General features: G+C 41.0%; 39 protein-coding genes (1 of these 39 only partly in view). 30 read left to right on the forward strand and 9 right to left on the reverse strand.

The features are described 5' to 3' along the window. A protein-coding gene (locus CBG49_RS05940) for a hypothetical protein (protein ID WP_088593769.1) crosses the window boundary here: on the reverse strand, positions 1-116 show its start. 340 nt of this gene lie to the left of the window's left edge; 116 of the gene's 456 nt are visible here — the first part of the coding sequence; its start codon is at positions 114-116; its stop codon lies beyond the left edge, outside the window. Between the two features lie 518 nt (positions 117-634). Between CBG49_RS05940 and glgP the strand changes: the two genes are divergently transcribed. The 8 genes from glgP (at position 635) to CBG49_RS05980 (ending at position 18667) form a co-directional block, all read left to right on the forward strand. After that, positions 635-4879, forward strand: a complete 4245-nt coding sequence (glgP, locus tag CBG49_RS05945; RefSeq protein WP_088593770.1) for an alpha-glucan family phosphorylase — start codon at positions 635-637, stop codon at positions 4877-4879. 203 nt (positions 4880-5082) lie between these two features. Next, a complete protein-coding gene (locus tag CBG49_RS05950) occupies positions 5083-6447 on the forward strand; it encodes an OmpA family protein (protein ID WP_088593771.1) in 1365 nt (454 codons plus the stop codon). Between the two features lie 80 nt (positions 6448-6527). After that, positions 6528-8309 carry an excinuclease ABC subunit UvrC gene (gene uvrC / locus CBG49_RS05955; RefSeq protein WP_088593772.1) on the forward strand — a complete coding sequence of 594 codons (1782 nt, stop codon included), beginning with the start codon at positions 6528-6530 and terminating at the stop codon, positions 8307-8309. Between the two features lie 75 nt (positions 8310-8384). Further along, the gene (locus tag CBG49_RS05960) at positions 8385-10739 is read left to right on the forward strand and encodes a hypothetical protein (RefSeq protein WP_088593773.1); all 2355 of its coding nucleotides are present in this window, start codon (positions 8385-8387) and stop codon (positions 10737-10739) included. A 246-nt stretch (positions 10740-10985) separates the two neighbouring features. Then, positions 10986-15275 (forward strand): DNA-directed RNA polymerase subunit beta', encoded by a 4290-nt coding sequence (gene rpoC, locus CBG49_RS05965; protein ID WP_009412435.1) that lies wholly within the window; start codon positions 10986-10988, stop codon positions 15273-15275. Between the two features lie 3 nt (positions 15276-15278). Next, positions 15279-15590, forward strand: a complete 312-nt coding sequence (locus tag CBG49_RS05970; RefSeq protein ID WP_009412436.1) for a DUF3467 domain-containing protein — start codon at positions 15279-15281, stop codon at positions 15588-15590. A 311-nt stretch (positions 15591-15901) separates the two neighbouring features. Further along, the gene (locus tag CBG49_RS05975; RefSeq protein ID WP_088593774.1) at positions 15902-18064 is read left to right on the forward strand and encodes a TonB-dependent receptor; all 2163 of its coding nucleotides are present in this window, start codon (positions 15902-15904) and stop codon (positions 18062-18064) included. An 84-nt stretch (positions 18065-18148) separates the two neighbouring features. Next, entirely contained in the window at positions 18149-18667 is a 519-nt protein-coding gene (locus tag CBG49_RS05980) for a hypothetical protein (protein ID WP_088593775.1), read from the forward strand. 14 nt (positions 18668-18681) lie between these two features. Here CBG49_RS05980 and CBG49_RS05985 read toward each other — a convergent pair whose 3' ends face one another. Both CBG49_RS05985 and CBG49_RS05990 read right to left on the reverse strand, forming a co-directional pair. Continuing rightward, a complete protein-coding gene (locus tag CBG49_RS05985) occupies positions 18682-19170 on the reverse strand; it encodes a dihydrofolate reductase (RefSeq protein ID WP_088593776.1) in 489 nt (162 codons plus the stop codon). Between the two features lie 5 nt (positions 19171-19175). Then, positions 19176-19601 carry a 2TM domain-containing protein gene (locus CBG49_RS05990; RefSeq protein WP_009412441.1) on the reverse strand — a complete coding sequence of 142 codons (426 nt, stop codon included), beginning with the start codon at positions 19599-19601 and terminating at the stop codon, positions 19176-19178. Positions 19602-19702: 101 nt separating this feature from the next. Here CBG49_RS05990 and CBG49_RS05995 point away from each other — a divergent pair, with 101 nt between their 5' ends. Next, positions 19703-21016: a methyltransferase domain-containing protein gene (locus tag CBG49_RS05995; protein WP_088593777.1), complete on the forward strand. Its 1314-nt coding sequence runs from the start codon at positions 19703-19705 to the stop codon at positions 21014-21016. Here the strand turns inward: CBG49_RS05995 and CBG49_RS06000 are convergent. From CBG49_RS06000 to CBG49_RS06010, 3 genes are all read right to left on the reverse strand, one after another. Further along, the gene (locus CBG49_RS06000; protein ID WP_088593778.1) at positions 21013-22758 is read right to left on the reverse strand and encodes a PspC domain-containing protein; all 1746 of its coding nucleotides are present in this window, start codon (positions 22756-22758) and stop codon (positions 21013-21015) included. The genes CBG49_RS05995 and CBG49_RS06000 overlap by 4 nt on opposite strands. Before the next feature lie 3 nt (positions 22759-22761). After that, the gene (locus CBG49_RS06005) at positions 22762-23094 is read right to left on the reverse strand and encodes a PadR family transcriptional regulator (protein ID WP_009412445.1); all 333 of its coding nucleotides are present in this window, start codon (positions 23092-23094) and stop codon (positions 22762-22764) included. 211 nt (positions 23095-23305) lie between these two features. Beyond that, complete coding sequence (locus tag CBG49_RS06010; protein WP_088593779.1) at positions 23306-24694, reverse strand: ATP-dependent DNA helicase; 1389 nt, start codon at positions 24692-24694, stop codon at positions 23306-23308. A 125-nt stretch (positions 24695-24819) separates the two neighbouring features. Here CBG49_RS06010 and CBG49_RS06015 point away from each other — a divergent pair, with 125 nt between their 5' ends. From CBG49_RS06015 to CBG49_RS06040, 7 genes are all read left to right on the forward strand, one after another. After that, positions 24820-25482 carry a hypothetical protein gene (locus CBG49_RS06015; RefSeq protein ID WP_009412447.1) on the forward strand — a complete coding sequence of 221 codons (663 nt, stop codon included), beginning with the start codon at positions 24820-24822 and terminating at the stop codon, positions 25480-25482. Continuing rightward, positions 25457-26299 carry a DUF3822 family protein gene (locus tag CBG49_RS06020; RefSeq protein ID WP_088593780.1) on the forward strand — a complete coding sequence of 281 codons (843 nt, stop codon included), beginning with the start codon at positions 25457-25459 and terminating at the stop codon, positions 26297-26299. The genes CBG49_RS06015 and CBG49_RS06020 overlap by 26 nt, the downstream gene beginning before the upstream one ends. A gap of 9 nt (positions 26300-26308) precedes the next feature. Further along, positions 26309-26809 (forward strand): hypothetical protein, encoded by a 501-nt coding sequence (locus CBG49_RS06025; protein ID WP_227002979.1) that lies wholly within the window; start codon positions 26309-26311, stop codon positions 26807-26809. Beyond that, positions 26809-27042, forward strand: a complete 234-nt coding sequence (locus CBG49_RS16070; RefSeq protein WP_227002980.1) for a hypothetical protein — start codon at positions 26809-26811, stop codon at positions 27040-27042. Before CBG49_RS06025 ends, CBG49_RS16070 begins: the two co-directional genes overlap by 1 nt. A gap of 37 nt (positions 27043-27079) precedes the next feature. Next, positions 27080-27808 (forward strand): DUF2189 domain-containing protein, encoded by a 729-nt coding sequence (locus CBG49_RS06030; protein ID WP_088593781.1) that lies wholly within the window; start codon positions 27080-27082, stop codon positions 27806-27808. Continuing rightward, the gene (locus CBG49_RS06035; protein ID WP_088593782.1) at positions 27805-28515 is read left to right on the forward strand and encodes a DUF4197 domain-containing protein; all 711 of its coding nucleotides are present in this window, start codon (positions 27805-27807) and stop codon (positions 28513-28515) included. The genes CBG49_RS06030 and CBG49_RS06035 overlap by 4 nt, the downstream gene beginning before the upstream one ends. A gap of 109 nt (positions 28516-28624) precedes the next feature. Continuing rightward, a complete protein-coding gene (locus tag CBG49_RS06040) occupies positions 28625-30583 on the forward strand; it encodes a M3 family metallopeptidase (protein WP_088593783.1) in 1959 nt (652 codons plus the stop codon). Positions 30584-30762: 179 nt separating this feature from the next. Here the strand turns inward: CBG49_RS06040 and CBG49_RS06045 are convergent, their stop codons facing one another. Both CBG49_RS06045 and CBG49_RS06050 read right to left on the reverse strand, forming a co-directional pair. Beyond that, on the reverse strand, positions 30763-31059 hold the full coding sequence (locus tag CBG49_RS06045) for a Txe/YoeB family addiction module toxin (protein ID WP_088593784.1): 297 nt from the start codon (positions 31057-31059) through the stop codon (positions 30763-30765). Beyond that, the gene (locus CBG49_RS06050) at positions 31059-31289 is read right to left on the reverse strand and encodes a hypothetical protein (RefSeq protein ID WP_088593785.1); all 231 of its coding nucleotides are present in this window, start codon (positions 31287-31289) and stop codon (positions 31059-31061) included. Before CBG49_RS06050 ends, CBG49_RS06045 begins: the two co-directional genes overlap by 1 nt. A 126-nt stretch (positions 31290-31415) precedes the next feature. On the opposite strand from CBG49_RS06050, the gene CBG49_RS06055 reads away from it, so the two are divergent. The 14 genes from CBG49_RS06055 (at position 31416) to CBG49_RS06110 (ending at position 56081) form a co-directional block, all read left to right on the forward strand. Then, entirely contained in the window at positions 31416-34181 is a 2766-nt protein-coding gene (locus CBG49_RS06055) for a DUF6493 family protein (protein WP_088593786.1), read from the forward strand. A gap of 14 nt (positions 34182-34195) precedes the next feature. After that, on the forward strand, positions 34196-36739 hold the full coding sequence (locus CBG49_RS06060) for a DUF6493 family protein (protein WP_088593787.1): 2544 nt from the start codon (positions 34196-34198) through the stop codon (positions 36737-36739). Positions 36740-36752: 13 nt separating this feature from the next. Then, a complete protein-coding gene (locus CBG49_RS06065; protein ID WP_088593788.1) occupies positions 36753-37946 on the forward strand; it encodes a hypothetical protein in 1194 nt (397 codons plus the stop codon). 21 nt (positions 37947-37967) lie between these two features. Then, positions 37968-38096 (forward strand): hypothetical protein, encoded by a 129-nt coding sequence (locus tag CBG49_RS16290; RefSeq protein WP_257789603.1) that lies wholly within the window; start codon positions 37968-37970, stop codon positions 38094-38096. A 17-nt stretch (positions 38097-38113) separates the two neighbouring features. After that, entirely contained in the window at positions 38114-39844 is a 1731-nt protein-coding gene (locus CBG49_RS06070; RefSeq protein WP_418219534.1) for a DUF6493 family protein, read from the forward strand. Continuing rightward, a complete protein-coding gene (locus tag CBG49_RS16400; protein ID WP_418219535.1) occupies positions 39831-40754 on the forward strand; it encodes a DUF7825 domain-containing protein in 924 nt (307 codons plus the stop codon). Before CBG49_RS06070 ends, CBG49_RS16400 begins: the two co-directional genes overlap by 14 nt. 63 nt (positions 40755-40817) lie before the next feature. Further along, positions 40818-43412, forward strand: coding sequence for a DNA gyrase/topoisomerase IV subunit A (locus tag CBG49_RS06075; RefSeq protein ID WP_088593789.1), 2595 nt, complete (start codon positions 40818-40820; stop codon positions 43410-43412). A gap of 26 nt (positions 43413-43438) precedes the next feature. After that, the gene (locus CBG49_RS06080) at positions 43439-44764 is read left to right on the forward strand and encodes an ATP-binding protein (RefSeq protein WP_088593790.1); all 1326 of its coding nucleotides are present in this window, start codon (positions 43439-43441) and stop codon (positions 44762-44764) included. Between the two features lie 177 nt (positions 44765-44941). Continuing rightward, positions 44942-46573 (forward strand): DUF6377 domain-containing protein, encoded by a 1632-nt coding sequence (locus CBG49_RS06085; RefSeq protein WP_088593791.1) that lies wholly within the window; start codon positions 44942-44944, stop codon positions 46571-46573. Between the two features lie 296 nt (positions 46574-46869). Beyond that, positions 46870-49842, forward strand: coding sequence for a SusC/RagA family TonB-linked outer membrane protein (locus CBG49_RS06090; protein WP_088593792.1), 2973 nt, complete (start codon positions 46870-46872; stop codon positions 49840-49842). A gap of 13 nt (positions 49843-49855) precedes the next feature. Next, positions 49856-51355: a RagB/SusD family nutrient uptake outer membrane protein gene (locus CBG49_RS06095; protein ID WP_088595274.1), complete on the forward strand. Its 1500-nt coding sequence runs from the start codon at positions 49856-49858 to the stop codon at positions 51353-51355. Further along, positions 51355-52860 (forward strand): glycoside hydrolase family 30 protein, encoded by a 1506-nt coding sequence (locus CBG49_RS06100; RefSeq protein ID WP_088593793.1) that lies wholly within the window; start codon positions 51355-51357, stop codon positions 52858-52860. The genes CBG49_RS06095 and CBG49_RS06100 overlap by 1 nt, the downstream gene beginning before the upstream one ends. Before the next feature lie 90 nt (positions 52861-52950). Further along, entirely contained in the window at positions 52951-53679 is a 729-nt protein-coding gene (locus CBG49_RS06105) for a GDSL-type esterase/lipase family protein (RefSeq protein WP_088593794.1), read from the forward strand. 206 nt (positions 53680-53885) lie between these two features. Next, positions 53886-56081: a glycoside hydrolase family 3 C-terminal domain-containing protein gene (locus tag CBG49_RS06110; protein ID WP_088595275.1), complete on the forward strand. Its 2196-nt coding sequence runs from the start codon at positions 53886-53888 to the stop codon at positions 56079-56081. Between the two features lie 118 nt (positions 56082-56199). Here CBG49_RS06110 and rpoN read toward each other — a convergent pair whose 3' ends face one another. Beyond that, a complete protein-coding gene (rpoN, locus tag CBG49_RS06115) occupies positions 56200-57666 on the reverse strand; it encodes an RNA polymerase factor sigma-54 (protein WP_088593795.1) in 1467 nt (488 codons plus the stop codon). Between the last annotated feature and the right edge of the window lie 5 nt (positions 57667-57671).

The raw sequence follows: 57671 nt of genomic DNA on the forward strand, positions 1-57671 counted from the left end.
CCTAAGTTATGCGACTTGTTGCTATGGGTGAAAGCAGCTCTAACGCCAAAGTATTCAAAATCTTGAGCACTCCCTAACAAAGGAAGTAATAACAATAAAAAGAGTAGTTTTTTCATAAGAAAAGAATTTATTTATGACAAAAATAGCAATAATTTGTCAATTCTCATTGTCTTAATAAAACAAATTTGTACTACCTCACGGCATTCGTATTTAAAATAATAGACTTATAATTTATTAATAAACTACAAAAAAAGTAGCGAATATTAGATGTTTTCTCTTTAAAATTTTACTTTTGCAGATTAGAAGCCGTCCCAAAAATCTCAAAATCACCTTTTTGTCCCTACACTTTGAAAAAGCTTACAGTTCTGATAATCAATCACTTTTAGAGTATGTTATGTAAGGGCGTTTTGCAAACGCCCTTACAAAAATTTTTTTGGACACCTTCAACGGAGGTTAAGCCTTTAAAAGCGAATGCTATTACCTCTTATCTCTTACCTAAAAAATTCTCCTAAAAAGTATTGTAATCAAAAAAAACTTTGTACCTTTGCAACATATTTTGTATAAACAGAACATTAACTGCCACTTGACTCCTGTCACCTAACACCTTACCACTAAAAACTAACCACTAAATATAATGAGTATGACAAAGAAATTCAATCCCGACTATGTGTTCGAAACCAGTTGGGAAGTGTGCAACAAAGTTGGCGGTATCCACACCGTTATCGCTACTAAAGCCCCTGCTATTGCCAAAAAATTCAGAAGTAAATACATCTTAATTGGTCCTGATATTTGGCAACACAACGAAAATAAAGAGTTTGTAGAAAACCCTGAACTCTTCAAATCTTGGCGCACTAAAGCTGCCTCCGAAGGTTTGCGCGTGCGTGTCGGTAATTGGAAAATTGAAGGTAACCCCATCGTCCTCCTTGTTGATTTCTCTCATTATATGAGCGCTAAAAACGATATCTTGCGCTACTATTGGGATAACTATAAACTCGACTCTTTTAGTAGCCCCTGGGATTATGTAGAATCAGTGCTCTTTGGATATGCCGTTGGAAAGGTAATCGAAAGTTTTGTGAAGTTCAACACTGCCTCACGCGAAAACGTAATTTGCCACTTTCACGAATGGATGACTGGTAGTGCCTTGCTCTATCTCGAAGAAACTATGCCTAAAATAGGCTCTGTTTTCACTACTCACGCCACCGTCGTAGGTCGTGCTATCGCTGGCAATGGTTACCCGCTCTACAACGATATGAAAAACTACAACCCCGAAGAAATGGCTTATCGTTTCGGGGTACAACACAAACACTTCCTCGAAAAAGAAACTACTAAAGTTGCCGATTGCTTCACTACTGTAAGCGAAATTACTGCTCAAGAAGCTCAGCATTTCCTCAGTAGAAAAACCGATATCATCACCCCTAATGGCTTCAACGATGCTATTGTCCCCGCCGATAAAGATTTCGATAAAAAACGCAAAATAGCTAAAGAACGCCTCATCAACGTCGCACAAGCGTTGGTAACTCAACCCATTAGTGAGAATACCAAAATCGTTGCTATCAGTGGTCGTTATGAGTTCCGCAACAAAGGAATCGATGCCTTTATTGATGCCTTAGGTGCCCTCAATCGCAACCCTAAAAATAAAAAAGAGCTCTTGGCTTATATACTTATTCCTACAGCCTACGACGCTCCTAACCAAGGATTGCTCAATAACCTCCAATGTCCCGAACAAACAACCCCTAACGAACAAAAACATCTCACTCACATCCTCCCCGATGTCTATAACGATGCCATTGTAAAACGCATCAACGAACAACAACTCTTCAACCGTAAAGAAGATAAGGTGAAAGTGATTTTCTGCCCAAGCTACCTCAATGGTAACGACGGCGTATTCAACCTCTCTTATTACGATTTGCTACTCGGTCTCGATGGTACCGCTTTCCCTTCTTACTATGAGCCTTGGGGCTATACCCCGCTCGAAAGTTTGGCTTTCAAAGTACCTACCATCACCACTACTTTAGCAGGATTTGGCAAGTGGGTAAGCGACTACTATCCTCAAAAACAAAAAGCTATAGAAGTAGTCAATCGTACCGATAGCAACTATGGCGAAGTAGTAGGTGCCATCGCTAAAAACATACAAAATCTATTAGATAGCAAAGACGACGATTTCCAAGCTTTGCGCGAAACTGCCGCTAAAGTCTCCGAAATTGCCCTTTGGAAAAACTTAGTACAGTATTATATCAAATGTTACGAACTCACCCTCGAAAATATAGAGGATAGAGTAGAAAGCCTCCCTCCAGTAGAAACCGATGGCGTAGCTTATTTAGAAAAATCCAAAGTGGTAAACACTCCTAATTGGCGTAGTGTGATCATCCACCGCGCCATCCCTGAAGCCTTGCAACCCCTTGAAGAACTCGCCAAAAACCTTTGGTGGTGCTGGAATGATGAGGCTTACGAGGTGTTCAAATATATTGATAAAGCAAAATGGATAGAAGTGCGCAAAAACCCTATCGCTCTACTCGATAGCATCTCCCTCTCTCGTTACAAAGAGTTGGAAAACGATACTGTTTTTATGCGTAACCTCTCTAAAGTATATGGTGATTTTCAGGAATATATGGCTAAAAAAGCCGAAATGGTAAGCCCCTCTATTTCATATTTTAGTATGGAATATGGCTTGCACTCTTCTTTGAAAATCTACTCAGGAGGTCTGGGTATCTTGGCGGGCGACTATCTGAAAGAAGCCAGCGACAAAGCTACAAAAATCACTGGGGTTGGATTGCTATACCGCTATGGCTATTTCACCCAAAAACTCTCCTCAGCAGGTAACCAAGAAGCCGACTACGAGGCACAAGATTTCTCTAAAATCCCTGTAACTCCTGTATTCGACCCCGAAACAGGTAAGTGGATAGTGGTCTCTATCGATCTCCCTGGGCGTACCCTCTATGCCCGCGTATGGCGCGTTGATGTAGGTCGTATAGAACTCTATCTCCTCGATACCGATTTCGAAAATAACCGAGAAGACGACCGTTCTATCACACATCACTTGTACGGTGGCGACTGGGAAAACCGACTCAAACAGGAAATGCTCTTAGGCTTAGGCGGTATCAAAATGTTGCGAAAATTAGGTATCGATAGTGATATTTACCACTGCAACGAAGGACACGCTGCTTTCATCGGTTTGGAACGTCTTAGCGAATTTATCGAACACAACAACCTTACTTTCTCTGAGGCAATGGAGGTGGTACGCGCTTCTTCTCTCTTCACTACGCACACTCCTGTACCTGCAGGTCACGATGCTTTTGAAGAAGGTTTATTGCGTGCTTATCTCGGTAATTATGCCGATAAATTGCACGTGAATTGGGAACAAATCCTCGCTCTCGGTAAAATCAACCTGAGCGACCCTCACGAGAAATTCTCAATGAGTAATCTCGCCGCCAACCTCTCTCAGGAAGTCAATGGCGTGAGCTGGCTACACGGTGAGGTGAGCAAAGAAATCCTCAAAGATTTGTGGCCTGGCTATATGCCTGAAGAATTGCATATTAGCTATGTGACCAACGGAGTACACCAACCTACCTGGACAGCCGGTCTCTGGAAAGAAGTGGAAAACGAAGTCTTTGGTAAAGACTACAAAACTCACCACTACGACCCTAAGAGCTTTGAAGGTATCTACAAAGTATCCGATCAACGCGTGTGGGAAATCAAAACAGCCCTCCGCTCTAAACTCTTGCGCCGCGTCGAACAAAAATTGCGCTTAGAGAAAAATACTCCCTATTTCTCTCCTCGCCAATTAGTCGAAATCAAAGAAAATTTGCGCGAGGACATCCTTACCATTGGTTTTGCACGCCGCTTTGCGACCTACAAACGAGCACACTTGCTCTTTACCAATATAGAACGTTTAGATAAAATCGTAAATAATCCTGAACGCCCTGTACAATTTATATTCGCTGGTAAAGCTCACCCTGCCGATAAAGCAGGACAAGATTTGATTAAAAATATTGTCGAAATCTCTAAATTACCACAATTCTTAGGTAAAATATTGTTCATCCCTAACTACGATATGGAACTTGCACGCCACATGGTACAAGGAGTCGACGTATGGATGAACACCCCTACACGTCCGCTCGAAGCTTCAGGAACCAGTGGTGAAAAGGCAGCAATGAATGGTACTATGCACTTCAGCGTACTCGATGGTTGGTGGGTAGAAGGCTACCGCGAAGATGCCGGTTGGGCACTGCCAATGGAACGTTCCTACGAAAACCAACAATATCAAGACGAAATGGACGCTGAAACCATTTATAATATCATCGAAGACGAAATTGCACCTATATTCTACGATAAGAATAAAGATGGTGTTTCATCTCGCTGGTGCGCCCTTATCAAAAATACAATCGCCAAAGTCGCTGTGAATTTCACCACTACGCGTATGCTCACCGATTACGAAAACCAATACTATTACCCTATGACCGAACGCGTAAATAAACTGAAAGACAATCAGTTTGTAACTGCTATCGAGCTCTCTAATTGGAAACGAAAAGTAACCCAAGAATGGGATAATATAAAGGTAGTCAATTTCAAAGTCCCTAATCGAAACGAACAACTCATCTCTATAGGAAAAAACTATAAAGGCGAAATTACTTTAGAATTAGGCGAATTGCGCCCTGAAGATGTGGGTGTAGAACTCGTCGTTGCTCAACAAAAAGACGATAAGTTTAAAGTCCTCTCTACTAGTGAGTTCTCTGTAGTAGCTCAAGAAGGTAATAAAGCTACCTATCAATTAGAGATAGCTTCCGAATATCCTGGTGCTTTACACTTAGCAATACGTATTTTCCCTAAAAATAATTTATTGCCACACCGCCAAGATTTTGCCTTGGTAAAATGGTTGTAAAACATTTTTAATTAATTCGTAATCAAGTAAATAACAACAAACGAGGCAAGATGTAATACTGTTTTAAACACTCTGTTTTTAAGTCTTTTTTTTAGTTCTTATCAATTTTAACAAAAAAAAATAACCTTAAAAATTTATAGATATTAAAATAATACTTATATTTGCCCCCAAATTTAAATAGTAATCAAAATTCATTTTTAAGTATGAAGAAAATCAAATTAACTTTATTTGCTTTGGCTGCTGCTTTTTCAGTAGGAGTTCAAGCGCAAGATGAAAACAGTCCTTGGCAGATAGGATTTGGAGTAAATACAGTTGATATACGTACTCCAGATGCTTTTGGGGACTTGATGAAAGACTGGGGTGGACCAAGTGATATCAACATCCTTCCCGCTGTTTCTCGTCTTTCTGTAGGTAGATACATTGGTGCCGGTTTCTCTGCTGAATTATCTGGATCATTGAACAAAATCGAAAAAGGTTTCGGTTATAGCAAAGATCTTGATAATAAAGTAGATTTGTCTTTCTGGGCTGCCAATTTAGCTGTGAAATACCACTTGAACTCTCTTTGGAAAGCCGCAAGATGGTTTGACCCATTCTTACAAGTAGGTGGTGGATATGCCGCTATCGATAACGAAGGTAAATTCCGCGCTTTAGGCGGCGGTGGTGTAAACTTCTGGTTTACCGAAAACATCGGTATCAACTTGCAAACTGCCTACAACCCAACTTTCAAATCTGATTCTCAAGAAGACTACTTCCAACACGCTGCTGGTATTACCATTAAATTCGGTAAAAAAGACCGCGATAAAGATGGCGTAGCCGATAAAGATGACCTTTGTCCAGACGAACCAGGTAAAAAAGAATTGAACGGTTGTCCTGACCGCGATAACGATGGCATTGCTGATAAAGACGACGCTTGTCCAGACGAAGCTGGTCTTCCTGAATTAAAAGGTTGCCCTGATAGAGATGGTGACGGTATCGCTGATAAAGATGACGCTTGCCCAGACGAAGCTGGTAAACCAGAATTCAACGGTTGCCCTGATACCGATGGTGACGGTGTGCCAGATAACGTAGACCAATGTAAAGATGTTGCTGGTCCTAAAGAAAACAACGGTTGCCCTTGGCCTGATACCGATGGTGACGGTGTACTTGATAAAGATGATGAATGCGTTGATAAACCAGGTCCTGCTTCTAACAACGGTTGCCCTGAAGTAACTCAAGAAGTTCAAAAGAAATTGAACGACTTCGCAAAAACTATCTTGTTCGATGTAAACAAAGCTACTATCCGTCCTGAATCAGCTACTGTATTGAACAATATCGTTGAAGTATTGAACGAATACAAAAACGCTAAATTCTCAATAGAAGGTTATACTGATACAAGTGGTAACAAAGCTAAAAACCAAAAACTTTCTGAAGATAGAGCTTATTCAGTTAAAGCTTACTTAATTGATAAAGGTATAAACCCTGCTCGCCTTACTGCTAAAGGTTTTGGTCCTGAAAAACCTATCGCTTCTAACAAAACTAAGAAAGGTAGAGAACTTAACCGCCGCGTTGAAATCAACTTGGTAAAATAGTTTTAGGAACGTTTTTATCTTTATAAAACCAAAAAAAGAGGCTGCCACTTTCGGTAGCCTCTTTTCTATCTCTAACCCTTATGTCTATAGATATCCAATTACAAACCTTGCCTAATAATCCTGGCGTCTACCAGTTCTATGATGCCTCCGATACCCTTATCTATGTAGGCAAAGCTGTCAATCTCAAAAAACGTGTCTCCTCTTATTTCCAAAAAGAACACGATAATGCCAAAACACGCATTTTGGTACGCAAAATTGTCCGTATCGAGCACATCGTGGTAGCTACCGAAAGTGATGCTTTACTACTCGAAAACAACCTTATTAAAAAATACCAACCTCGCTACAACATTCTTTTGAAGGACGATAAAAGCTATCCGTGGATATGCGTGAAAAAAGAACGCTTTCCGCGTGTCTTCTCCACACGCCGAGTAGTGAAAGACGGCTCTTTGTATTTCGGCCCTTATACCAGTATGAAAACGGTGCATACACTTTTAGATTTGATAAAAGAACTCTTTCCCTTGCGCAATTGCAACTACGATTTGTCACCCCAAAACATAGCTAATCACAAGTTTAAAGTGTGTTTGGAATACCATCTAAAAAATTGCAAAGGACCTTGTGAAGGATACCAAAGCGAACAAGATTATAATAATAATATCCAGCAAATAGTCGAAATTCTCAAAGGAAATTTCAAAGAAGCGCTCAAGCACTTCAAAGAAGAAATGATGGCATTAGCTGCCGAAATGCGTTTTGAAGAAGCGCATCTCATCAAACAGAAAATACAAAGTTTGGAGAACTACCAAGCTAAATCTACTATTGTGAGTAGTAAAATTACCAATGTCGATGTATTCTCTATCGTTTCCGATGAAGAATATGGGTATGTAAACTTCTTGCAAGTGGCTTATGGAGCGATTGTGCGCGCTCATACTTTGGAGATTAAAAAGAAATTAGACGAGACTGATAGAGAGCTTTTAGAATATGCTATTATTGATATCCGCGAACGTTTCTTCTCTGTATCTAAGGAAATTATCGTACCTTTTGATGTAACTCTTTCTGACGGATTGCAAGCCACCATCCCTAAAGCAGGTGAGAAAAAACAACTTTTGGAACTCTCTTTGCGCAATGCCAAACACTTCCGTCAAGATAGGTTCAAACAAGAAAAAATACTAGACCCTGAACGCCATACCAATCGCATTCTCACCCAGATGCAACGCGATTTGCACCTCTCTGTGCCTCCTGTGCATATAGAGTGTTTCGATAACTCTAACATTCAGGGTACTAACCCTGTATCGGCTTGTGTAGTCTTTAAAAATGCCAAACCAAGTAAAAAGGACTATCGCCATTTCAATGTAAAAACCGTTGAAGGGCCTAACGATTTTGCTTCTATGGAAGAAGCTGTCTACCGCCGTTACCGCCGTTTGTTAGACGAACAGCAACCGCTGCCTCAACTTATAATCATTGATGGAGGTAAAGGGCAACTCTCATCAGCTCTAAAAGCCTTAGAACAGTTAGAATTGCGCGGTAAGATAGCTATTATAGGCATTGCCAAACGTTTAGAGGAAATTTATTTTCCTGAAGATAGTGTCCCTTTGTATTTAGATAAGCGTTCCGAAACTCTGCGTGTAATTCAGCAATTGCGTGACGAAGCACACCGTTTTGGTATTACGTTCCACCGCCAAAAACGCAGCAAATCAGCTATCGTATCCGAACTCGATGGGGTAGGAGGGATAGGCGATAAAACCAAAGAAACGCTCCTCCAACACTTCAAATCCGTAAAACGCATCCGTGAGGCTACATTAGCAGAACTCACAAAAGTCGTAGGTTTTAGAGGGAAAAAAGTCTATGAGTATTTTCATCATCCGTAATTCGCTAATTTTCTAATTTGCTAATTTGCCAATTATTACATATCTTTGCACTTTCATCATCAATAATTTTAAGTAGTGAAGTATTGTTTCTACATAATAACCTTGCTCTTTTTGGTTGCTTGTACTTCTAAAGAAAAAAAAGCAACCCTCACCCCTTTTACTTTTCCCGAAAATACCGAGCTCATCTATCATATCAACAACCGCGACAACTTCCTGAGTGCCCTTACGAACAATAGCTTTTGGAAAGCACATAACCCTCGTACATTGCGCTTGCACGAAGTAAAACTCTTAGGAAGCTTACCTGTAAATGATGATATATGGGTAGCTTTTTCTACCGAAGGGGATTGTTTCTTTATTTGTAAAAAAGATAATAACGAGAAATCAGCTACTTGGAAAAACGCCTCTGCACAAGTGCAAAAACAAGCCTTGTTTGGCAAAGAGTGGTTCTATACAATTTATGGTGATTACTTGCTCATCAGCGATGGCGAAAAACTTTCTGAATACACCTCTTTAAACAAACAAAACAAGAGCGATGCTCAACAAGATTTAGAAAAACTACAACAAATTAGCGGTACTGAATGCGTGGCAAATCTGTTTTTGCAAAAAAACGCCGCCAATGATTATTTCGAACCTTTCTTTGGTGAAAAACTACTTGCTAATTGCAAAAATTGGGTAGCTTTTGATCTCTTTTTAGAAGAAAATAATGTGCGTCTCAACGGGGTAACTACTATTGATAAAGAGGCAAATACCGATGTGATGCTCCACACTGTCCCCTATCAAAACGATGCGCTAAGCCTAATGCCTGCCCGTGTACTCAGCATCAGTGCTTACACTTTTGATGATGCCGAAAAACTAACACAAAACGACAGTATAGCACAGGAAAGTCCCTTTAGAACTTCTATCAATGGGGTTGCTTTTGGGCGCGTAACCGAAGGTCAATTTGCAGTAGTTTCCTCATTTGATGTAGATGAAACCCTCCAACAGCTACCCGTGCTCTCCGAGGATTTCCAATACAACTTCCCGATGTACGAACTCAACCCCGACCTGCCCGTCGGTTTCTTCACTTCATTTGTAAAAGATTTCATTCCGCGTTATGCAGGTGTCTATCAAAAGCAATTGGTACTCACCAAAACCAAAGAACTACTTATCTCTGTAGTGAACGATATGCAGCGAGGTAATGTGCTATCAGCGAATAAAGCCTTTGGTTTATTAGAAGAAAATAGCGCTTCAAATGTTACTTTCTCCCGCATTGCCAATCTTTACGATAACCCTTCTTTTAGCAGTCGTTTTCCTGCAATAGCCGAAAATTACCGTTGGGCTCTCTTCCAACAAACACCTCAAAACGACTATTACGTGCTGAATTTTGTAAGTGAAAAACAAACTGAAAGCACCCTTTCTGATGAGATGCGCGAGCGTTTCCGCTTTGCCTTAGACGATGTTATGGCAAGCGAGCCCGTCATTCTCTTAAATCACCGCACCAAGCGATTGGAAATCGCTGTGCAAGATGAGAATAACTACCTTTATCTCATAGGTAATAACGGATCACTATTGTGGAAAAAACGCTTAGACGGGAAAATACAAAGCCCTATTTATCAAGTAGATTTATTTAAAAATGGCTTCCTGCAAATGGCTTTCACTACCGAAAAATCTATTTGGGTCGTCGATCGCAATGGCAAGGAGGTAGCCCCTTTCCCTTTGCAGTATAAAAATCCTATCACCCCCTTAGAAGTCTTTGATTACGAAAGTAATCGTGAATATCGATTCCTATTTGCCGAAGGTAATACTCTTCACCTTTTAGATAAGAAAGGTCAAGAAGTGAAAGGCTTTAACCAGCGCGCTAATGGCAAACCTTTGTTTACCCCTAAACACTATCGTTTCAATGGAAAAGACTATCTCATTTACTCATCTAACAATGGCAGTTTCAACATCTTGCACCGCAATGGCGAGCAGCGTATTACAGTGAAAGGTGCCTATAGTTTTTCTAACAATCCACCTTTGGTGTTAGGTAACCTCTTTATGTTCACTAATAGTGATGGTACGCTTATCTCTATAGACGAAAAAGGTGGAATGACCCGCAAAAACCTATCGCTTACCGAACCTTTTTATTGGGGCGGCAACCGCTATGTACTTACCTCACTTTCAGGAAATATACTCACTATCGGTAATCAGCGTATCGAACTCCCCGAAGGAAAATACAGCCGTCCTAAATTGTTTCGCATTCGTGGAATGAACTACGTATCAGTAACCGAACAGAATACTCAAAAAGCCTATCTATACGACGAAAAAGGCAACTTACTAAAAGATTTTCCCGTAGAGTCTATTTCTCCTATCGCTATAGATGTAGATTACGATAAGTCTATTTGGGTAGTCACCGAAAAAAGCACTACCGAATTGATATTGTACACAATGAAACAATTCGCTAATGAGTAGATCAATTACCTTTACTTTGATAACTGCGATAATTCTGAGAATTCCTCTTGCCTTACAGTAATTCCCTAATTCTCTAATTTGCTAATTTCCCAACCCTCAACTACTTAAAAACTTTTTAAAAAAATATTTCCAAAAAACTATTGCCATTTCAAAAAATAGTAGTACTTTTGCACGATATTTTGTAAATAGGCTTCGTGGGGACTCCCCAATGAGGCCACATAAACTTATTATATTCACCATAACAATATGGCAAGAGAAAAAACAACAGCTGTTCCTAAATTTGATAAAATTTCGATCGGTTTAGCCTCCCCCGAATCTATTTTAGCCGTTTCACGCGGCGAGGTTACTAAACCCGAAACTATCAACTACCGTACTCACAAACCTGAACGCGACGGGTTGTTTTGTGAGCGTATTTTCGGTCCCGTAAAGGACTATGAATGTGCTTGTGGTAAATACAAACGCATTCGCTATAAAGGTATCGTTTGCGACCGTTGTGGCGTCGAAGTTACCGAAAAAAAAGTACGCCGCGAAAGAGTGGGTCATATCAACCTCGTAGTGCCTATCGCTCACATTTGGTATTTCCGCTCACTACCTAACAAAATCGGCTATTTGTTAGGGCTCCCTTCCAAAAAGTTGGATATGATTATCTACTACGAGCGCTATGTAGTTATCCAACCTGGGATTGCCAAAGGCCCAGAAGGTGAAGATTTACAATATTTAGACTTCCTTTCAGAAGAAGAATACCTCGCTATTACCGAGAGTCTTCCTGCTGATAACCAATACTTAGAAGATACCGATCCCAATAAGTTTATCGCTAAAATGGGCGCCGAGTGTCTCCTCGAACTCCTCGAACGTTTGGATTTAGACGCACTTTCTTACGACTTGCGCCACAAAGCTAACAACGAAAGTTCTAAACAACGCAAAACCGAAGCGCTCAAACGCTTACAAGTGGTAGAAGCGTTCCGCGAATCTCAAAAAAACCGCGAAAATAAACCTGAATGGATGATAATGAAGGTGATTCCTGTAATCCCGCCCGAATTGCGCCCATTGGTACCGCTTGATGGAGGTCGTTTTGCAACTTCCGACCTCAACGACTTATACCGCCGTGTAATCATCCGTAACAACCGCCTCAAACGCTTGATGGAAATCAAAGCACCTGATGTGATTTTGCGCAACGAAAAACGTATGTTGCAAGAGTCTGTTGATTCACTCTTCGATAACACTCGTAAATCATCAGCGGTAAAAACCGAATCTAACCGTCCGCTCAAATCCCTTTCCGACTCATTGAAAGGTAAACAAGGGCGATTCCGTCAGAACCTCCTCGGTAAACGTGTGGACTACTCTGCGCGTTCCGTTATTGTGGTAGGTCCTGAACTCAAAATGTATGAATGCGGTTTGCCAAAGAATATGGCAGCCGAACTCTATAAACCGTTTGTAATCCGTAAGCTCATCGAGCGCGGTATCGTAAAAACGGTGAAATCAGCTAAAAAAATCATCGACAAAAAAGAACCTGTAGTATGGGACATCTTGGAGAACGTGATCAAAGGTCACCCTGTCCTCCTCAACCGTGCCCCTACATTGCACCGTTTGGGTATTCAGGCATTCCAGCCTAAACTTATCGAGGGGAAAGCTATCCAGTTGCACCCATTGGTGTGTACAGCGTTCAATGCCGACTTCGACGGTGACCAGATGGCGGTGCACTTGCCTCTTGGTCCTGAGGCTATCCTCGAAGCTCAACTCTTGATGTTGGCTTCTCACAATATCCTCAACCCTGCCAATGGTTCACCTATTACGGTACCTTCACAAGATATGGTCTTGGGGCTTTACTACATCACCAAAGGTCGTAAATCCACCCCTGAGTATCCTGTCAAAGGCGAAGGTCTCACTTTCTATTCTGCCGAAGAGGTAAATATCGCTTACAACGAAGGCAAATTGAGCCTCAACGCTTTCATCAAAGTGAAAGTACGCGACCTCGACGAGAATGGCAATGTGTATTACCCCGTAGTAGAAACTACTACTGGGCGTGTGCTCTTCAACGAGCTCGTGCCTTTAGAAGTGGGCTATGTAAACGAAGTACTTACTAAAAAATCTCTCCGCGACATCATCGGTCGTATCCTCAAAGCAACCAGCATCCCTGTAACAGGTGACTTCTTGGATAAAATCAAGAATATGGGGTATCGTTTTGCCTTCAAAGGTGGATTGTCATTCAGTTTAGGGGATATCATCATCCCACAAGAAAAAGCGGATATGATTGCTGAAGCTAACGGTCTCGTTGATGGTATTATGATGAACTATAATATGGGGCTCATCACCAATAACGAACGTTATAACCAAGTGATTGACGTCTGGACATCTACCAATGCACAACTCACCGAATTGGCAATGAAACGCATCAGTACCGATCAACAAGGATTCAACTCTGTGTATATGATGCTCGACTCCGGAGCGCGTGGTTCTAAAGAACAGATTCGTCAGCTTACCGGTATGCGTGGTTTGATGGCTAAACCTAAAAAATCAAGCGTTGGAGGGGGCGAAATCATCGAGAACCCTATCTTGTCAAACTTTAAAGAAGGTTTGTCAATCCTCGAGTACTTCATTTCTACCCACGGGGCTCGTAAAGGTCTTGCCGATACTGCTTTGAAAACTGCCGACGCAGGTTACTTAACTCGTCGTTTGGTCGATGTATCTCAAGACGTAATCATCAACACCGAAGATTGTGGTACCTTGCGCGGGGTAGAAGTACGTGCCCTCAAAAAGAACGAGGAAGTAGTAGAAACTCTTGGCGAGCGCGTTTTAGGACGTGTGTCGCTCCACGATGTCTACAACCCTCTCACCGAAGAACTCATTGTGGGTGCTGGTGAAGAAATTACTGAAAAAATAGTAGATAAAATAGAAGCCGCTCCTATCGATATGATAGAAGTGCGCTCTGCACTTACTTGTGAAGCTAAACACGGTATTTGTGCAAAATGTTACGGTCGAAACCTTTCTACCGGTCGTATGGTACAGAAAGGGGAAGCCGTAGGGGTAGTTGCTGCCCAATCTATCGGTGAGCCTGGTACTCAGCTTACCTTGCGTACTTTCCACGCGGGGGGGGTTGCCGGTAACGTATCCGAAGAAAACAAAACCGAAGCGCGTTTCGATGGTATCATCGAAGTAGAAGATTTGCGTGTGGTAAGCGGTAAAGATAATGAACAAAACCCTGTAGATGTGGTGGTTCGTTCTTCTGAACTCCGCGTTCTTGACCCCACTACTAAAATGGTGCTTCAAACACACGATATCCCTTATGGAGCTCACATCTTTGTAAAAGACAAAGAAGAAGTGAAAAAAGGCACTTTGCTCTTCCAATGGGATCCGTACAACGCCGTAATCATCTCCGAATATTCTGGTAAAATCGCTTACGAAGATATAGAACAAGGGGTTACTTACCAAGTAGAAATCGACGAGCAAACAGGCTTCCAAGAAAAAGTGATTGTTGAATCACGTAATAAAAAACTGATTCCTACCTTGCTTATCGTCGATAAAAACGGCGAAACACTACGTTCTTATAACTTGCCTGTGGGAGCTCACATTATGGTGGATAACAATAGCAAAATTGAAGAAGGTAAAGTACTCGTGAAAATACCGCGTAGCTCTGCTAAAGCTGGGGATATCACAGGAGGTCTTCCTCGTGTTACCGAGCTCTTCGAAGCACGTAACCCATCAAACCCTGCTATCGTATCCGAAATCGACGGGGTGGTGTCATTCGGTAAAATCAAACGTGGTAATAAAGAGGTTATCGTTACTTCTCGTTCAGGTGAGGAACGCAAGTACTTAGTAAAACTTTCAAGCCAAATCTTGGTACAAGAAAACGACTTTGTACGTGCAGGCAAACCGCTCTCCGATGGCTCTGTAACTCCTGATGATATTTTGCGTATCAAAGGACCTTCAGCAGTACAACAGTACTTAGTAAACGAAGTACAAGAGGTATACCGCCTCCAAGGGGTGAAAATCAACGATAAACACTTTGAAGTAATCGTTCGCCAAATGATGCGTAAAGTCGAAATTCAAGACCCAGGTGATACCCTCTACCTCGAAGGTCAGTTGGTTCACAAAGACGACTTTATCGAAGAAAACGACCGCCTATTCGGTAAAAAAGTAGTAGAAGATGCTGGTGACTCCGAAAACTTACAAGCAGGACAAATAGTGAGCCTCCGCGAATTGCGCGATGAAAACTCACTCCTTAAACGCTCCGATAAGAATTTGGTTATCGCTCGCGATATCATCCCTGCTACCGCTATGCCAGTGTTACAAGGTATTACACGCGCTTCATTGCAAACCAAATCGTTCATCTCAGCAGCTTCTTTCCAAGAAACTACTAAAGTGTTGAACGAAGCAGCAGTAAGTGGTAAAATAGATACCCTTGATGGCTTGAAAGAAAACGTAATCGTTGGTCACCGTATTCCTGCTGGTACTGGGCTTAAAGAATACGAGAAAATCATCGTCGGATCTAAAGCGGATATGGAACAATCTGTAGTCGAAAAGAAAAAATCACGATAAACAATGGACGAAGTAGAAGAAAAAGAAGGACAGTTGAGCATCGAGCTCGACGATAAGATTGCTAAAGGAGTGTACTCTAATTTAGCGATTATCAACCACTCATCTACTGAGTTTGTAGTAGATTTTGTGAGTGTAATGCCAGGGATGCCTAAAGGAAAAGTGCGCAGTCGCATTATCCTTACCCCTGAGCACGCCAAACGATTGCTATTTGCTTTAGATGATAATATCCAAAAGTTTGAACAAGCTAATGGAGCAATCTCTAACAGCGACGACCGTCACGCCATCCCTCTGTTTGGCATAACCGGACAAGCCTAATTAACGAATAGCTAACAAGCTAATAATACTTTGCCAAAGATGTAAACAGCCCGTATGGTTCACATCTTTGGCAATTTTTTTCGTCATTCATCATTCGTATTTCGTAATTATTTTGTACTTTTGCGCCGTCTCATAAGGGGTGCTGTAACAGGCTGAGATTATACCCATTGAACTTGAACGGATAATCCCGTTGAAGGAATGAAACTAAGCAATTGGAGCTTGTTTTTGCTTTTGGGTAGCATAAACAGGCTTTTTTATTTTATTAACACACCAAATAATAGCCTCTTTTATTTGTAAATATTTATTTTACAATGAAAAATGTACTTTTGTACACTGCTATTTGCCTTACTACATCGGCAATGGCACAACAGACAATAGAGCCTGACTCTATCGTCCCTTCACCTAAGCCCATTCAGTTAGACGAAGTATTAGTATCGTCCGTGAGGGCTACCAAAAAACTTCCCGTAACCTTTTCTAACCTCTCTAAGGAGGAAATCAAGACCAAAAATTTCGGTCAGCAATTGCCTTTGTTGTTAGGTCAGTTACCTAATGTGGTGAGCTATTCCGAAGATGGTTCGGGCTTTGGTAGTAGCAATATGTTTGTACGAGGGAGCGATTTGTACCGTACTAATGTTACTATCAACGGCATACCGCTCAACGACTCCGAATCACAAGGGGTTTTCTGGTACAATCTCTCCGACTTTGCTTCTTCTGCCGAGAGCATACAGTTGCAACGCGGAGTGGGTACTTCTTCCAATGGAGCAGGAGCTTTTGGCGCAAGCCTCAACGTCCTCACCGATGCTGTACAAGAGCAGGCATCAGGAGAACTCGCTAACTTCTACGGCAGTTATAATACTCATAAACACAGCCTTAAACTTTCCACCGGAAAACTCAACGACCGTTTTGAACTCAGCGGACGCTTTTCGGTAATCAAGAGTGATGGGTATCGCGACCGTGCTTCCTCCGACCTTAAATCTTACTTCTTGCAAGGTGCTTATAGTCACGGAGGTACTCTCATCAAAGGATTGGTGTTTGGTGGCAAACAAAGTGTATATCTCACTTATTTAGGAGTGGATAAAGAAACTTTGAATAGCAATCGCCGTTACAATCCTGCGGGTGAATACAAAGATGCCGCTGGTAACAAACGTTTCTACGACAACGAAACTGATAACTATCAGCAAGACCACGCCCAACTGCACTGGACGCAACAGTGGAATACTGCGTGGCATACGCAACTCTCCTTTCACTACACCAAAGGCAAAGGTTATTGGGAAAACTATGAGAAGAAAAAATATTCTAAGGTAGGATTGCCCAAAGTGCTCGACGGGGCAGGCAAGGAACAAGAAGCATACATCATTCACCAACAAGGATTGAACAACGATTTCTGGGGTACTACTTTTTCGGCGAACTATCAGAAAAACGATGTACAACTGCTCTTTGGAGGATTGCTCAATCGCTATGAAGGCTCGCATTACAAAGATTTGCTATGGGCAGAAAAAGCGTCTTTTGTGTATGGCAATCGTTATAGTTACGAAGGACTCAACACCAAAGAAGAAGCGGCAGGTTATAGCAAACTCACTTGGCAATTTGCCCCTAAATGGAGCCTGTTTGCCGATGTACAATTCCGTTACGTAGGGTATAAAGCGAATAAATACAAAATAGACGAAAGCCTTAACAGTTTCAACCCTAAAGCGGGTCTTACCTTCTTTTTGAATGAGCACAACGACCTTTACCTCTCTTATGCTCGTGCTACCAAAGAGCCTAACCGCTCTGATTACAAGAGTTATTACGAAGCCTTACAGGACGACTCCAATGCTAAAAAACCTATCGCCGAGAAGCTCAACGATATAGAACTCGGTTGGCGACTCACCACCCCCAAAGTACGTTTGAACCTCAATGGTTATTATATGGGCTATGAAGACCAATTAGTGCTTTCAGGGAAACTCAATAGCACCGGTTATCCTATCCGTGAGAATGTGGGCAAGAGCTATCGTGCAGGAATTGAAGCCGATGCGATGGTGCAACTCTCAGAGCGTTGGTTGTGGTCGCCTAACGTAGCTTTTAGCAAAAATATAAACAGAGATTATAAGAGTCAAGATGCTGAGGTAGCTACTCGCACCATTAGTTGGGGCGATACCCGCATTTCGTATTCTCCTGATGTAGTGCTCGGTAATACGATTACTTTTATACCTATTGAGGGTTTTCAAATAGGGTTGATTTCTAAATATGTAGGTGCACAATATGTAGATAACACCGAGCGTGAGGAAGCAAAACTCGACGCTTATTTTGTGAATAACCTTAGTTTGCAATATGAGTGGAAACCTAAAAGCACTTTCAAATCGGTATTGTTTTCGGTAATGGGTAATAACATTTTCAATACCAAATACACTCCTTACGGCGATAACGGCTACGGAATGGTGTATATTCCCGCTGCCGAAGCGAATTACTTAGCAGGCGTAACGCTCAGTTTTTAGGTATATTGTAGGGGCGTTTTGCAAACGCCCTTACAATATAAAACCTTTTAGATAGAATTTAATTGTTATCTAAAACACTTTACAATGAAAAAACTCTTATTCTTGGTTATTATAGTACTATGTGAGTGTACAGATAGCCCCTCTAAACAACAAGTAAACAAGATTGATAATTCTATAACTCCACTATTTTCATTTCATTGTAGTGATTATGGAGATCCAAAGTTTGATACAAAGATTTATATCAATGACAGTTTGCTTATTATAAAACATTATGGAGTAGCCCATTCTGAAAAAATAATCATTGATAGCACTACAACCATTGCTCTAAAAGGAAAGGTAGTCCCTACAGAAAAACATTACTTATATCTGCGAGAAATGGCAAAAATGACTCAAGTTCCTATAAACAGTTTTGTGAAAATCGATTGTAATTATAAAAATATACCCCATTATATAAAAGATACTGAGCGTACTAAAATATGGGGGTGTAATGCAATAGATATTACAGGAGATGGGAAAGAAGAAATTTTTGTGATAGAAAGTGCTCCTGATTATTGGGATAGTTTGAGTTCATATATTACAGTCTATCCAAGTGAGATAAAATAACTATTTCTTACTTCTTACCTTTTTAAGTATTTCTCAAAAGTAAATCTATAAGCGTGTTTTTCGTCTTTTTCAAAGGGTTCAGAGCTTACCAACTCCCATTCTTCAGTGTTAAATTCAGGGAAAAACACATCAGCTTCGGGGAAAATATGGTCTACACGAGTGAGTTCTATCACATTGGCAATAGGCAGTGCTTGTGCGTAGATTTCACCCCCTCCAATCACATAAGGAGAGGGGTCTAAGGCAAGCGCTTTCGCAATAGCTTCCTCTAAAGAATTTACTGCGATAATCCCCTCTTTTGCATAGTCTTTTTGGCGCGTAATCACTATATGGGTACGATTGGGCAAAAGTTTAGGAAAGGTCTCAAACGTTTTCCTCCCCATAATAATACAATGCCCTGTGGTGAGGCGTTTGAAATGTTTGAAATCTTCTGGCAGATGCCAAAGCAACTCGCTTCCTTTACCTAAAGCATTGTGCTTATCGGCGGCAGCTATAAGAGTAATCATAGAATTTACACTGTAGGATTTGAATTGGAAGTAGAACTTTGTGCGGTTTGTTCAGCTGCTAATTCGCGTTGCGCTTGTTCCTTTTGTGCCGCAAATTCTTTTTCTACAGCAGCTTCTATTTTAATGAGTTTCTTTTGTTGAACAGCAACGAGATGTTCACGTTGTTTTTCTTGCCATTCTTTACCCAAAAAACGATTAAAAACAAATACATTCATCGCGTGCCATAGCCAGAGGAAAAGCCAAAGGAGGCTTGCCCATATATACCAATTGTAGTCTACCCCATAGTCTAATACTTTATTGGCTACTGCAAAAAATATGCAGCCTAAAACCATTACAAAAAAATGGATATACAAAAGTCTTTTTTGTTTAAGACGCTTTTCTATATTTTTGAAAAGTTCGTATTGTTCGGGAGTGAGTTGAGTGTCTGCCATTTTTATGTATCTTTTTAAAATTCAGGCGCAAAAATAAGAATAATTTGTGAATTAACCAAATAGTTCTTACTTTTGTCATTTCATTAGTGAATTAGTAATTTATGATCATACAAATACGTTCCAACAATCCTCATTTATTGGATGTTCTCAACAAAAACCCTAATACCGATTTTGGTATCTATGCCAAATCTCTCCGCAATGGGCAACTCATAGGTAATGCAGTAAGTGCGCATCAGTATGACGTAGTATTCCAAGATACGCGCTATAGTTACCTACCCGAAGAGAGCAATCAGATAGATTTTCAAAGTTATTGCTCACCTTTGGTGATTTTGCATTGCTGCAATGAGTTTTTTAAAGACCAATTACAGGAAAAAGAAACTTACTTTAGTCAGGAAATCAAATGGTTAGGAAAAACACGCCGCGAGGTGGACAACCAGCCTTGTACTATTGAAGTGAAGAACCTCTATATCAATTCTTCTTGGTATAGTAGCGGACACTTTTTGATGGAACGTTATTTCAAAAATTGCCAAATCACCCCTCTTATCGGAAATAATGTAGCCCTTAAAGTAGAAGGGAAAACTATCTTCGAGGCGCTCAACTTACTCAGCTTTATAGCCGTGATTACGCATATTACCAACGAGTATGGCGAATATACTTATATCGACGACTTTTTCGCCCAAAAATACGCGCGTATCCTCACCAATATAGACGATGTGCCTTATTTCGTGTTCTACCTCTTTATCAAGCGCGCTGTGAAGAGCGAACGCCAACTCAATGAAATAAAACCTGCTTTCGAGGCCTATTTCAAAGCTAAAGGGCTCAATATTGAGTTCCAATTTACCGATACTCACGGCAGCCGTATGGAGTTTGCGGTGAAGGAGTTTGGTTTCGATTTCCCTATTTTGGATATCGGTTGTGGTGAACTGAAGTACTATCGTCGTTTTATGCGCAAGAACTACAGTTATAACCACCCTTATTTTGCTACCGATATAGATCCTGCTGTAGCCGAGTATGCCAAGAGTCTTTCTTACAAAATGGATACCGATAACCTTGTGTTCCTGCGCAGTTTAGACGATTTTGCTTACCAAAAACCGGTGAATATCCTCCTTACTGAAGTGATTGAACACAATACCCCCAACGATGCAAAGGCATTAGTGGATAAGTGCTTGCAAATTCCTTTTTACAAAATGATTATCACCACCCCCGATAGTAGGTTCAACAAGTATTATTTTGATGACCCTGAGAATGCTATCCGCCACGCCGACCACCATTTTGAGTGGAACGACGAGGAGTTTCGCGCTTTCATTAGTGAGGTACTCGCACCTTATCCTCAGTACGAAGTGCGCTATGTAGGTATAGGTGATAAAATCAACGGTGTATGCCCCACCCAAGCCGCTGTAATCGTTAATTCTTAATTGTTACTTGTTACCTGAATAATGGAGTCTTTAGTAACTTTGTATAGAGCATTCTTTTCGAGAATAGGATGCCATTTTTGAAACATATAGAACTGCCTATTGGCAATAGTTTTTACGTATTTGCCCGCAGGTACACATAAACTTACTTTCACTTCTTGATCTCTAAACACATTGCCTTTTTTCAGTGTATAATGGTTAGGAAGCTCTATTACATTCTTGTTGAACTCTATAGGAAACTCTAACCGAGAAGCGTTTTCGGTAGCCTCACTCACAGTTCTCCCTTTAGATTTTTTAGTGATTAAAAGGTAGGGTAGTGAATCGTTAGTAGGTTGTATATCAGTGAAGTATACATTATTTCTCAAATCAACCCCCCTTTCGTGTAGCGATACAAATCCATCATAAGGTGTAGAGGCTTTTTCACTGATAACCAAAGTATCGGCGGTAGAGGTGATGGGTATTTTTGTTTCTACTTCACTTGCTGTTACAAATTCTTTACCTACACTTCCTAATACGGTGAGTAAAAGCATTATCCCTACCACTAAACAGAGTACATTAGCCACTACCCACGCTTTAGGCGTACGAAATCCTTTGGCAAAAAGTTTAAGAGCTAATAACACTATTAATGAGATAGGCACTAACAACAGTAAACCTGAAGCGAGGTACAATACAACAACTTGCCATTGATGTGCCAATAGATAAGGTAAGTAATCACTCAGGGTAAGCAGGGTAACACCGCCAGCAATAGTTGCGCCAAAGACACTGATAATCGTACCTATAAGTGCTATAAACAGAGGAATACATATCACTATAGCTATGAAATAGAAAACACCTTTGAGTAACATAAAGAAAAAGTTATTTCGCTGAGGAGATGTTATTGCTGTATCCGAAGTTTTTAAAGAATGAACCTCTTCAGTAGCCAAAGTAGGATTTTTAAGTACTGCTGCTAAGATAAAATAGCCGATAATTGCCAATACACCCATTTGATGAAAAATAGGCAAAGAAAATAAAACTACTGCTACATAAGCAATGCGTAACCAAGTGCTATTGATAGATAGATAAAGAGCAAGTCCCCCTAAAACTCCCGCTATTTTCTTGTCAGTAAGGCTTTTCGTCCACTCTCTTCTCTGTGAAGGAAAGCTTGTTTTGAAATTAGATAAGGTATCTAAATTTACTTCCTCACCTTTCATTTCAAGTTTTTCAGAAGTTGTAACAGCTGCTGGAACTACACCCCAAAAGATGAAATACAATACAATAAGGGTAGAAGTAAACGAAATGCCTTTGCCATTAACGCTGAAAGCAAAAAAAGAAATATTAGCAAAAATGAGTAAGGCAAAAACAATACGCAGTAGCGTAACATCCCATTTAAAATAATAACTGATGCCCGAAAGTACACCACCTAATTTTTTGTCATCTATATCTCTGTAGAGTTTTCTACCTTTAAAAGAGTTAGAAAACTGAGGAGTAGAGGCAGTATTTTCCTCATCATCAACGTATTGTTCAGGACGACCTAAAACGCTTATTAGGTATTGAATATCTTGGCTGATAACCACTTCACGTCCTTTCATTTGGTCTTTGAGCAGTTCAGCCATACGCTGTTCAATGTCGTATAGAATTTCGTCTTTATCGGCATTGGTACTTAGGTGTTTATGCACCTCAACAAGATAGGTGTTGAGAGCGTTGTAGGCAGTTTCTTCAATTGTAAAAGAAAAACCACCCAAACTGATGTTTTTTACTTTATCCATAATCTAAATGAGTTTGTTTATCATAGTTTGTAATTCACGCCACGCTTTTACAGTTTCTTCAAGAAAGCGTTTGCCTCCTTCGGTAAGCACATAGTATTTGCGTGGAGGCCCCGAGGTCGATTCTTTCCATTGGTAGGCGAGTAGTCCAGCGTTCTTCAGTCGGGTGAGAAGTGGGTAGAGCGTACCTTCTACCACAATCATATCGGCAGATTTGAGGGCATCTATGAGGTCGGAAACATAGGCTTCTTTACTTTTGTTGATAGCCGAGAGTATACACATCTCTAAGATACCTTTGCGCATTTGTGTTTTAATTTTTTCAGTATTGATTTCTTCCATAATTCTGTAGATTTATCAATTCGAGGGCAAAGTTATGGTAAAAAATAGTAATATGCAATACATAGTACTAATTTTTTTTGATAATTTTTAGTAGAGTAGGGGGAAGTAATTAAGTAAGTAATTGAATATGTGTTTTTTATAAGGTTCTAAAGCGTAGTGATTAAATTAGAGATTTTTTAAAATTTCTTACCTCTTATCTTTTACCTCTTACCTAATTAAAGTCTGTTTCAGGGAATCCTATCAAATATACTTGTTGCTTGGCGCGGGTAAGGGCTGTATACAGCCAGCGGTAGTAACTTTCGTCAATCACGTAATCTTCAGGTAAGTAGGGTTTTTCAATGAAGATAGCATCCCACTGCCCCCCTTGACTTTTATGGCAGGTGATAGCGTAGGAGAATTTCACTTGTAAAGCGTTGAAGTACGGATTTTCTTTCAGTTGTTGGTGCTTTTTGTACGACGAGGGTTCATCGTAATAATCGGCGAGCACTTCTTCGTAAAGTTGTTGACTTTCAGCGGGGGTAAGGGCAGGAGCTTCGCTGTAAAGGGTATTGAGCAAAATAACTGTATCAAAAGGCGGTTGGTTAGGGTAATCAATGAGTTGCACAGAAACTTCAGCAAATCTAAAACCGTATTCTTCGTAAAAACTGTAGATATGGAGTACTTCTATAATATCTCCATTGGCAATAAAACTCACTTCGGGGTTGTTTTTACACCAAAAATAATTGTTTTTCACCACCATTAGCAGGTCGCCAGCAGCTATTTCATCTTCTATATCCAAAATAGAGCGGCGTATATAAGCATTCCACCCTACAGCACGCTTGTTAGAGCGCACAATAATAGCAGTTTCTTCACTTCCGTAGAGCTCATAACTCTCGTTGATAGCATCCGAAATTTCCTCGCTACCCGTGAGCCGGATAACATCAGGACTTTTGAGATTGAAGAGAAAATCAGGTGATTTGGCTTGTCCAAAAAGCGTTTTACGCAGGCGGGTAGCATTGCGCAAAATCCCCGATTTATTTTTTTGGCGCAGCACCTCAGTAAGAGTTGTGGTGAGCACCTCTTTGTTGTATTGATATTCTAAATGACTCACACTCAACGCCGGACTCACCTCAGTACCCACAGGAGGTAACTGAGCTGTATCGCCTATGAGTAACAACTTGCAATTTTTGCCCGAGTAGACAAAACGCATCAAGTCGTCAATATCGGCAAGCATCGATGCCTCATCTACTATAAATAAGGTGTTGTAGTGTTTATTGGCACGCAGTTTGAAGGATATTTCAGTACCCATTGTTGTGGTGTAGTAAAGGTACTTATGGATAGTAAATGCCTGTTTTTTAGCGAAATGCGACATCACTTTAGCTGCCCTGCCCGTTGGTGCTAAAAGTACCGCTTGGTGGTGTATCAAGGGGAGTGTAGCAATGAGACAGCGCGTGATAGAGGTCTTTCCTGTCCCTGCAAATCCTTTCAATAAAAATACTTTTTCGGAGGCATCAGTATCTAAAAGATACTTAGTGAGCATTTGTAAGGCAACTTCTTGCGAAGGGGTAGGAATATGTTTAAACGCCTGAAAGAGAGCGTTGAGAAAGGGTTTTTCGTCCATTGTAAAAAGTATTGAGCGCACAAAAATATAAAAAAAAGTTAAAATAATTTTTTAGTTTCAAAAAAAGATTGTAGTTTTGCGCTATGCCAGTCAAAAAAAAATTTATTTAATATAATATTAAAACGATGAAAAAAATCTTACAAATTGCATTTTATCTATTAGGATTCGTGTTCTGCTTCCTAATTTACAGATCTATCACAGGTCCTATTGAATTTAACAAAATTAAGGAAAATCGCTACACTGAAGTGATCAAGAAGTTGAAGGACATTCGCAATGTTCAAGATGCTTATTTGAAAATTAATGGCGTTTATGCTAAAAATTTCGACGAACTTACTAAGTTTGTAGAAAATGCACGTTTTACCATCACTTCACAACGCGATACCAGCTGGGTAGAGTTCGACAAAGGTTTTAACATTGACGTGATGCGTCAAGGAGTGCGTATTGATACCTTAGGATACGTATCAGTAAAAGATTCGTTGTTTAAAAACGATACTCGTTACAAAACTATGGGTGATTTACCTACTTTCAAAGGTGTGAAACCAGGTAAATTTATAATGGAAACAGGTGAAATTACCGATAAAAACGGTGTAAAATCATCAGTCTTCCAAGTTTATGTGCCTAAAAAAGATATACTAGAAGGTTTAGATGAAGGCTTAGTAGCTAAAGAAATTCAAAAAACTTCAGTAGAAGATGTAAGAGGTCCTAATATCCAAGTAGGTTCACTAAAAGAAATCACCGTAAATGGTAACTGGCCAACTTCTTATGACGCAAAAATCGCAAAACAATAAACATTTAGAAACGTATTTCAAGGAATTGTCCATTCAAATCAACTTGGATGGACTTTCTTTTTGTGTGTTTAACCCTGTGCTTACCTGCGTGGAATCTATCTACAATTTTCCTGTGAATTTTAGCTATAAAACTCAGGAAGAAATAAATGAACAAGTAGAATGTGTAATCCAAAGTGAAGAAGACCTCCGCCAAGATTTTACCACCATCAGGGTTTTGCACAACACCCCTCTTTTTGCCCTTATACCACAACCCCTATACGGCGGTAAGGACGAGATGTTGGACTATCTTAAGTACAGCATCGACATAAACAATGTAACCCCCGAAACTGTGGAAATCGATAAGATTCTCTCTGTTGAAACGGTAAATGCCTACGTACCTAACACTTTTGTAAACAATGCTTTGCTCTCTTACTATGGCAGGTTCGACTATCAGCATTTCGCTACCTCACTGCTCAAAATGTTCCTAAAACACTACTCCTCACACGCTTTGGAGGTGATGTATATCTATGCCGAAGTAGGATCTTTCTACTTTGTAGTCTTCAGAAATAAAAAATTATACTACTTCAATCGTTTTAGCTATGAAACCATTGAAGATTTCCTATATTACATCCTCTTTTCTATTGAACAATTAGATATCGATACCGAGCAAGTACCTATCTATATCACGGGCGAAGTAGACCCTACCGCACTGTTCTACAGCAAAGTAAAATACTACGTACGCTATATATACCTCATAAAATATCATAAACAACACTTTGCAGCGGGAATGGATGAGCAGCTCATCCGTCGGAATTTCGTGCTCGCGCAATCGTTTTAACCTAACGCTATGAAATTATCGAACATATTCATCAATGCATTGAAATTAGTACAAGCTACTTTTGGCACACACCTCTTAGGAGCTCTCCTCCTCTTTGTAGTGGTTTTCACCATATATGCTTTGCTACTCACCACCGTTTTTGGAATGCCTATTGAGGGAATTGTGGAACTCAGTAAAGACCCTGAAAGATTAACTGCTTACGTAAATCAACCTCATTTCCTGATAAAATTTTGGTTTTTCTGCCTGCTAATCGATGGAATTATTACCCCTTTCACAGCAGGAGTTTACAAAAATTACGCCGAGGTGATAGCTGGTAGCCGCCCTTCCTTCCGCAACCTTTTTGCTTACTATCACGTGCGTGAAACCAATGATATTTTAGGATATGTGATTTTGCAAATGTGCTTAAAAACCTTAGTGTCAGCAGGCGCTATAACTATAGGAACAGCGGCTTTAGGCTTAGCACTTTCTACAATTATATCCTTAGTGTTTGTACTCAAATTATATCCTTAGTGTTTGTACTCACTGTTCCCATCATTGTATTGGAAGGCAAGTCGCTTTTCAAGGCAATGAGGCACAGCTATCAGCGAATAATGCTGGCTCCTTTTACAGCACTTATCGTTACCGCTTTTGGAATGGTATGCTTATTGGTAGGTTTTTTTGCTTTTGGAATAGGAGTAACAGTCACTTATTCCTATTTGTTAGCAGGCATTTTTAGTATTTATCAAGCGACAAGTAACAAATAAGTAACAAATAAGTAACAAATTAAAATATTTTTATATTATGTCAGTATCCAATGTTTTAGACCGCGCAGGCAAGCTCTATAAGAGTAGCTTTGCAAGCCTTATTGTAGGAGTTTTACTCCTCATTGTTGTGTTTGTTTTGTTCTATATGTTGTTTTTTCCTATAATTTTAGGAGGAGACTTCGGTGATTTTGAGGTGATGAGATCTCCTTATTATCTTCAAGAAATGATGGCAACACCTATTGTACAATTGAAATTAATGGTGTTAGGAGTCTTTATCAGCTGTGCTATAACACCATTATCAGCTGGATTCTATGAGAATTTTAAAAAAGTAGAACAAGGAGAACCTGCCTCGGTTAATAATCTCTTTACGCACTACAACTCGTCGTACACAGCGCGTTTACTAACCTATGCTACATTGTTTACAGTAGCTACCTCACTGTTTTCTCTTTTGGTAAATCTTTTAGGACTTCCTATATTGAGTACCCTTTTTAATATTTTTGCTTCTCTTCTATTAACCTTTGCGGTGCCTATCATTATATTTGAGAATCAATCAGTTGAACAAGCAGTAAGAGGGAGTATTGAACGTGTGATGCGCAATTTTGGTACAGTTTTTCTCTCAGGATTAGTGGGAGGAATTATTGCTGTATTAGGCGTTCTTCTTTTTGGCATCGGACTTATTTTTTCTTTGCCCTTTTTGTTTGCTACTCTCTATGCGCTTTATGCCGAAGAAAGAGGAATTACTCCAAATAACAATAATAATCTATGAAAAAACTAATGTTTTTAGGGCTCTTAGCTATGGGCTCTCTATCGTTGAATAGTTGTAATGAACTGCAACAAGTTTTGAATAACACTTCGCAAGGTGGCAGTGGTTTTAACGTCGCCAGCGGACTCAAACAAGCGCTCGAATTGGGCGTGAGCAGTGGGGTAGACTTATTGGGCAAAGACGGTGGTTATTTTAAAGACCAAGCGGTGCGCATCCTTTTGCCCGAAGAACTCCAAAAAGTAGATAAAACTTTGCGTTCTATCGGCTTGGGCTCTTTAGCCGATCAAGGGCTTAAAGCGCTGAACGAAGCTGCTGAAAATGCGGTGAGTCAGGCGAAACCTATCTTTCTTTCGGCTATACAAAATATGACCTTTACCGATGCGATGAACATCCTCAAAGGTGATAATACTGCCGCCACTACTTATTTGAAAAACACTACTTACAACGCTTTGGAAAGTGCTTTTGCTCCTAAAATCCAATCATCGCTTAGCGAAGTAGGCGCTGATAAAGTTTGGGAAAATATCATTGATAAGTATAACCAAATTCCATTGGTGAAACCCGTTGAGGCAAATCTCACCAAATACGTTACAGAACAAGCTATCAATGGTTTGTTCGTGAAAGTAGGCGACAAAGAAAAGGAAATACGCACTAATATAGCAGCGCGTACTACTCCTTTGTTGAAATCAGTGTTTGCGATGCAAGATAAGTAGGCATCAGGTATCAGAAAATAGAAAAGCTGTTTGAGAAATCAAGCAGCTTTTTTTGTTTTATGTATATAAAAAACTATCTTTGCCCTTTCATTAATTAAAAGATAATTATATGTTTCAAACCCCTTATAACGCAGCGCCCTTTTCGCGCTTTACTCCTACCGACTATCTGCCAGCTATTGAAAAAGCTATCGCCGAAAGTCTTGCCCAAATCGAAAGTATTAGCCAAAATCCTGAACCCGCTACTTTTAAAAATACAATAGAAGCCTTGGCTTACACAGGCTTAGAACTCGACCGACTCACGGCTATGTTCTTCAACCTCAACAGTGCCGAGACTAACGATGCCCTGCAAGCCGAAGCCCAACGCATCTCACCCCTACTTACCGAATATAGTAATGATATCCGCCTGAATGAAGCCCTCTTCAAGCGAGTAAAAACAGTGTATGACCAGCGTGAAAACCTATCACTCACTGCGGAACAACAGACACTTTTAGAGAAAACTTACAAAAGTTTTACCCGCAATGGGGCTAATTTATCACTCAATGATAAGGGGCGTTTGCGTGAGATTGACAAGCAGTTGGCTACCCTAAAACTGAAATTCTCTAAAAATGTATTGGCAGAGACTCAACATTACCAATGGGTGATTACCGATAAAAATACCCTCAGTGGGCTACCCGATTTTGTCCTTGAAATGCTCGCACAAGAAGCTAAAAAACGCAATATACAAGGCTGGGTCATTACCCTCGATTTGCCTGTATATACTGCGGTAATGAAATATGCTGATAACCGCGACTTGCGTCAGAAACTCTTTACCGATTATCACAGTCGTTGTGCAGGAGAGAGTGCCTATAATAATGAAGACAATGTGTTGCGTATCGCCCAATTGCGACAAATGCGTGCTTCTTTGTTGGGCTACCCTAATTATGCTACCTTTGCTTTGGAAGAGCGTATGGCGGAAACTCCCGAAAAGGTGATAGCTTTCCTCAACGAACAGTTAGCCAAAGATAAACCTCAGGCTATTAAGGAATTAGAAGAGCTCAAAACCTTCTCTGGTCTCACCGATTTTCAGCAGTGGGATTTTGCTTATTATGCCGAAAAACTCAAACAAGAGCGCTACCAAATAGACGATTCGCTCCTCAAACCTTATTTGGCATTAGACAAGGCAGTAGAAGGAATGTTTGCTGTGGCACACAAACTTTACGGCTTGCACTTTACTCTTACCGATGAGGTAGAAAAATACCACCCCGAAGTACAAACCTACAAAGTAACCGATGAAAACGGCAATTACCTCGCCCTTTTCTACACCGATTTTTTCCCTCGTGCAGGCAAGCGCAATGGGGCGTGGATGACCTCCTACAAGGAGCAGTATAGAGATGAACAGGGTAACGATTCCCGTCCGCATATCTCTATAGTGTGCAACTTCACCCGCCCAACGGATACTGCTCCTTCTTTGCTTACATTCAACGAGCTAACGACTCTTTTCCACGAGTTTGGGCACGCCCTTCACGGAATGCTTTCCAAGGTAACCTATCCTTCGCTCAGTGGTACCAATGTAGCCCGCGATTTTGTAGAACTCCCCAGTCAGCTGATGGAAAATTGGTGTTATGAAGAAGAAACTTTGCGCCTTTTTGCTACTCATTACCAAACGGGTGAACCTCTACCTATAGAATGGGTGAAGAAAGTAAAAGCTGTTGAAGATTTTATGAAAGGCATTTTGAATGTGCGTCAGTTAAATTTTGGATTTTTAGATATGGAATGGCATACCTATCCTCATTTGGAACGCCTTGAAGATGTTCGCACTTTTGAACAGACAGTAACCAAAGCAACACAACTCTATCCGCCTATTGATGTGATGTGTATTTCTCCTGCTTTCTCACATATTTTCAGTGGAGGTTATGCCGCAGGTTATTACAGCTACAAATGGTCGGAAGCCTTAGAGGAAGATGCTTTGGAAATATTTAAAGAAGCAGGCTTTTTCAACAAAGCAATAGCTACGCATTTCCGAAAAGAAATCCTTGAAAAAGGCAGTAGTGAAAAGGAAAGTATTCTCTATAAACGTTTTCGCAACTGAAATACATATCTTTGCTCGCTAATCATCATTATTGCTACACTTTGCCAAAGTTTTAATTGCTCGTCGTGCTACGACCTTTGGCAAAGTTGATTACTCTGATTATCAATAGCTTTTGTAGTATGTTATGTGGGCGTTTTGCAAACGCCCACATAAATAAAACTTTTTGGATACCCTCATTTTTATTTATCGTCATAATGACCAAAAGCTGTTAGAATTTTTACTTCTTTTTCTTCTTCAAAAATTTCATATATCAAGCGATGTTTGTCATTAATCCTTCTTGACCACACTTCCCGTTCTCCATAGCCTTTTAAGGCTTCAGGTTTTCCTGTTCCTTTTTTAGGAGTTATTCTTAATTCTTTTAAGAGTGTAGCTATCTTAGCAAGTATCTGTTGATTACCTCCTTTAGAAAACTTCTTTATATCCTTTAGATATTCATCAGAATAAGAAGTTATATAATTTTTTTCCTCCTCTTCCATTACCCTAATAGCATTTTATCCATCTCCTCATCACTAATGTATCTTGCTTTTTGAGCACGAGCCTCGTCTATTCTTTTAAAAAAGACTTCTTTAGACATTTTAGTATCATCTTTCTTTACCGTTTTAGTAGTAAACTCTTGATACTTTACTTTAAATTTTTTAAAAAGCTCTTCAAATAAATGAAAATCAGCTTCTTTTATTTCTACTCTTTCTAATACTATAGTACTCATAATAATTCATTTTATGAGGGCAAAAATACAAATTAATAATGAATTGTATAGCTATTTTCTAAAAAAATACATATCTTTGCTCGCCAATCATCATTATAAGTCCGATAATCAAAATCAAAAATAAAAATGAATCCAGCACTCATCACCGCCATTGCTGAAGGCGATTTTTCGGCTATCCTAAGCATTACAAGCCAGCTTACTGATAATGAGCGTTATAGCACCATCACTGCTATCAAAGCATTAGACCCCTATTCGGAAAAAGATTTCCCGCGAAAGAATATTGATAAAAAGAATACTTACCGCCATAACTATAAAGTTTTTCAAGCTCATAACTACACCCTTATTACTATGGTGCGCGAAGAAAGCGATATCGCTAAAGTGATGATAGACAAAAAGAATTATATAGGCGAACCTTATCAAGTAACTCCTTATGCCATCTTAGGTTCTTTTTATTTTGAACCTGTAATAAACTACTTTACACAATTTGCGCCAGATAACTATATCAAAAAAGTACTTAAAGAACGATATAATAAAGAGATTGAAGGATTGTCCTTTGGCTTTCAATGGTATTTTTACAAAAAAGGCTGGATCCCCTTTGAAGAAGAGCGTTTTGTAAAGAATTTATTAGAAATTAATATGGGTAGCCGCTATGTAACCGCCGATGTAAACTTCCTCTTACAAAATCCCGAAGCCATTGAAAAAGTGCTCTTACAGCTTTACCGTATCGAAACCAAAGTACTTGACCTTTCCAAGTGGAAAAGTGATAACCCCTCAAGCAAAATCAGTACCTCTGGTGTTGCCAAAGTAACTACCTATTGGGACGAGGTTTTTGAATTATTGGTACATTATGGCTACCAAATCCCTCGTAGTTTTGTAGGACAGCTTTTAGAATCATTGCTCAACCAATGGAAGAAACCCCACCTCGATTGGCATTGTCGTTTGCTCAAATGGCTTGCCCCTACCCGAGAGGAACTTTTGGCTCATCAACAAACGCTCTTTGCCGTTTTAGGCACTGGGGTAGGCAGTGTAGTGAAAACCGTTATGGAATACATCGTGTCTATTGCTAATGCGCCACAGTTTGATTTTGAGGGCTTCCGCGTGCAATTCCCGCTCGCCTTTACCGTAGAGAAACAACCTAAAGCACTCCTTCAAGGAGTAGAAATTTTGGCTAAAGAGTTCAAAAAACATCCTCCTACCGATGTCAGCTACCGCGAACAATTAGCAGTCCTCTTCACTCAGCCCGATGTAAAACTACAAGAAGCCGTAGCTGAACTACTAACCACCTATTTCAACCAAGAAGGTCTCCCCGAAGTCATCGCACCTTACCGCGATTACCTAAAAGGCAAAGCCCAAGACCTCCTTGCAACCCTAAGTCCATCAGAATCCTCCGCCCCATCCGACTTGTCCGACAGGTCAGCCTCGTCCGAGAACTCCCAAACTGCCTGTGCGGCTCACACTCCCCGCACTCCCCTCTCCTTGGGAGAGGAGTCGGGGGAGAGGATTCTCTTCCTCATCGGTGATTGTATCCGCGAGAAATCAGCTGCTACTATTGATGTTTTCTTTGATGCTCTCGTGCGCTTGCAAGACCAAATCCCCGCGGATTATGCTGAGCAGATAAAGCCTTACCTCAAGCAGCTTGTCGCTCGTGAGTGGTTTGTAGGGACGATGCCTCTACTATACTTATTTTTAGACTCTTGGAGTAACCAAAGCCCTACACCCCTTGTATATAATACCGACAAGGAATGGAAAGAAATTCAGAAACTCTACAAAGAACATAAATATACACAAGCCGACAAACTCGACAAACCAAGAGTGATGCACATAGCTGCTAATCAAGCACAGCAGACTTTCCCTTATCTCTTTAATAAAATAGCACGTACACTCCAAAAGCTCAAAGAGAAAGACACCTTGCCTTTCCTTTCTACTCCTACGCACGAACCTTTCTATATAGAGGCGGAAGTGTTGGTCGATAAGCTCTTGCAATACGAAGCCCAAGGCAAAGCCCCCAATCTCGACGACCTGATTGTCGCCTGCAACCGTCTGCTCTTTTGGGAGGTTTCGGCAGCAGCCAAAGAAAAAGCCCAACAACTCAAAGGCGATTATGCTCCTGCTATTCAGTATTACTTAGGTCTTACTGATAAAATACAATTAAACGAAGCACTTTTACCGCTATGGACGCAAATCACCCGCCTAAAACACCCCGATGAGGAGTTCAAAGTATTTGAAAATACTCAGGCAAAGAATATCCTTAGCGTGGTGAAGCCTTTCTATATCCGTTATGGTTGGGAGAAAAGAACTTATGCCAATGGCGAGGTAGGCGAAGAGTTCACCTATCACTGCAATCATTATAACAAATACAAGAATAAGAAAAGCCGTCCTACTCTTTACAACTATTACAATGCCAATGAAGGAGAATGCACTTCGGCTCAAGAGGCAGAGTATAAACTAAGCCTCAACCCACATTATCCCGATGCGATATTATGTGCTTACATAGCGCTCTGGGCAACGATGAATGAGGCAGACCAAGTGCGCGATATGACTTTGCCTTTGGAAGCTGTTTTGCGCTACGACCTGCGTGTACGCCATAGCGGTTGGCTGTACATAGGCGCGTGTTTGCTCTTTGAAAAACGCCCCTCACGTGATTTGGCGTATGAGTATATTTGTCAGGCGATTGCTCGCGGTGAAGACCTAACTCACTTGAAAACTTACCTTGCCAATATACTCGCTTGGGATTATCTGCCTATACCGCGCTTTATAGAATTCCTCGACCGCCCTAATCCGCCAGCAGTAAAAGCCTTTGGCAAGGAAGTGGTGGAACTCTATTTAGAAGAAGTGAAAAAGCAGGACAAGTTACCGAGAAACCATAAAAAGTTAGCGCAATTAGTAAATTAATACAAGTAATACTTATGTTTGAACTTTTAAAGAAACTCATCACCAGCCGCGATTTAGAGGGCTTGTTTTCCTTTTGCAGTAACTTAGCAGAAGAAGAACGCCTTGCCCTTTTAGACCAACTTCAGCATTCGCCGTGGGGAATTAAAGAGCATAAGCGTTATGATAAAATATTAGTAACCCCCGATGGGGCGCGCTATGAATATCTTTTGGCGGTATTTCTCCTTACGCGAAGTCTTCAGGAATATGAGAAACAGCCTATCAATACCTTTATAAAGAAAATGTATTGTCCTACTGCTGGAGAACTTTTTTCAAATTCAAAAGCTTCCTATGTCCTCCCGAAACTCCTCCAAGAGGAAAAGTATCGCTTTATTCTGGAACTATACCACGCTCTAAGCGAAGATAGCAAAGAGAACATCCCCTTTGAAACTTATTGGACACTCTACAAAGCTGGAGAAATCCCTTTGGATGAACCCCTTTTTGTAGATAAAAGTATCATTGCCTTCAGTTACTCCAATGACAAGATAAACTATTATACTCATTTAGTCTTGAACGATCAAGAGTTCCAAGATAAAATTTTCAGGCGCTTACACCGCTACGAAAGTGGTATGCATCGCGATGCCAAGCTGTGGGAAGAAGTCTTTGTACAGCTACAGGAACAAGGCTATGTGTTCGACCGCCAGCTTATAGGCGAACTCTTGGAGAGCCTGCTCAATCCTTGGAAGAAACCCCAACTGAACTGGCATTGCCGTTGGATTACATTTCTTGCTCCTACCGAAAAAGAAATAATAGACAATCAAGAACGCTTCTTTGCTCTTTTGAGTACAGGCAACGATGTGCTGGTGAATTTTGCTATGAAATGGATTCAGAAAATCAGTAAAAGTCCGCTTTTCTGTATAGAAAAATTCCAAGATAACTTTGTTCTTTGCCTACCCTCAGAAAAGACTATCAAATCACAGCTTGCAGGACTTACTATTTTGGAGAAATACTACCACAAGAATCCTCCTGAGCAATTAGACTCCCGCGAACAGCTTATCCCTCTCTTTACTCAACCCGATATAGCCTTCCAGCAAGCGTTGGCTACTTTGCTTGTTGAGTATTTCTATGACGAAAAACTCTGGGAGCTCATCACCCCTTACACTGATTTTATCAAGCCCTCTGCGCAGGAAATTCTCCAGCAGAAAGACGGTACTGATAAAGAAATAAAGACCCCCGGAAGTCTTCCTCACTCCACCCAAAGGCTTCCCTTGTCCTTGCCCAAGAACTGGGATGAGTTACTTTTCCTAATAGGTGATAGCATACGAGAACGCTCTGCTGCGACCATTGACCTACTTATAGATGGGATAGTACGCTTACAAACTCTTATTCCTAAGGGTTTAAAAAAAGTACTGGCGCCCTATCACAAACAGCTTAACAAAAGCCACCGTGGGTATGTGCTACCCCTACTAAAAGAATTCCTCTTAGCCTTAGAAACAGGAGGGCATCTGCCTTTAGATGAAAATCTCTTTTTGTTCTTGCGCTACAAAATGAATGTAGCCCTTGAGAGAATCGCCCAAAAATGCACATTGCCTCTGCTCTCTACCCCTACTATTGCCCCTTTTTATACAGAAGCAGCAGTCTTGGTTGAGAAGCTCCTATCCTACGAGCAAGAAGGAGTTATTCCCGATTTTGAAGACCTTACTATCGCTTGTAACCGCCTACTCCTAACCGATATTCCCCAAAGTGCTAAGGAAAAATCGCAGCTACTTCAGGGAGACTATGCTCAAGCCATTCAGTACGCTTTGGGCGTTACCTCCGTCCTTTCTCCCACAGAAGAGACCTTGCCCCTTTGGACACAAATTACCCGAATCAAACACCCAGAACAAGAGTTCCCTGAATTTTCCCAAACTACCGCCAAAGATATCCCTTCGGTAGTAAATCCCTATTATATAGGCTATGGTTGGCAAGAATACACTACTTACTTAGGAGAAGTAATGCCGGTATTTGTCTATGATTTCACCCCTTATAACAGTCCTACAGAGCGACAAAAATCCCTACTTCCTGAGCAATATTACAATGCAGGAGGAGGTGCTTGGCATAGCAATGAGGATTTCGAATATACCCTGAGCCTTTGTCCGCAATACCCCGATGGGATCATCTGCTCGATTTTCTCTCATCGGGTAGGTTGGAATGCCCTAACCGGTGTTTATGATAATATTGAGGCTATAGAAACCCTTTTGAAATATCAATTGCCTCTCTATCATAGCGGTTGGTTGTATATAGGTGCCTGCCTATTTTTAGAAAAACGCCCCTATCGTGATTTAGCTTATGAATATATCTGCTGGGCATTGGAACAAGGAAAAGATTTAACTTACTTAGCAAATTACGTAGCGTATGTCTTGGCAACAGGGCATGCCCCTATTAAGCACTTCCTTGAGATGCTTGATCGTCCTAATCTAAATATCATAAAAGGATTTGCAAATATGATTATTAATGAGTATCTTCGCCAAGTGGGAGGAAGAGAACTTCCAAAATTTCATAAAAAACTCTTAGACTATCAAAAAGAAATAAGTCACCTATAATCTTTCATAAAAAATGAGAATCATAATTGTAATTTTTCTGTTAGTATCTGTGCGACTCTGGGGACAGCCTGGGGGAGGCGGCGGATTGCGTGTGCTGAATGTATATGATGAACACAAACGACCTGTTGATGTTGAACAATTAAAAGTAAAGCTTTTAAAACTGAACCGTGTGGCGAATATCGTTGCTGAGGAAGATTTTTGTGTAGGAAGAAATGTGAAAAAAATGATAGTTTTACCTCCTTCCGATTATTTTTCAAAGACTCAAGGGATTGTTATTACCTATAAGAATAAAACTTATCGCTTTGATTTTGAAGGTGTTAGAGGTACGAATGGCGCTGGCCGTGTAGAAGAAATAGATTCTTTGGTACTGTTCAAACCTTATATACTGAGGAAAGGCTCTTATGACTACCAAAGTCTCGGCAGGGAAGAGTTTAATAAATACTACATATTACGCGAAATAGCTGATAAGTATCTGAGTTGGGGAGTTACACCTGAAAGCTATAAACACCTCTCGGTTATCGACCTGATGTATGACTCTCCTAAGTATGCCTACAATCGTAAGCCCAAGCCTTGGATGGAGAGTTTCAAGCAACTTAATGTTGATTACGGAGATAGCAATACGCACAGCAAGGAGGAATATGCTGATTATCTGAAAAGAATAGATGAAATGATATCCAAATATGGGGATTTAGAACCTTTTGTGGTATTCAAAATGCGCTTTTTGTACGAAGAAGCTTATTACAAAGAGTTTATATCCTACTATGAAAAGAAACCTGCAGGATATAGGAATTTTTCTGGAGAAGCCATAGGAGCTTATTGCTACATAAAAGAATATGATAAAGCCATTGCTTTGGCTAAAGAGAGGGCGTCAGAGGAAAAAAGAAAATCCGAAGAATATTTCTGGAAGTTTGTCTATATATCGTATAATTTTGATTGGCTTTTTATAAAATCATACTATAAAAATGAATCTATAAAAAACGAGTTAGAATCCTTTGTCAGTGGAATTGATTTGGACAAAGATGACAGAAACGATTTAACAATTTTGAAAAGATTTGAAGAACTGAAACGCTACGACAGCTATAGAGAAAAGAAAAAACTCACTGACAAAGAGAAAGAACAGAAAAAATGCGTGGAAGCCAATCTGCTGAAGGTATTTAAAAAAGGTTGCATTTTGTGTAATGATTTTGAGGATTGTCTCAAGAATTAATATAAAAATAAATGTTGTTGAATGTTGCGCATTATCATAAAAGCCTTTAGAAATATGATTATTAATGAGTATCTTCGCCAAGTGGAAGGAAAAGAACTTCCAAAATTTCATAAAAAACTCTTAGACTATCAAAAAGAACTTAATCTATAGCAATTACCAAGATTATGATACCCCCTACCTTACTTTCCGCCATTAAAGCACACGATTTTACCGCTATATGCAACATTTGTTTTGCGCTTTCTAAAGAAGAGCAAAAAGAATTAAAAAGTTATTTTTTCCAAAATAATTTTAACTTTATCTTTCGGGAAGTCCTTGAAAAAGAAGGAAGATATTACTTTACAAATAAAGAATTATCCCTTATTTCATACACAATTATGTGCTTGTGCAATACTTTAGAGGAGGTAAGAAAAATAGAAACTTTTCAGAATATAGAACCCTATATAAAGGGGAATTATTACTATTTGCTATCTTCTTTAGAAGATGAAGTTTTATTAGATTTCATTCAAACACCACAAGGGGCTTATATGGTAGAAGGTATTTGGCTTATGTACAAAGACAATCCTTTGAAGATGTCCTTTAGAATGCTTTGGACGCTCTATAAAAACAACTACATTGAGTTTAATGAACTCATTTTCTTAAACAAAATGTTTAATATGGGTTGGGCTTTTGAAGAAACAGAGGAAGATATAATTGAATATTTCCTTCAAAATCCTGATTTAGCTACTGAATTATTTCCTCTTTCAAGTAATCATATAGATTATGTATTAGAATCTTTCAGAAATTGGAAACGAATATACAGCATTCTTAATGAAAAAGGCTATTTTACCGATCGAAATATCATTGGTCTTTACATAGAAGCACTCTTAAATCCTTGGAGAAAAAGTGTTTTAGATATGTGTTGTAGACTTATAGAATCCCTCAAGCCTACCCCGCAAGAGCTTTTATCTCATCAAAACACCCTTTTTTCCCTGCTCAGTAGCGACAAGACATCGGTGGTGAATTTTGTGATGAAGCTCATCAAAGAGATTGCTGGTGAAAAAGGATTTGACTTCCCTGCTTTCGCCGACAATTTTGCCCTGTGTTTTGCTACCCCAAAAATAGCCAAATCTCAATTCATAGGTTTAAATATCTTAGAAAAGCACTACAAAAAGCAACCCCCTGTAAATATAGAATATCGCGAACAATTAGCGGTACTCTTCACCGTCCCCGATGCCAAACTCCAAGAAAAAGTCGCCAACCTCCTCACCACCTACTTTAACCACGAAGGTCTCCCCAAAGTCATCGCCCCTTACCGCGATTACCTAAAAGGCAAAGCCCAAGACCTCCTTGCAACTCTAAGTCCATCGGAATCATCCGCCCCGTCCGACTTGTCCGACGGGTCAGCCTCTTCCGAGAACTCCCAAACTGCTTGTGCGGCTCGCACCTCCCACACCACCACCCAAAAAATTACCTCTGCGATTCGCACCCTAACCCCTATCACCTATCCCCTGAGACCTGAAGACCTCCTTTTCCTCATTGGCGACTGCATTCGTGAGCGCTCGCCCCTTGTTTTAGATCTTTTCTTTGAGGGTTTGAACCAGTTACAAGCGCAAATCCCCAAAAATTTCTCTCAGCAGATAAGTCCCTACCAAAAGCAGTTGGGCGACCAGCCTTTTGAATTTACTACCTATCGAAAGTGTATGCGCTGGGTGATTGATGTTTGGGAGGGAAAAGCCTCACTCTCCGATGATATTTTCGGTGGGAAACTCTATAATCCTACACCGTTCCTCCGAGAGAAAACCAAGCGACTGCTCCTAAAGATCAAGCAAGGTAACTCACTGCCCTTTGTAAGCACCCCCTACTCACGCTCCGTTTTATATAGACCCGCTTACCTTTTTAGAACGTATTGCACAATATGAAAAAGCTGGAAAATCCCCGATGTTAGAAGAGGTTGTCGTGGGGCTCAATCGCTTGCTACCTATAGAAATTACCGAAGAGCAAAAACAATTAGCCCTTTCACTCACAGGTGAGTATGCCCCTGCCTTGCAATATTATTTTGAGGTAAACAAACAAATAGCTGTAACCGATACTACACGAGTACTCTGGGGGCAAGTCTTACGTCTCAAAGACATTGATGGGGTATTCCCTGAATTGGAAATCCCACAAAAACCCAATCTACAAGGCTTGGTACGTCCATTTTATCTGAAATACGAAGTAAAACCTACCAAAATCAAAGGGGTAGAGCGAAATAAAATCATTTTGGAAGATAATTGGGATAAAACCTACGCCACTTATGTGTATTACAACGAGTTTGGAGCTAATTATTACAACGTATCACCAATGAGCAAGGGGAAAGATGAGGATATCGACTATCAACTCAGTCTAAACCCCCGCTATATAGATGGTTGGCTGTGCAAATACCTGCTCACTTATGCCCAAGGTGTGGAAGGGGAATCCCTCACCGAAGCCACTCGTGTGATGAGTCTGCTTCTTGAGCACCAGTTGCATATTTATCACGGTGGTTGGCTAATGGTCGCTACTTGTCTTTTAGCCGAAAGAAAACCTCTGCGCGATCTGGCTACCGAATATATTCTTTTAGCACTCCAAAGAGGAGAAACGCTCACCTATCTCGCCGAAGCCATCGGGACGTTCTTAGCTCATAAGTACGCCCCCATTGCTCGCTTTATAGAGTTTTTGGATATCCCTACTCGCGACCCCAAAGTAAAGGCTTTCCAAAAAGCAGTAGTAGAAGCCTATTTGCTTTTGGCAGAAAAACAAGAAAAGAAACCTACTAATCACAAGAAGTTGGCTAATTTTCTAATTAGCTAATATGCCAATTGCCTAATTGACAAATTATTTTTACCTTTGCCCTTTCAAAAAGAATCTGTTCCGATGGAAGACAATACACCTCAAAACACTACTCCACAAGGAGATAGCATCATTAAAGTCACAGGTATGTACCAAGATTGGTTCTTGGATTACGCTTCGTACGTAATCCTCGAACGCGCTGTACCAGCAATCGAAGATGGCTTTAAGCCCGTACAACGCCGTATTATGCACTCGCTTAAAGAATTAGACGATGGTCGCTACAACAAGGTAGCTAACGTCGTAGGGAATACAATGCAGTATCACCCTCACGGCGATGCGAGTATAGGCGATGCTATTGTACAAATCGGTCAGAAGGACTTGCTCATCGATACGCAAGGTAACTGGGGAAATATCCTCACAGGCGACGATGCGGCAGCTCCTCGTTATATCGAAGCTCGCCTTTCTAAGTTCGCCCTCGATGTGGTGTTTAGCCCCAAGGTAACCGAATGGCAATCGAGCTATGATGGTCGTAAAAAGGAGCCTATCAGTTTGCCGGTGAAGTTCCCGCTCCTCTTGGCACAAGGTACCGAGGGGATAGCCGTGGGACTTTCTACCAAGATATTACCTCACAACTTCATCGAGCTTATCGAGGCTTCCATTGCTTACCTCAAAAATAAACCTTTTGAATTATACCCCGATTTCCCTACTGCGGGTATTATGGACGTAAGTGGCTATAACGATGGGGCAAGAGGCGGACGTGTGCGGGTGCGTGCTAAGATTTCGCAACTCGACAAGAGTACGCTTTGCATCACCGAAATTCCGTTTACTACCACCACTACCTCACTCATCGACTCTATACTAAAAGCCAACGAAAAAGGCAAGATAAAAATCAAAAAGGTAGACGATAACACAGCTGCCAATGTAGAGATATTGGTGCACTTGCCCAACGGCACGTCGCCCGATAAGACTATCGATGCACTCTACGCCTTCACTGCCTGCGAAACGGCTATTTCGCCCATTACTTGTGTGATTGAGGACAACAAACCGCATTTTCTCACCGTCTCAGAAGTGTTGCGTCGCAGTACCGACCGCACAGTAAGTCTGCTCAAACAAGAGCTCGAAATTGAACTTTCTGAACTCGAAATGCAATGGCACAGTGCCTCGCTCGAAAAGATTTTCATCAGAGAAGAGATGTATATCGACTTCAAGAAGTACACCGACAGAGAAAGTTTGTACGAGTACTTGTACCAGCGTTTTGAACCTTTCAAAAAAGATTTGATCCGTGAGATTACCGATGACGATTTGGCTAAACTCACTCAAATACCAATGATTCGTATCACCCGCTTCGACTCTTATAAGGCTGATGAAAATATCCTCAAGATAGAAGCTGATATCGAAGAAGTGAAAAACCACCTCACAAACCTTATCGACTATGCGATTGCTCATTTTGAGCGTCTGAAAAAAACATATAGCAAAGGGCGTGAACGGAAAACCGAAATGCGCGTATTCGATACCATCGAGGCGACCAAAGTAGTGGTGCGCAATACCAAACTCTATGTAAACAAAGCCGAAGGTTTTGTGGGTACAGGCTTGCGCAAGGACGAGTATGTAGGCGATTGCAGTGATATCGACGATGTGATTGTATTTACCGAAAGCGGTGCGATGTACGTTACCAAAGTAGCTGAGAAACAATATATAGAGAAAAACATCATACACGTAGCGGTCTTTAAGAAAGACGATAAGCGCACCGTGTACAATATGATTTATAAGGACGGACAAACAGGCTTCTCCTATATCAAACGCTTCAACGTTACGGGTATTACCCGCGATAAGAAATACGAGCTCATTCCCCAACACAAAGAGTCGCGTGTGCTCTATTTTACAGCCAACCCTAATGGTGAAGCCGAAGTGGTAACCGTGAACTTGCGTCAGTTAGGCACTTTGCGCAAACTGCGATGGGATATCGATTTTGCCGATACCCTCATCAAAGGGCGTGGCGTGAAAGGAAACCTCGTGAGCAAATACGCTATCAAGCGCATCGAGCTAAAAGAAAAAGGTGTATCAACCCTCAAACCGCGCAAGATATGGTTCGACGATATTGTAAAACGCCTCAACACCGAAGAACGCGGTACGCTACTGGGGGCTTTCAAAGGCGATGACCGTATGCTTCTCATCACCAAAGAGGGCGTCGTGAAGACCATTATCCCCGAATTGAGTCTGCATTTCGAGAACAATATCGCCGTAATGGAGAAATGGGTGCCCGAGAAACCTATTTCGGTAATTTACTACGATGGCGAGAAAGAACGCGTGTTTGTAAAACGCTTTGTAGTAGAGAACGAAAATCGCGAAGAGTTAGTAATTACCGAACATCCTAAATCGCAATTGCTCTTCGTCTCTGCCGATTGGCGACCTATGGCTGAGGTAGTCTTCACCAAAGAAAAAGGCAAGGAGAAAGAGAACCTCATTGTGAATTTAGAAGAGTTCATCAGTGTAAAAGGCATCAAAGCCTTGGGCAACCAGCTCACCACCGACAAGGTGAAAACTGTTAACACCCTTGAATCTCTCCCCTACGAAGAACCCCAAGAAGAGGAATCCGTAGAAGACCTCGGCGATGAAGAAATTGTTCCTCCTCCCTCTGAAAATGAGAGCGACGGCACCCAAACAGAATTAGAATTTTAATGAGGTAAGAGATAAGAGGTAAGAAAATGACACAAGAATCTCATAACATAGAATACAAATCGTCTTGGCGTGATGAATACCTAAAATGGATTTGTGGTTTTGCTAATGCACAAGGAGGAAAACTCTATATAGGTAAAGACGACAAAGGGAAAATAATTGGAGTGTCTGATGCTAAACGCCTAATGGAAGATATTCCTAATAAAATCACCAATGTATTAGGAATAGTAGCAGATGTAAATTTGCTTGAGACTCCCGAAGGCGATTGTATAGAAATCAATGTGAGTCCACAGTCTAATCCAGTTAACTATAAAGGAGAATATCATTATCGCAGTGGTAGTACTAAACAAGAACTCAAAGGAGCAGCCTTAGATAAATTTTTGTTAGGAAAGCAAGGAAAGCATTGGGATAGTATACTTTATCCTAATGTTTCTGTTACCGAATTAAAATCGGACACCTTTAATTTCTTTCGCAAAAGAGGTATAAAAGCACGTAGGCTAGATGATGATGCACTATCAGATAGTAATGAATTGTTGTTAAACAACTTAAAACTCACAGAAAACGGACAACTAAAACGTGCAGCTCTTCTACTTTTTCACCCTGACCCTGAAAAGTATGTAACCAATGCTTATGTAAAAATAGGATATTTTAGTGATGACGATAGTGATTTGCTATTTCAAGATGAGGTACACGGCAATCTATTTGAGCAAGTAGAAAAGACAATGGACTTGCTTTTTACTAAATATATCAAGGCTATAATTAGCTATGAAGGCATTTACCGTGTTGAGACCTATGAGTATCCACAAGAAGCGGTTCGTGAAGCTATTCACAATGCCATTGCTCATAAAGATTACAGCGGTGCAACCCCAATACAAATCAGTGTCTATAAAGATAAAATAATGATTTGGAACTATGGTCAACTACCCGAAAATTGGACAATAGATACTTTGCAAGAAAAACATTCATCTGTACCCTATAATCCAGATATTTCTAATGCGTTCTTCCGTATAGGTTATATAGAAGCGTGGGGGCGTGGCATCAGAAAAATGAATGAGCAGTGTGCCAAAGCAGGATTACCTAACCCATTGTATTATTACGCTTCTTCAGGATTTTGGGTAGTATTCCACAAAGATATTTATAATGAAACTGATTTACGAGAAAAAGGACTTAATGAAAGACAGATAAAAGCAATATTATATCTCAAAGAGAGAGGAAAAATAACAAATAGCGAATACCAAGAACTAAATAATATTTCTAAGAGAACCACAAGTAATGATTTGACTGATTTAGTAGAGAAATATAATTTGCTTAGACAACTTGGAGCAAGTGTAAGCACTTATTATGAACTAAAATAAAAGCGGGCAAAAAGCGGGCAATGCGGGCAAAAAGCGGGCAAAATGTCCGAATAATATCCGAAATGTCCGAATAATGTCCAGAGTTTATTATAGAGTAATACCTTTGCCGCTTGTCCCTCTTCGGGGAAGTCTGCGAGAGCAGAGTATCTGAAGGGCTTTAATATAAAAACAAACCTTATGAAAAACTATATTACACTCTTTATCATATTGTTGTTGGGAAGGAATGCAGCGGTGGCACAAGAGAGTAAAGAGGCTGTGCTCCACCGGCTCAACCAAACCATTGAGCAGAGTGCTACTTATATACAAGCCAAAGAACAACGTATCACTTCCTTGGAAAAGGCTCTTAAAAAAGCCTCTCAACCAGCAGAAAAATACGACCTGCACAAACAATTGTATACCGAATACCGAAAATTTAAGGTCGATTCGGCTATAGCCTATTTGCTGAAAAACGAGCAGATAGCAAATGATGTAAACGATACCGAAAAACTGGATGAAACCCATATTTTGCTCTCCCGACTCTATTCAGTGAAAGGAATGTATGTCGAGGCATTGCAACTGCTAAAAGCGATCGATAAACACCGATTACCTAAGGAATCTCTGTGTGAGTATTACGATTCGTTTTATGCCCTGTGCAGTCATTACGGGCAAAGCATCAATAATAGCACTTATCTAAGTGCCTCCAATCAATACCGTGATTCTCTGCTCTTGTGTACTGATAAACAGTCGCTTACCTTTAAGGTAAACAGTGCTATCGATGAGTTCTTTACAGGAGACAAAAACCGTGCTATGCAACAGTTTCAGCAACTATTGCCTCAAACTACCGAAGAAGAACCTGAACGTGCTATAATAGCTTATTATTTAGGTCTTGTAGAACGAGAAAAAGGAAATGACGACCTTCAAGAATACTATTTTGCCCTTTCTGCTATCGCCGACATCAAAAACGCAATCAAAGATAACGCTTCCTTGCAGAGCTTAGCGCTTACTTACTACAAACGAGGAAATATAAGCAAAGCCTATCAGTTTATCAAAATGGCTATCGATGATGCTGCCTTCTGCAATGTGCGACACCGCGCCGAAGAAGGTGCCTCTTTCTATTCCATCATCAACACCGCCTATCAAGAGAAAGAAGCCAAACAAAAGAAAGAATTACAATTGTATTTGGTACTCATCAGCGTATTATCAGTAGCCTTGATTATCGCTTTGGTATATGTGTACAAACAAGTAAAACGATTGATAAAGATACGTAAAGAACTCTCTTACAGTAATCAGCAACTTGAAAAGCTCAACACCGATCTACAACTGATGAACCAAAACCTCGAAGAAGCAAACCTCAACCTCGAGGAGGCAAATCTTATTAAAGAAGAGTATATTGCTCATTTCTTCAACCTCTGTTCAGCTTATATTGATAAGATTGAAAACTACCGAAAACTACTCTACAAAAAGGCGGCTAAACATCAGTTTGACGACCTTACCAAGGTGCTAAAATCTACCACTGTGGTAGAACAAGAATTAGAGGAACTTTACAAGAATTTCGACACTATCTTCCTCAACATATATCCACATTTTGTAACCCACTTCAATGCTCTTTTAGAAGAAGGAGAGCAAATCTTCCCTAAAAAAGGTGAACTACTGAATACCGAATTGCGCATCTTTGCCCTCATCCGCTTAGGCATCACCGATAGCAGTAAGATAGCCGAATTCTTGCGCTATTCTCTTCGCACAGTGTACAACTATCGCACTAAAGTACGGAATAAAGCGAAAGGTGAACGCGATACTTTTGAAGAAAAAGTTAAACAAATACGCGACTGATCAAAAAAATGTATAAAAACCGTTTTTTCTATGTAAAAACATACTTTTTTGATTATCTCCTTTCTGAGATTTAGGGGCTATTTTGTGACTAATAACTGAAAATTCAGTACTTTTTTAAGGCTTTTTCAGAACTTATTTTGTTAATATTCAGTTAAATAACTTTTTTAAAAAGTACTTTTCTAATACCCGATGAAATATTGATGTTTTTTTGCTATACTTTTGGGGCGTTGGAAAGATAAAAATAACTTTCCGAAAATCAACAAAGAAAAAACTAACAAATGTAACGTTTTTATTTTATGAAAGTACTCAAAAAACATTTAATGCTAATGATGGTACTGTTAGTAGGCTATGTAGGTTTTGCCCAAGCACAAAATATTAGTCAGCTAATAGGTACTGTAACCGATGACAAAGGAATGCCTCTTCCTGGTGTTTCCGTAGTAATAAAAGGTACTACCAAGGGGGTAGCTACCGATTTTGATGGTAACTTTTCACTTAACAATGTGCCAAAAGGTGCTGTATTAGAGTTTTCATCAGTGGGGTATAAAACCCTTGATGTAAAAGCCTCTGGTGCTTCTTTAAAAATAAAGCTCTCCGAAGCTACTCAAGACCTCGATGAGGTGGTAGTAGTGGGCTATGGTACTCAAAAGAAAGGTGATGTAACTACGGCAATCACTTCAGTAAAAACTAAAGACCTCGACCAACGTCCTGTAACTTCAGCAGCTCAAGCCATTCAAGGGCGTGCAGCGGGTATTCAAGTAGTGCAACCTAATGGTGCTCCAGGTGCTGGTTTGGCAGTACGCATCCGTGGGAATACCTCTATCAGCGCGTCCAACGACCCTCTATATGTAGTAGATGGTATCCCTGTGCAAGACATCAATGGGATTGCCCCTACCGATATTGAGAGTATGCAAGTGCTCAAAGATGCTTCTTCAGCAGCTATCTACGGTTCACGCGCCGCCAACGGGGTAGTGCTTATCACTACCAAACAAGGTAAACGCAATGAACCTAAAATATCAGTTAATACGTATGTAGGAATCTCTCAGGTAGCCAAACGCATCGAGTCACTCAACACTGCTCAATACAAGGAACTAATGGACGAAACAGGTGCTGTTACACTACCTTCAGGGCTTACTGATAAAACTGATTGGTTTGATGAAACCTTCCGCAAGAGCCTGATACGCAACACACAACTTTCTATCTCAAATGCAACCGAAAATACAAAGTATTACCTCTCAGCAGGAACTTCTAAAGATGAAGGGGTTATCCGCTCTTCTTATTTTGAACGTTATAATTTGCGTCTCAACTTAGAAACTAAAATGCGTAAATGGCTCACTTTTGAAACCAATCTATCTTATGCTGATTACTCGTCTAATGGTATTATTACTGGTACAGGCTCTAACCGTGCTGGGGTAGTGCTTTCGGTAATCAATACGCCTAAATATGCCCCCATCTGGAGTGATAAACCCGGTGAAGAAGGTTGGTATTACTACAATTTCTATGGAGCTAACCTCACTCACCCTGTAGAGAATATCTCTCGTAATGCCGACAATACCTCTAAGAGCAATCGCTTGGTAGGAAGCGTATCGGCTATCGTAACTTTCTTGCCGAGCTTGAAATTCAAATCTACAGTAGGTATCGATCGTTTAGGACGCACTCAAACCCATTGGACAGACCCTAAACTCACCGAATATGGACGTAAGCTCTTCGGTACTGCCGACGATATTCGTACTAACAACACCGTGATGACTTACGACAATTTGCTTACCTTCGACAAAAATTTCGGCAAGCACAACCTTTCTGCTTTGGCGGGTACTTCAGGAACGGTATCTAAATGGAACGAAAGCTATTTATATGCCTCTCACTTCCTTACACCCGACATCAAAACCCTTAATGCTGCCAATAAAATAGAACAAGGTAGTGGTTCGAATGCTGCCGAATGGGCGATTATGTCGTATTTAGGTCGTATTTCTTATAACTACGATAGCAAATACCTTCTCACGGCTAATTTCCGCGCCGATGGTTCTTCCAAGTTAGCACCTGGCAAACGCTGGGGTTACTTCCCTTCAGTATCTGTAGGGTGGAGACTTTCACAAGAAAACTTCTTGAAAAATGTCGATTGGCTTAGCGAACTCAAATTGCGCGGTGGCTGGGGACAAACAGGTAACCAAGCAGGTATTTCCGATTACGGCTACTTGCAACGCTATTCTATCACCCGTCAAAATTGGTGGGAGGCAGGCAAAGGTAATGCAATGGTAACCTTGCGTCCTAATTCATTTTCTAATCCTAACCTCACTTGGGAAACTACCACTCAAAGCAATATAGGGCTCGACCTTTCATTGTTTAAAAATCGTATTTCGTTAGCAGTCGATGCTTACCTCAAAAAAACTACCGATTTGCTAATGGATGTACCTCTTCCTTCTACTTCACCCATACCTTCTATTTATCGCAACGAAGGTGAAATGACTAACAAAGGAATTGAATTTGCGCTCGATACACGCAATCTCACAGGTGATTTTACTTGGAATACCAATTTCAATATCTCGTTCAACCGCAATGAACTTACCAAACTCACCCTTCAGAAAGTGTATTACTACGCCACTACCTCCGATGCTACTACTGAACAAGTGGTGCGCATTACCGAAGGACAACCTTTAGGCAAGTTCTGGGGATTGATAAGTGAAGGCGTAGACCCTCAAACAGGCGATATCAAGTACAAAGACCTCAATGGCGATGGTAAAATCTCAGTTTCCGATAAAACTTATATAGGCGACCCTAACCCCGATTTTACTTTTGGGCTTACCAATGACTTCTCCTATAAAAACTTCACTTTAAGTGTCTTCTTCCAAGGCTCTTATGGCAATGATATCTACAACGCCTCTCGTATAGAAACTGAAGGTATGTATAAAGACCAAAACCAATCAACCGCCGTGCTCAATCGCTGGAGAAAACCTGGTGATATTACCGATATACCTCGTGCAAAACAAGGTACCGATAATATCAAAGCATCGTCTCGTTGGGTAGAAGACGGTTCATATTTGCGCCTTAAAACTCTTACTTTGGCTTACAACCTCTCCAATGAGGAATTGGCTAAATATGGTATCCGCAAGATACAACCTTACTTCACCGCCCAAAACCTTTGGACACTTACCAACTACAAAGGCTTTGACCCCGAAGTAAACCAAGGGCTTTCAGGTCCTACGATGGGTATTGATTGGGGTACCTATCCTCAAACCAAAACCTTTATCTTTGGCTTAAACATTGATTTTTAATACCTATACAAAAATGAAAAGATACATATACCTTGCATTTTCGTTAGCAACGCTAACGGCTTGCAGTTTAGATAAAGACCCTATTTCGGAGTTCAACGAAAAAAATACAACTACCGAGGGCAAAAGTTCCTCTGCTATAGAGAACAAAGCACAAATGAAAACACGCTATGAAGCTCTCTATGCCTTTGTGCGTGGATCAGCACAAGAGTTCTGGACATTGGATTTTCTACAACACGCCGAAACCCGTGCTGATAATTCCTATGCAGGCGTTAAAACTTCTGTAAATATAGCTTCTATTGAACAAAATAGCCAAGATGCTGCTAATGCCTATATCAAACGTGATTGGCAAAAATATCTTGAAGCTATCAACTTAGCCAATGTAGTAATTGCCAATGTAGATAAAGTGCCCGATGCTTCCCTTACAACCACTGAACGCAAACAGTGGAAAGCCGAGGCTAAAATATTTAAAGCGTGGATGCTTTTTGATATGACACGACTTTGGGGTGCTATACCTATTCCTGCGATGGAAATCCCTGAAATATCATCTGAAAATGTAGAACAAACCTATAAATTGCTCTTTCCTGAACGCACATCTGTTGCCGAGGTGTACAACATCATTCGTACCAACCTTGAGGAGGCTCTCGTCGATGCTCCTGCAGTGAAGGCTAACGATAAGTTCTTCTTCAGTCGCGCGGTTGCTAATGCACTTTTAGCTCACGTATATGCCGAAAAACCTATACGCGATTACAACAAAACCATTCAGTATTGCGCAGCCGTAGAAGCCGATGGTTTTTCCCTCTTGCCTAATTACGCCGATTTATTTCAAATCAACGATGCTAAAACCGATGTAAAAGTGCGCAATTCTGCTGAGTCTATTTTTGAGATTACCTACTCTCAAGGCGGACAAACGTGGTTACCAGGGCTCTTCGGCTTAAACTACACCAACCCCAATAGCACTTACAACTGGGCAAAATGGGTAACCCCTTCACGCGACCTCATCGCTGCTTTTGATGCTGAGGGCGATACTGTGCGCAAAAACCAAGCTATCGTTTACGGGCAACCCTCTTGGAATATTTATTACCCCTCTAACCACTATCCTTTTATGTACAAAATACGTTCAGGAGGCAGTAGTATCATCAAGTTGCGTTTAGCCGATATCCTCTTGCTCAAAGCTGAAGCTTATGCCGCTTTAGGTCAAACCGCTCAGGCGGCTGCCTTAGTAAATCAAGTACGCGCAAGGGTAGGACTTGCTGCTATTTCCTCTTCTCTTTCACAAGAACAAATGAAAGCAGCCGTACTCAAAGAACGTCGCCTTGAATTGGCATTTGAAGGCTTCCGCTGGTTCGACTTGTTGCGCAATGATAAAGCTATTGAAACAATGAATACACTTAATGCACGTGATGAAGGTCGTTTGCCACGAGTATACCCGCTAACAGAGAATAGTTCCATTTACCCTGTCCCTCAAACTGAATTAGAAAACAATAAAAAACTCACTCAAAACCCTGGTTACTAATGAAATTATTCCCGTCTTTTTTACTTGTAATACTCTGGAGCATCGCTTCTTGCAGCTGCCAGAAAAAATCCAACACAGGGGAGGAACCTACTCCTCCCCCTGTTGTTGAAACATCAGTAGGAAAAGTGAGCGTATTGCTAACTACAGCCAATCGCCAAAAAGAATTCTACAAAGAGCAAACCGACCTAAAGCTCATCAAAAACCCCAAGGCATCTTATAGTATTACCCTAAAACCCACTGAAAGATTCCAAACTATCTATGGCTTCGGGGCTGCCATTACAGGTTCTACCTGCTATAACTTGATGCAGATGTCTCCCGCCGATAGAAAGGCGTTCCTCACCGAAACCTTCTCCGAAACTGAAGGTTTTGGACAGAATTTTGTGCGTATATCCATCGGCTGTTCCGACTTTTCCCTAAGCGAATACACCCTCTGTGATACCAAGGGAATAGAGCATTTTGACCTCACCAAAGAGGAAACGCAATACGTGATTCCTATACTCAAAGAGATTCTCGCTATCAACCCCAAAGTGCAAATCATAGGCTCTCCTTGGACACCTCCACGCTGGATGAAGGTCAATAACCTTACCGATTTGCAACCTCATAACCAATGGACAAGCGGTCAACTGAACCCTGCTCACTATCAAGATTATGCGCTCTATTTTGCCAAATGGTTGCAAGCGATGAAAGACAATGGATTGAACGTCAATGCCATTACTATACAAAACGAACCTCTCAACAGAGGCAACTCGGCTTCTATGTATATGGGATGGGACGAGCAGCTCGCCTTTATCAAAAATGCCTTAGGGAAAACTCTGCGCAACAAAGGCTTTGCTGAGGTTAAAATCTACCTCTTCGACCATAATTACAACTACGATAATAAGCCTTCACAACAGCAATACCCCTTGCATATCTATAAAGATGCTGATGCCTCTCAGTACGTTGCGGGGGCTGCTTACCATAACTACGGGGGGAATCCTAACGAATTGAGCAACATTCATAACCAATACCCCAATAAAGAACTCATCTTTACAGAAAGCTCCATAGGTACTTGGAACGATGGTCGTAACCTCGAACGCCGTCTCACCGAAGATATGCAAGAGCTCGGTATCAAAACCCTCAATAATCATTGCAAGGCGGTGATGGTGTGGAACTTAATGCTCGACGAGCAGGGAGCTCCCAATCGTGAAGGTGGTTGCAAAACTTGTTTTGGTGCGGTCGATATCCAAACATCCGATTATAAGACGATGCAACGCAATTCGCACTACTATGTGATAAGTCATCTTTCGGCAGTCATCAAGCAGGGAGCGACCCGTATAGGCGTTGAGAAAACCACTGATGACAACGTGCAATGTACCGCATTCGAGAACCCCGACGGCTCTTTGGCTTGTGTGTTGTTGAATAAAAAGAAAGAAGCAACCTATCTAACCCTAAGCACCGGCAAGCACTATTTCTCTTATGAAGTACCAGCCAACAGCGTGGTATCCTTTTTGATACCAAAACTATAAAATAGCAATCAACAAATTAATTATCCTATACTTTGTCAAAGTCCTTGGACTTTGACAAAGTATATAAATTGACAAATTAAAATTACGCAAATGAAAAGAATATTATTGTCACTATTCGCAATTGCTTCTGTAGCATTCACCAAAGCGCAAACCGCAACCCCTACTACCGTAATCAAAACGGTAATCCCCTTTGAACAAACCGATGAAACTCCTTGGATTACCCGCTATCAAAAGGATATTACCAACTACCAAAAGGAGAACAAACGCCTCAAAGACCTCTCTTGCGACGCGCTATTCCTCGGTAGTTCGTCTATCAACCTATGGGATACTATCTATGAAGATTTTGCACCGCTGAAACTCATCCGCCGTTCTTATGGAGGGGCAACCTTGCGCGATATGATTTATAACTACAACACCATCGCACAAGGATACAAACCTAAAAGCATTGTTCTTTATGTAGAAAACGATCTCGGAAGCCACAAAGAAGGCGTGAATGCCGTAAAATGCTTCGACCTTTTCCGTATTTTTATCGCACGATTGAAAAAGGACTACCCAACTACCCCCTTGTTTGTAGTGTCGTTAAAACCCTCACAACACAAAGCCGATCAGCTGAAAGACCAACTATTGGTAAACGCTCTTTTAGAGGAAAATGCCACCGCACAAGGCTATACTTATATTGATATCACCAAAGTAATGTACGATGAAGCGGGCAACCTCCGCACCGATATCTTTAAAGAAGACAACCTCCATATGAACGCCGAAGGCTACAAACTATGGACAGCCATTATTAAACCCTATCTTACAACAGTTAAGAAATAACAATTAACAATTGATAATTAACAATTAATAAGTATCGCTATACTTTGTCAAAGCCTTGCCTGTGTGGCTCGCACCTTTGGCAAAGTTAAATTGACAAATCGACAAATTAACAAGTACCCCCGTCGCTTTTGCGGCTTGTCCCCTCCTTTCGGGAGGGGAACGGGGTGGGCAATTGGCAAATCACCAAATCGACAAATCAATACAATATGAAAAATATAAAAACTTTACTGCTTTGCTGTGTCGTAGGTACGCTCTCAGCCCAGCAAACGCCTGTTTATTTAGACGCTTCGCAACCCATTGAGAAGCGTATTGACGATGCCCTCTCGCGAATGACTTTAGAGGAAAAAGTAGCTATGTGCCACGCACAGTCTAAGTTTAGTTCACCTGGAGTGCCCCGTTTGGGTATCCCCGAAAACTGGATGACCGATGGTCCTCACGGCATACGCCCGGAAGTACTTTGGGACGAGTGGAATCAAGCGGGATGGACAAATGATAAATGCACCGCTTTTCCCGCCCTCACTTGCCTTACTGCCACGTGGAATCCCGCTCTCAGCAAAGCCTACGGGAAAGCCATAGGCGAAGAAGCTCGCTACCGCAACAAGAATGTACTCTTAGGTCCTGGGGTGAACATCTACCGCATTCCTCTCAACGGTCGCAATTTCGAGTATATGGGCGAAGACCCTTATTTGGCTTCCAAAATGGTCGTGCCTTATGTACAAGGCGTGCAAGCCAATGGCGTGGCTGCTTGTGTGAAGCACTATGCGCTCAACAATCAAGAAATCAACCGCCATACCGTGAATGTAAAGGTAGACGACCGCGCCCTGTATGAGATTTACCTCCCTGCTTTCAAAGCTGCTGTACAAGAAGGAAAAGCGTGGAGCATAATGGGAGCTTATAACAAATACAAAGACCAATGGGCTTGCCAAAACCAATACCTATTGCAAGACATCTTGCGCAAAGAATGGGGTTTTGACGGCGCCGTAGTATCCGATTGGGGTGGAGTGAACAACACCGATGGCGCTGCCCTCCACGGATTGGATATGGAATTTGGTACGTGGACTGACGGAATGGTCGAAAACCGCTCCAATGCTTACGACCATTACTTCCTTGCTCAACCTTTTCTTGAGAAACTGAAATCGGGGGAAATAAAAGAAGAAGTAGTGAATGAAAAGGTGCGCAATATCCTCCGACTCGTATTCCGCACCAATATGGCAGCCAATCGACCCTTTGGGTCATTCGCCTCACCAGAACACTTTGCCATAGCCCGCAAGATAGGACAAGAAGGTATTGTGCTACTCAAAAACGACAAAAATGTATTGCCTATTGACGTTAAAAAGGCAAAAACCATAGCCGTAATAGGCGAGAATGCTATCAAAATGATGACTGTAGGTGGGGGAAGTTCCTCACTGAAAGCCGTTCACGAGATACTCCCCTTAGACGGAATTAAAAATCGCATAGGCAATACTGCCAAAGTGCTCTATGCACGTGGCTATGCCAGCGACGATTACAAAGACCAAGACGGACTTGCTGCCAACGATATCACCGATAAACGTCCCGCGCAAGAACTCCTCACCGAAGCTGTTAAAACCGCTCAACAAGCCGATGTAGTCATCTTTATAGGCGGACTCAACAAACACGACGGTCAGGATTGCGAAGGTAACGACCGCAAACAATACGGCTTACCTTACGGACAAGATGCCGTGATTGAGGCTTTGGCAAAAGCCAATAAAAACTTAACTGTAGTACTCATTTCGGGGAATGCAATGGCGATGCCTTGGGTGAAAAGTGTACCCGCTATCGTACAAGATTGGTATTTAGGCTCCGAAGCAGGTAACTCCCTCGCCGATGTACTCTTCGGTGATGTGAACCCTTCGGGCAAATTGCCTTTCACTTTTCCAGTGCGTTTGGAAGACAATGGGGCTGTAGCTTTAGGTGAATACCCAGGGGACAAAGATGTTACCTACCACGAAGGCATTTTGGTAGGCTACCGCTACGCCGATACCAAAGGGATAAAACCACTATTCCCTTTCGGTCACGGACTCTCCTATACTACCTTCAAATACGGCAAACTCACTGCCGACAAGAAAACCACCAACGGCGATATCAGCTTCTCGGTAACAGTACAGAACACCGGCAAACGCGATGGTGCTGAAGTAGTACAACTCTATTTGCACGACGAAGAAGCCTCAGTATTGCGCCCGTACAAAGAGCTCAAAGGATTTGAGAAAGTATTCTTGAAAGCAGGAGAGACCAAAACTGTAACCTTCCATATCACCAAGCAAGACCTCTCTTTCTTCAATCCTGAGCAACACGCTTGGGTAGCCGAAAAAGGCACCTTCAAAGCCTTAGTAGGTACCTCTTCAGGCGATATTAAAAGCACAGTAGATTTCACCTTAGAATAAATATTTTTTACTTTTCATATAGCCAAAACTCCAGTACAGTCTTTCACTATACTGGAGTTTTATATACTTTGCCTGTGCGGCTCACACCGTCATTCGTAATTTGTAACTCGTCATTAGACTATAGTTCTTTTCTGAGGCGTGCTACAGGTATATCCATTTGTTCGCGGTATTTGGCGATAGTGCGGCGTGCAATGGGGTAACCTTTCTCTTTGAGGAGCTGTGCCAATTCGTCATCGGGGAGGGGTTTACTCTTGTCTTCCTTAGCGATGATATGTTGTAATATCTGCTTGATTTCACGAGTAGAAACATCTTCTCCTTGGTCGTTCTTCATAGATTCCGAAAAGAAATCTTTAATGAGTTTTGTGCCATAAGGGGTAGTTACGTATTTACTACTCGCTACCCGCGATACAGTAGAGATGTCCATACCTACCTTATCGGCAATATCTTTGAGAATAAGCGGTTTTATTTTCAGTTCATCACCTGTGAGGAAGTATTCGCGTTGGTGTTCCATAATAGCATCCATAGTGATGAGGAGCGTTTGTTGTCGCTGACGAATAGCATCTATAAACCACTTAGCCGAATCCAACTTCTGTTTGATAAAGAACACGGCTTCTTTTTGTGAATTGCTCTTTTCCTTACTCTTCTTATAAGTGTCGAGCATAGTGCTGTATTCCTTAGAAACGTGTAGTTCAGGAGCATTGCGTCCGTTGAGGGAGAGTTCCAACTCGTTATCTACCACCTTTACGGTAAAATCGGGGATAATTTGCTCTATATGTACATTGTTGCCCACGTAAGAACTTCCAGGTTTAGGATTTAGGCGTTCTACCTCTTGTACCGCTTCTTTTAGCTGTTCTTCAGTTACCAAAAAGCGCTGTTGCAGTTTGGTATAATGCTTTTTAGTGAATGCCTCAAAGGCTTCGGTAAGCATTTTGATTGCCAATTCTATAGCAGGGGTTTGTTTTTTGCGGCGCAGTTGTATGAGCAAGCACTCTTGCAGGTCGGCAGCGCCTACTCCTGCAGGGTCTAATTGGAAGATAATCTGTTGGCGTATTTGCTCTACGTGTTCCTCTTCAGTATAGATATTTTGGGTAAAAGCAAGGTCATCGGTAAGGTCTTGAATAGAGCGGCGTATATAGCCTGTATCGTCTATGCTACCCACGAGGAACTCAGCGATGAGGTAATCTTCATCCGAGAGGGTAAAGGTGTTTAATTGGTTGATAAGGGATTGGTGGAACGATATCTCCGCACTGAAAGGAATATCGCGATCCTCATCGTCGTCGCTGTAGTTATTAGCGTGCAAACGATAGTCGGGAATTTCGTCATCACTAAGGTATTCATCGATGTTGATATCGTCCATATCAATTACATCGTTGTCGTTATATTCATCGGCAGAGTTGTCGAACTCATCGTGAAACTCATCGAGGGCATCTTCTTCGCGCCCCGATTCTAAGGCGGGGTTTTCTTCCAACTCTTGTTTTACGCGCTGTTCAAAGGCAAGAGTGGGGAGTTGCACGAGTTTCATCAGCTGTATTTGCTGAGGTGAGAGTTTCTGTGAGAGTTTAAGTTGTAAATTCTGTTTGAGCATTTCTT

The sequence above is a fragment of the Capnocytophaga endodontalis genome, from assembly GCF_002209445.1.
Lineage (GTDB): Bacteria > Bacteroidota > Bacteroidia > Flavobacteriales > Flavobacteriaceae > Capnocytophaga > Capnocytophaga periodontitidis.

Bases quoted from the DNA above. Each gene is read 5' to 3' on its own strand.
- glgP (WP_088593770.1), top strand. From the start codon at position 635: ATGAGTATGACAAAGAAATTCAATCCCGACTATGTGTTCGAAACCAGT.
- CBG49_RS05950 (WP_088593771.1), top strand. From the start codon at position 5,083: ATGAAGAAAATCAAATTAACTTTATTTGCTTTGGCTGCTGCTTTTTCA.
- uvrC (WP_088593772.1), top strand. From the start codon at position 6,528: ATGTCTATAGATATCCAATTACAAACCTTGCCTAATAATCCTGGCGTC.
- rpoC (WP_009412435.1), top strand. From the start codon at position 10,986: ATGGCAAGAGAAAAAACAACAGCTGTTCCTAAATTTGATAAAATTTCG.
- CBG49_RS05970 (WP_009412436.1), top strand. From the start codon at position 15,279: ATGGACGAAGTAGAAGAAAAAGAAGGACAGTTGAGCATCGAGCTCGAC.
- CBG49_RS05975 (WP_088593774.1), top strand. From the start codon at position 15,902: ATGAAAAATGTACTTTTGTACACTGCTATTTGCCTTACTACATCGGCA.
- CBG49_RS05980 (WP_088593775.1), top strand. From the start codon at position 18,149: ATGAAAAAACTCTTATTCTTGGTTATTATAGTACTATGTGAGTGTACA.
- CBG49_RS05985 (WP_088593776.1), bottom strand. From the start codon at position 19,170: ATGATTACTCTTATAGCTGCCGCCGATAAGCACAATGCTTTAGGTAAA.
- CBG49_RS05990 (WP_009412441.1), bottom strand. From the start codon at position 19,601: ATGGCAGACACTCAACTCACTCCCGAACAATACGAACTTTTCAAAAAT.
- CBG49_RS05995 (WP_088593777.1), top strand. From the start codon at position 19,703: ATGATCATACAAATACGTTCCAACAATCCTCATTTATTGGATGTTCTC.
- CBG49_RS06000 (WP_088593778.1), bottom strand. From the start codon at position 22,758: ATGGATAAAGTAAAAAACATCAGTTTGGGTGGTTTTTCTTTTACAATT.
- CBG49_RS06005 (WP_009412445.1), bottom strand. From the start codon at position 23,094: ATGGAAGAAATCAATACTGAAAAAATTAAAACACAAATGCGCAAAGGT.
- CBG49_RS06010 (WP_088593779.1), bottom strand. From the start codon at position 24,694: ATGGACGAAAAACCCTTTCTCAACGCTCTCTTTCAGGCGTTTAAACAT.
- CBG49_RS06015 (WP_009412447.1), top strand. From the start codon at position 24,820: ATGAAAAAAATCTTACAAATTGCATTTTATCTATTAGGATTCGTGTTC.
- CBG49_RS06020 (WP_088593780.1), top strand. From the start codon at position 25,457: ATGACGCAAAAATCGCAAAACAATAAACATTTAGAAACGTATTTCAAG.
- CBG49_RS06025 (WP_227002979.1), top strand. From the start codon at position 26,309: ATGAAATTATCGAACATATTCATCAATGCATTGAAATTAGTACAAGCT.
- CBG49_RS06030 (WP_088593781.1), top strand. From the start codon at position 27,080: ATGTCAGTATCCAATGTTTTAGACCGCGCAGGCAAGCTCTATAAGAGT.
- CBG49_RS06035 (WP_088593782.1), top strand. From the start codon at position 27,805: ATGAAAAAACTAATGTTTTTAGGGCTCTTAGCTATGGGCTCTCTATCG.
- CBG49_RS06040 (WP_088593783.1), top strand. From the start codon at position 28,625: ATGTTTCAAACCCCTTATAACGCAGCGCCCTTTTCGCGCTTTACTCCT.
- CBG49_RS06045 (WP_088593784.1), bottom strand. From the start codon at position 31,059: ATGGAAGAGGAGGAAAAAAATTATATAACTTCTTATTCTGATGAATAT.
- CBG49_RS06050 (WP_088593785.1), bottom strand. From the start codon at position 31,289: ATGAGTACTATAGTATTAGAAAGAGTAGAAATAAAAGAAGCTGATTTT.
- CBG49_RS06055 (WP_088593786.1), top strand. From the start codon at position 31,416: ATGAATCCAGCACTCATCACCGCCATTGCTGAAGGCGATTTTTCGGCT.
- CBG49_RS06060 (WP_088593787.1), top strand. From the start codon at position 34,196: ATGTTTGAACTTTTAAAGAAACTCATCACCAGCCGCGATTTAGAGGGC.
- CBG49_RS06065 (WP_088593788.1), top strand. From the start codon at position 36,753: ATGAGAATCATAATTGTAATTTTTCTGTTAGTATCTGTGCGACTCTGG.
- CBG49_RS16290 (WP_257789603.1), top strand. From the start codon at position 37,968: ATGTTGCGCATTATCATAAAAGCCTTTAGAAATATGATTATTAATGAG.
- CBG49_RS06075 (WP_088593789.1), top strand. From the start codon at position 40,818: ATGGAAGACAATACACCTCAAAACACTACTCCACAAGGAGATAGCATC.
- CBG49_RS06080 (WP_088593790.1), top strand. From the start codon at position 43,439: ATGACACAAGAATCTCATAACATAGAATACAAATCGTCTTGGCGTGAT.
- CBG49_RS06085 (WP_088593791.1), top strand. From the start codon at position 44,942: ATGAAAAACTATATTACACTCTTTATCATATTGTTGTTGGGAAGGAAT.
- CBG49_RS06090 (WP_088593792.1), top strand. From the start codon at position 46,870: ATGAAAGTACTCAAAAAACATTTAATGCTAATGATGGTACTGTTAGTA.
- CBG49_RS06095 (WP_088595274.1), top strand. From the start codon at position 49,856: ATGAAAAGATACATATACCTTGCATTTTCGTTAGCAACGCTAACGGCT.
- CBG49_RS06100 (WP_088593793.1), top strand. From the start codon at position 51,355: ATGAAATTATTCCCGTCTTTTTTACTTGTAATACTCTGGAGCATCGCT.
- CBG49_RS06105 (WP_088593794.1), top strand. From the start codon at position 52,951: ATGAAAAGAATATTATTGTCACTATTCGCAATTGCTTCTGTAGCATTC.
- CBG49_RS06110 (WP_088595275.1), top strand. From the start codon at position 53,886: ATGAAAAATATAAAAACTTTACTGCTTTGCTGTGTCGTAGGTACGCTC.
- rpoN (WP_088593795.1), bottom strand. From the start codon at position 57,666: ATGCTCAAACAGAATTTACAACTTAAACTCTCACAGAAACTCTCACCT.